43 protein-coding genes, 1 tRNA gene and 1 rRNA gene (1 of these 45 only partly in view) are annotated in these 44,247 nt (G+C 56.6%); 24 read left to right on the top strand and 21 right to left on the bottom strand.

Annotated elements, in window-relative coordinates:
• The first annotated feature begins 7 nt into the window (after positions 1 to 7).
• Positions 8 to 83: transfer RNA gene (locus ACOI7D_RS14920), tRNA-Thr, on the top strand.
• Between the two features lie 38 nt (positions 84 to 121).
• A 5S ribosomal RNA gene (rrf, locus tag ACOI7D_RS14915) occupies positions 122 to 237 on the top strand.
• Between the two features lie 220 nt (positions 238 to 457).
• Here the strand turns inward: rrf and ACOI7D_RS14910 are convergent.
• The 3 genes from ACOI7D_RS14910 to ACOI7D_RS14900 all read right to left on the bottom strand — a co-directional run bounded on the left by ACOI7D_RS14910 (position 458) and on the right by ACOI7D_RS14900 (position 5,234).
• On the bottom strand, positions 458 to 679 hold the full coding sequence (locus ACOI7D_RS14910) for a membrane protein (RefSeq protein WP_004206262.1): 222 nt from the start codon (positions 677 to 679) through the stop codon (positions 458 to 460).
• Positions 680 to 971: 292 nt separating this feature from the next.
• The gene (locus tag ACOI7D_RS14905; protein WP_023291164.1) at positions 972 to 4,082 is read right to left on the bottom strand and encodes an efflux RND transporter permease subunit; all 3,111 of its coding nucleotides are present in this window, start codon (positions 4,080 to 4,082) and stop codon (positions 972 to 974) included.
• Between the two features lie 12 nt (positions 4,083 to 4,094).
• Positions 4,095 to 5,234: an efflux RND transporter periplasmic adaptor subunit gene (locus ACOI7D_RS14900; RefSeq protein ID WP_109546863.1), complete on the bottom strand. Its 1,140-nt coding sequence runs from the start codon at positions 5,232 to 5,234 to the stop codon at positions 4,095 to 4,097.
• Positions 5,235 to 5,610: 376 nt separating this feature from the next.
• Between ACOI7D_RS14900 and envR the strand changes: the two genes are divergently transcribed.
• Positions 5,611 to 6,264, top strand: a complete 654-nt coding sequence (envR, locus tag ACOI7D_RS14895) for an acrEF/envCD operon transcriptional regulator (RefSeq protein WP_109546864.1) — start codon at positions 5,611 to 5,613, stop codon at positions 6,262 to 6,264.
• Positions 6,265 to 6,348: 84 nt separating this feature from the next.
• On the opposite strand, the gene fis is transcribed toward envR, so the two are convergent.
• The 10 genes from fis to msrP form a co-directional block, all read right to left on the bottom strand.
• On the bottom strand, positions 6,349 to 6,645 hold the full coding sequence (gene fis, locus ACOI7D_RS14890; protein ID WP_000462905.1) for a DNA-binding transcriptional regulator Fis: 297 nt from the start codon (positions 6,643 to 6,645) through the stop codon (positions 6,349 to 6,351).
• Between the two features lie 24 nt (positions 6,646 to 6,669).
• The gene (gene dusB, locus ACOI7D_RS14885; protein ID WP_004144972.1) at positions 6,670 to 7,635 is read right to left on the bottom strand and encodes a tRNA dihydrouridine synthase DusB; all 966 of its coding nucleotides are present in this window, start codon (positions 7,633 to 7,635) and stop codon (positions 6,670 to 6,672) included.
• A gap of 357 nt (positions 7,636 to 7,992) precedes the next feature.
• On the bottom strand, positions 7,993 to 8,874 hold the full coding sequence (gene prmA, locus ACOI7D_RS14880) for a 50S ribosomal protein L11 methyltransferase (RefSeq protein WP_004144971.1): 882 nt from the start codon (positions 8,872 to 8,874) through the stop codon (positions 7,993 to 7,995).
• An 11-nt stretch (positions 8,875 to 8,885) separates the two neighbouring features.
• Positions 8,886 to 10,337 carry a sodium/pantothenate symporter gene (gene panF, locus ACOI7D_RS14875; RefSeq protein ID WP_023291160.1) on the bottom strand — a complete coding sequence of 484 codons (1,452 nt, stop codon included), beginning with the start codon at positions 10,335 to 10,337 and terminating at the stop codon, positions 8,886 to 8,888.
• Positions 10,327 to 10,569: a DUF997 family protein gene (locus ACOI7D_RS14870; protein ID WP_004206253.1), complete on the bottom strand. Its 243-nt coding sequence runs from the start codon at positions 10,567 to 10,569 to the stop codon at positions 10,327 to 10,329. The genes panF and ACOI7D_RS14870 overlap by 11 nt, the downstream gene beginning before the upstream one ends.
• 110 nt (positions 10,570 to 10,679) lie before the next feature.
• Positions 10,680 to 12,029, bottom strand: coding sequence for an acetyl-CoA carboxylase biotin carboxylase subunit (accC, locus tag ACOI7D_RS14865; RefSeq protein WP_004174096.1), 1,350 nt, complete (start codon positions 12,027 to 12,029; stop codon positions 10,680 to 10,682).
• Positions 12,030 to 12,039: 10 nt separating this feature from the next.
• Positions 12,040 to 12,507 (bottom strand): acetyl-CoA carboxylase biotin carboxyl carrier protein, encoded by a 468-nt coding sequence (gene accB, locus ACOI7D_RS14860; RefSeq protein WP_004206250.1) that lies wholly within the window; start codon positions 12,505 to 12,507, stop codon positions 12,040 to 12,042.
• Between the two features lie 22 nt (positions 12,508 to 12,529).
• Complete coding sequence (aroQ, locus tag ACOI7D_RS14855; protein ID WP_023291159.1) at positions 12,530 to 12,982, bottom strand: type II 3-dehydroquinate dehydratase; 453 nt, start codon at positions 12,980 to 12,982, stop codon at positions 12,530 to 12,532.
• Between the two features lie 232 nt (positions 12,983 to 13,214).
• Positions 13,215 to 13,814 carry a protein-methionine-sulfoxide reductase heme-binding subunit MsrQ gene (gene msrQ / locus ACOI7D_RS14850; RefSeq protein WP_023291158.1) on the bottom strand — a complete coding sequence of 200 codons (600 nt, stop codon included), beginning with the start codon at positions 13,812 to 13,814 and terminating at the stop codon, positions 13,215 to 13,217.
• Positions 13,814 to 14,815: a protein-methionine-sulfoxide reductase catalytic subunit MsrP gene (gene msrP / locus ACOI7D_RS14845; protein ID WP_032454192.1), complete on the bottom strand. Its 1,002-nt coding sequence runs from the start codon at positions 14,813 to 14,815 to the stop codon at positions 13,814 to 13,816. The genes msrQ and msrP overlap by 1 nt, the downstream gene beginning before the upstream one ends.
• A 230-nt stretch (positions 14,816 to 15,045) precedes the next feature.
• On the opposite strand from msrP, the gene ACOI7D_RS14840 reads away from it, so the two are divergent.
• The 9 genes from ACOI7D_RS14840 (at position 15,046) to tldD (ending at position 27,587) form a co-directional block, all read left to right on the top strand.
• A complete protein-coding gene (locus tag ACOI7D_RS14840) occupies positions 15,046 to 15,237 on the top strand; it encodes a hypothetical protein (RefSeq protein WP_032429221.1) in 192 nt (63 codons plus the stop codon).
• Positions 15,238 to 15,316: 79 nt separating this feature from the next.
• A complete protein-coding gene (gene csrD / locus ACOI7D_RS14835; protein ID WP_281166480.1) occupies positions 15,317 to 17,257 on the top strand; it encodes an RNase E specificity factor CsrD in 1,941 nt (646 codons plus the stop codon).
• Between the two features lie 305 nt (positions 17,258 to 17,562).
• On the top strand, positions 17,563 to 18,606 hold the full coding sequence (gene mreB, locus ACOI7D_RS14830; RefSeq protein ID WP_002918653.1) for a rod shape-determining protein MreB: 1,044 nt from the start codon (positions 17,563 to 17,565) through the stop codon (positions 18,604 to 18,606).
• Between the two features lie 70 nt (positions 18,607 to 18,676).
• Positions 18,677 to 19,669, top strand: a complete 993-nt coding sequence (gene mreC, locus ACOI7D_RS14825; protein ID WP_004206242.1) for a rod shape-determining protein MreC — start codon at positions 18,677 to 18,679, stop codon at positions 19,667 to 19,669.
• A complete protein-coding gene (gene mreD, locus ACOI7D_RS14820) occupies positions 19,669 to 20,157 on the top strand; it encodes a rod shape-determining protein MreD (RefSeq protein ID WP_002918648.1) in 489 nt (162 codons plus the stop codon). The genes mreC and mreD overlap by 1 nt, the downstream gene beginning before the upstream one ends.
• 7 nt (positions 20,158 to 20,164) lie before the next feature.
• A complete protein-coding gene (locus tag ACOI7D_RS14815) occupies positions 20,165 to 20,746 on the top strand; it encodes a Maf family protein (RefSeq protein ID WP_023291155.1) in 582 nt (193 codons plus the stop codon).
• A gap of 2 nt (positions 20,747 to 20,748) precedes the next feature.
• Complete coding sequence (gene rng, locus ACOI7D_RS14810; RefSeq protein WP_004206239.1) at positions 20,749 to 22,218, top strand: ribonuclease G; 1,470 nt, start codon at positions 20,749 to 20,751, stop codon at positions 22,216 to 22,218.
• Between the two features lie 37 nt (positions 22,219 to 22,255).
• Entirely contained in the window at positions 22,256 to 26,053 is a 3,798-nt protein-coding gene (gene yhdP, locus ACOI7D_RS14805; protein WP_109546866.1) for an AsmA2 domain-containing protein YhdP, read from the top strand.
• 88 nt (positions 26,054 to 26,141) lie between these two features.
• Positions 26,142 to 27,587, top strand: coding sequence for a metalloprotease TldD (gene tldD / locus ACOI7D_RS14800; protein WP_004206236.1), 1,446 nt, complete (start codon positions 26,142 to 26,144; stop codon positions 27,585 to 27,587).
• Between the two features lie 35 nt (positions 27,588 to 27,622).
• Here tldD and aaeR read toward each other — a convergent pair whose 3' ends face one another.
• Complete coding sequence (gene aaeR, locus ACOI7D_RS14795; RefSeq protein ID WP_004206235.1) at positions 27,623 to 28,552, bottom strand: HTH-type transcriptional activator AaeR; 930 nt, start codon at positions 28,550 to 28,552, stop codon at positions 27,623 to 27,625.
• A gap of 131 nt (positions 28,553 to 28,683) precedes the next feature.
• Here aaeR and aaeX point away from each other — a divergent pair, with 131 nt between their 5' ends.
• The 4 genes from aaeX (at position 28,684) to ACOI7D_RS14775 (ending at position 32,155) form a co-directional block, all read left to right on the top strand.
• Positions 28,684 to 28,887, top strand: a complete 204-nt coding sequence (gene aaeX, locus ACOI7D_RS14790; protein WP_002918640.1) for a p-hydroxybenzoic acid efflux pump operon protein AaeX — start codon at positions 28,684 to 28,686, stop codon at positions 28,885 to 28,887.
• 7 nt (positions 28,888 to 28,894) lie between these two features.
• Positions 28,895 to 29,827 carry a p-hydroxybenzoic acid efflux pump subunit AaeA gene (gene aaeA, locus ACOI7D_RS14785; RefSeq protein WP_023291152.1) on the top strand — a complete coding sequence of 311 codons (933 nt, stop codon included), beginning with the start codon at positions 28,895 to 28,897 and terminating at the stop codon, positions 29,825 to 29,827.
• A gap of 5 nt (positions 29,828 to 29,832) precedes the next feature.
• The gene (gene aaeB, locus ACOI7D_RS14780) at positions 29,833 to 31,800 is read left to right on the top strand and encodes a p-hydroxybenzoic acid efflux pump subunit AaeB (RefSeq protein ID WP_048298463.1); all 1,968 of its coding nucleotides are present in this window, start codon (positions 29,833 to 29,835) and stop codon (positions 31,798 to 31,800) included.
• 79 nt (positions 31,801 to 31,879) lie between these two features.
• Positions 31,880 to 32,155: a barstar family protein gene (locus ACOI7D_RS14775; RefSeq protein ID WP_002918629.1), complete on the top strand. Its 276-nt coding sequence runs from the start codon at positions 31,880 to 31,882 to the stop codon at positions 32,153 to 32,155.
• 50 nt (positions 32,156 to 32,205) lie between these two features.
• Here ACOI7D_RS14775 and yhcN-B read toward each other — a convergent pair whose 3' ends face one another.
• From yhcN-B to argR, 3 genes are all read right to left on the bottom strand, one after another.
• Positions 32,206 to 32,472 (bottom strand): DUF1471 family stress response protein YhcN-B, encoded by a 267-nt coding sequence (gene yhcN-B / locus ACOI7D_RS14770; RefSeq protein ID WP_002918627.1) that lies wholly within the window; start codon positions 32,470 to 32,472, stop codon positions 32,206 to 32,208.
• Between the two features lie 99 nt (positions 32,473 to 32,571).
• Positions 32,572 to 32,835, bottom strand: a complete 264-nt coding sequence (yhcN, locus tag ACOI7D_RS14765; protein ID WP_017899932.1) for a peroxide/acid stress response protein YhcN — start codon at positions 32,833 to 32,835, stop codon at positions 32,572 to 32,574.
• A 374-nt stretch (positions 32,836 to 33,209) separates the two neighbouring features.
• A complete protein-coding gene (gene argR / locus ACOI7D_RS14760; RefSeq protein ID WP_002918625.1) occupies positions 33,210 to 33,680 on the bottom strand; it encodes a transcriptional regulator ArgR in 471 nt (156 codons plus the stop codon).
• A gap of 414 nt (positions 33,681 to 34,094) precedes the next feature.
• On the opposite strand from argR, the gene mdh reads away from it, so the two are divergent.
• Entirely contained in the window at positions 34,095 to 35,033 is a 939-nt protein-coding gene (gene mdh / locus ACOI7D_RS14755) for a malate dehydrogenase (RefSeq protein ID WP_023291150.1), read from the top strand.
• Positions 35,034 to 35,169: 136 nt separating this feature from the next.
• Here the strand turns inward: mdh and degS are convergent, their stop codons facing one another.
• The 3 genes from degS to zapG all read right to left on the bottom strand — a co-directional run bounded on the left by degS (position 35,170) and on the right by zapG (position 38,256).
• Complete coding sequence (gene degS / locus ACOI7D_RS14750) at positions 35,170 to 36,228, bottom strand: outer membrane-stress sensor serine endopeptidase DegS (protein WP_109546867.1); 1,059 nt, start codon at positions 36,226 to 36,228, stop codon at positions 35,170 to 35,172.
• 87 nt (positions 36,229 to 36,315) lie between these two features.
• Entirely contained in the window at positions 36,316 to 37,683 is a 1,368-nt protein-coding gene (gene degQ, locus ACOI7D_RS14745; protein WP_017899931.1) for a serine endoprotease DegQ, read from the bottom strand.
• Positions 37,684 to 37,857: 174 nt separating this feature from the next.
• Positions 37,858 to 38,256 (bottom strand): Z-ring associated protein ZapG, encoded by a 399-nt coding sequence (zapG, locus tag ACOI7D_RS14740; RefSeq protein ID WP_012540461.1) that lies wholly within the window; start codon positions 38,254 to 38,256, stop codon positions 37,858 to 37,860.
• A gap of 190 nt (positions 38,257 to 38,446) precedes the next feature.
• Here zapG and zapE point away from each other — a divergent pair, with 190 nt between their 5' ends.
• The 7 genes from zapE (at position 38,447) to ACOI7D_RS14705 (ending at position 42,955) form a co-directional block, all read left to right on the top strand.
• Positions 38,447 to 39,574 carry a cell division protein ZapE gene (gene zapE, locus ACOI7D_RS14735; protein WP_064155364.1) on the top strand — a complete coding sequence of 376 codons (1,128 nt, stop codon included), beginning with the start codon at positions 38,447 to 38,449 and terminating at the stop codon, positions 39,572 to 39,574.
• A gap of 266 nt (positions 39,575 to 39,840) precedes the next feature.
• Positions 39,841 to 40,269 (top strand): 50S ribosomal protein L13, encoded by a 429-nt coding sequence (rplM, locus tag ACOI7D_RS14730; RefSeq protein ID WP_002918559.1) that lies wholly within the window; start codon positions 39,841 to 39,843, stop codon positions 40,267 to 40,269.
• A gap of 15 nt (positions 40,270 to 40,284) precedes the next feature.
• Complete coding sequence (rpsI, locus tag ACOI7D_RS14725) at positions 40,285 to 40,677, top strand: 30S ribosomal protein S9 (protein ID WP_000829818.1); 393 nt, start codon at positions 40,285 to 40,287, stop codon at positions 40,675 to 40,677.
• Positions 40,678 to 40,734: 57 nt separating this feature from the next.
• Entirely contained in the window at positions 40,735 to 41,019 is a 285-nt protein-coding gene (locus tag ACOI7D_RS14720; protein WP_136070768.1) for a hypothetical protein, read from the top strand.
• Positions 40,989 to 41,627 (top strand): stringent starvation protein SspA, encoded by a 639-nt coding sequence (sspA, locus tag ACOI7D_RS14715; RefSeq protein WP_002918467.1) that lies wholly within the window; start codon positions 40,989 to 40,991, stop codon positions 41,625 to 41,627. The genes ACOI7D_RS14720 and sspA overlap by 31 nt, the downstream gene beginning before the upstream one ends.
• A 3-nt stretch (positions 41,628 to 41,630) precedes the next feature.
• On the top strand, positions 41,631 to 42,125 hold the full coding sequence (sspB, locus tag ACOI7D_RS14710) for a ClpXP protease specificity-enhancing factor (protein ID WP_002918465.1): 495 nt from the start codon (positions 41,631 to 41,633) through the stop codon (positions 42,123 to 42,125).
• 125 nt (positions 42,126 to 42,250) lie between these two features.
• Complete coding sequence (locus ACOI7D_RS14705) at positions 42,251 to 42,955, top strand: N-acetylmannosamine-6-phosphate 2-epimerase (RefSeq protein ID WP_109546868.1); 705 nt, start codon at positions 42,251 to 42,253, stop codon at positions 42,953 to 42,955.
• Positions 42,956 to 43,010: 55 nt separating this feature from the next.
• On the opposite strand, the gene gltD is transcribed toward ACOI7D_RS14705, so the two are convergent.
• Positions 43,011 to 44,247, bottom strand: partial view of a glutamate synthase subunit GltD gene (gltD, locus tag ACOI7D_RS14700; protein ID WP_032454181.1) — the 3' portion only. 182 nt of this gene lie beyond the right edge of the window; 1,237 of the gene's 1,419 nt are visible here — the last part of the coding sequence; its start codon lies off the right edge, out of view; it ends in the stop codon at positions 43,011 to 43,013.

Raw genomic sequence — 44,247 nt, 5'->3', positions numbered from 1 at the left:
TTAGCGTGCTGATATGGCTCAGTTGGTAGAGCGCACCCTTGGTAAGGGTGAGGTCCCCAGTTCGACTCTGGGTATCAGCACCACTTTTTAGGTTAAAGTTCGGCACGTTGTAAAGAATTTGCCTGGCGACAATAGCGCGGCGGTCCCACCTGACCCCATGCCGAACTCAGAAGTGAAACGTCGTAGCGCCGATGGTAGTGTGGGGTCTCCCCATGTGAGAGTAGGGAATCGCCAGGCATCAAATAAAGCAGAAGGCCCAGTCGAAAGACTGGGCCTTCTGCTTTTGTGTTATCTGTCGATAAGCAGTCCTGCCGCCAGGGGGGAACCCGTCAAAGCCGATTTGCGCGTAATGCAGCAAGGGACAGTGAGTTTGTTTGTTCGGTTGTCATGTGGATGATGCGCAGAAGAGCAGATACAGGTTCGACGCTAGCCCCTGTATCTGCTGGTCGGGGGAGAATTAGCGGGTCAGCGCGACGATCCCTAACGTGAGGCCGGCTACCGCGGCGGCGCCCCCAGCGATCGCGCCTGCGGTGTCCCAGTTGTCTTCTGTTGTGCCTTTCATACAGGTATTGGTGTGGACTAAGCGGCCTTGCGAGTCATACACCGGCACGCAGGGAGAGTCATGGGCACAGCCTGCCAGCAGAGAGGCCAGCAGCGCCACGATTAAATACTTTTTCATGATATTACCTCTGAATAATCCGCAGGGTTGTACTGAGAGCCAGTGCAGAACGGAATGGCTTATTTTATCACCGCGGATTGTCCGGCCCGGATGCCGAAATCATCTCAATATATGAGCCACGTAAATATCGTGAAGATAAGCAGGGGAATATGCAGAAAAGATGGAGAGAACGATCGTATCCCAGCGCTGCCGCGCGCGATAGCGGTTGTCAGATAGCGGGAAGCTGTAGTGGTTGCTCATATACCAGACGAAAAAAAAGCGCCCGCAGGGGCGCCTTTAATACCAGGTCGGGTTATTCAGCGTGCCGGGTAAAACGTCGTCTGACGACCACAAAGAAGACCGGAACAAAGAAGATCGCCAGCAGTGTCGCGGTTAGCATCCCGCCCATGACACCGGTACCCACCGCATTCTGCGCCCCGCTGCCGGCACCATGGCTAATCACCAGCGGCATGACCCCGAGAATAAAAGCCAGAGAGGTCATCAGAATGGGTCGCAGGCGCATCCGCGATGCCTCCAGGGTTGCTTCAATGATCCCTTTCCCTTCTTTCTCCATCAGATCCTTGGCGAATTCGACGATCAGGATCGCGTTCTTCGCCGACAAACCGATTGTGGTCAGAAGGCCTACCTGGAAGTAAACGTCATTATTCAGCCCACGCAGCGTGGCGGCTAACAGCGCGCCGATCACCCCCAGCGGAACCACTAGCATGACTGAGAACGGAATCGACCAGCTCTCATACAGCGCCGCCAGGCACAGGAAGACGACAATCAGCGAGATGGCATAGAGCGCGGGAGCCTGGTTGCCGGAAAGGCGTTCCTGGTAAGACATCCCGGTCCAGTCGTAACCAATACCGCTCGGCAGTTTACTGGCCAGCGCTTCCATCAGCGCCATGGCTTCCCCGGTACTCTTGCCCGGCGAGGCTTCACCGAGGATCTCCATGGAGGGTAAACCGTTGTAGCGTTCCAGACGCGGCGAGCCATATATCCAGCGCGAAGTGACGAAGGCGGAGAACGGAACCATTTCGCCATTGGCGCTACGAACATACATATTGTTAATGTCGCTCGGCAGCATACGGAAATGGGCATCAGCCTGGACGTACACTTTCTTGACGCGACCACGGTCAATAAAGTCATTGACGTAGTACCCGCCCAGCGCAGCGGATATCGTTTCATTGATATCGGAGAGCGATACGCCCAGCGCCTGCGCTTTTTCCTGGTCGACATCCAGTTTGAACTGCGGCGTATCTTCCAGCCCATTAGGCCGTACCCGTACCAGTTGATCCGGATGCTGTTTCACCATGCCCAGCAGTTGATTGCGCGCCTGCGTCAGGGCAGTATGGCCTAGCCCGCCCTGGTCGATCAGCTCAAAGTCGAAGCCGGTGGCGGTACCCAGCTCAATAATGGCAGGCATGTTGAACGGGAAAACCATGGCGTCTTTGATCTGGCTGAAGGCCACAGTGGCTCGCTTGATGATGGACTCCACGCTGTTTTTATCACCGCTGCGCGCTTCCCATGGTTTCAGGCTGACAAACGCCATGCCGGAGTTTTGTCCCTGGCCGCTGAAGCTGAAGCCGTTAACGGTAAAGACGCTTTCGACGTTAGCCTTCTCGTTATGCAGATAGTAGTCGGTCACGGTATCCAGCACTTTCTGTGTCCGCTCCTGGGTAGCGCCGGAAGGCAGCTGGATCATGGTCAGGAAGACCCCCTGGTCTTCATCGGGTAGAAAGGATGTCGGAAGACGCATAAACAGCACGGCCATTCCCACGACGATCAGCAGATAGATCACCAGGTAACGGCCGGTTCCACGCAAAATACCGCTGACGCTGTTGGTGTAGTGGTTAACGCTCTGGTCAAAACGGGCGTTAAACCAGCCGAAAAATCCTTTTTTCTCATGGTGTTCAGCTGAGGCTGGCTTCAACAACGTGGCGCAGAGCGCTGGCGTCAGCACCAGGGCAACCAGCACGGAGAGCGCCATGGCGGAAACGATGGTGATCGAAAACTGGCGATAAATCGCGCCGGTGGAACCGCCGAAGAAGGCCATCGGCACGAAAACCGCAGAGAGCACCATGGCGATACCCACCAGCGCCCCCTGGATCTGCGACATCGACTTTTCCGTCGCTTCTTTTGGCGAGAGCTTCTCCTCAACCATCACACGTTCGACGTTTTCCACCACCACAATGGCGTCATCGACCAGCAGACCTATCGCCAGCACCATACCAAACATCGTCAGGGTGTTGATGGAGTAGCCAAACATCGACAGTACCGCGAAGGTACCCAACAGCACGACGGGCACGGCAATGGTCGGAATGAGCGTAGCGCGCATGTTCTGCAGGAACAGATACATGACAAGGAAGACGAGAATAATCGCTTCAAAGAGCGTTTTGACCACTTCGTGAATAGAGATTTTGACGAAAGGGGTCGTATCGTACGGATAGACCACCTTCATTCCCTGGGGGAAGTAAGGCTGCAGTTCGGCCAGCTTCGCTTTAATCGCGGTGGCAGTATCCAGCGCGTTGGCGCCGGTCGCGAGCTTAATACCCAGACCAGAGGCGGGCTTGCCGTTAATTCTGGCGACGACATTGTAGTTCTCTCCGCCCAGCTCAACGCGGGCGACATCTTTCAAATGGACGACAGAACCATCGGCATTGACCCGCAGCGTGACCTTGCCAAACTCCTGCGGATCTTTAAGCCGCGTCTGGGCAATGATCGACGCGTTCAACTGCTGGCCTTTCAGCGCTGGCGTACCGCCCAGCTGGCCGGCGGCAATCTGATCGTTCTGAACCTGCAGCGCATTGATGACGTCCACCGGCGTCAGGTTGTATTTGTTCAGCAGGTTGCCATCCAGCCAGATGCGCATGGCGTACTGCGCGCCGAACAGCTGTACATCGCCCACACCGTTGAGTCGGCTGATGGGATCTTTAACATTAGAGGCGACATAGTCGGAAATATCATCCTGGGTGGTGACCGGGTTATCAGAGATAAAGCCGGCCACCAGCAGGAAGCTGCTGCTGGACTTCTCTACGCTAATTCCCTGCTGCTGGACTTCCTGAGGCAGCAGCGGGGTGGCCAGCTGCAGTTTGTTTTGCACCTGCACCTGGGCGATATCCGGATCGGTGCCGGACTTAAAGGTAAGCGTGATGGTTACTGAGCCGGCGGAATCGCTGGTCGACGACATATACATCAGGTTGTCGATACCGTTCATGTTCTGCTCAATAACCTGAGTGACCGTGTCCTGCACGGTCTGAGCATCCGCACCGGGATAGGTGGCGGAGATCGCCACCGCAGGGGGCGCAATCGTCGGATACTGCGCTATCGGCAGCTGGAGAATGGCCAGACCGCCGGCAATCATCATGATGATGGCCAGCACCCAGGCAAAGACCGGTCGATGGATAAAAAACTTAGACATGGCTGGGTATCCTTATTGCGCGACCGGTGCCGCATGCTCCACTTCTGCTTTAACGGTGACGCCGGGACGGACTTTCTGTAAGCCGCTGACAATCACCTTGTCGCCCGGCTTCAGCCCGCTGGTGATAAGCCACTTATCGCCCACGGCCTGGGAAGCCACCACTTGACGGGTTTCAACCTGATTTTTGTCATTCACCAGCATGACGGAGGCATCGCCCCGCGGCGTTCGAGTCACCCCCTGCTGCGGCACCAGGATGGCCTGCGGATCGGTGCCTTCATCGATGCGGGCGCGGACGAACATCCCCGGCAGCAGGACATGCTGCGGGTTAGGGAAGATAGCGCGCAGGGTAATTGAACCTGTACTTTCATCGACAGTGACGTCGGAGAACTGCAGCGAACCCTTAAGCGGATAGGCCTGACCGTTCTCCATCAGCAGTTCAACGCTTTTGGTGTCGCCGCCGCGTTGCAGGCTTTCCTGTTTAAGGCGCATGAAGTCATTGCTGGATTCGGTCACGTCGACGTAGATCGGATCGAGCTGCTGGACGGTGGCCAGGGCATCCGACTGACCGTTGGTAACCAATGCCCCCTCGGTGACGCTCGATTTACCGATGCGTCCGCTAATGGGAGAGGTCACTTTGGTGTAGGCCAGGTTGATGCGGGCGCTTTCCACGGAGGCTTTGGTAGCGATGACGTCGGCATCGGCCTGGCGGGCGGTGGCTACCGCCTGATCGTATTCCTGTTGACTGATATACTTGGTACCCAGCAGCGGAACGTAGCGTTTCACCGTCAAGTGGGCGATGGCGGCTGCGGCTTCGGCTTTTGCCTCATCGCCCTTGGCGCTGTTCCACGCCGCCTGGTAGGTTGCCGGATCGATCTGATAGAGCGACTGGCCTGCTTCGACATCGCTTCCTTCAACAAAGTTACGCTTCAGGATAATACCGCTTACCTGAGGGCGGACTTCCGCCACGCGAAAAGCTGAAGTTCGGCCTGGCAGTTCGGTGGTGACCGACAGCGGCGCGCTGTTCACGACATGGACCGTCACCTGCGGCGCCTGGGCATGGGGTTGCGGATTGTCCGAATTATCGCAGCCGGTAAGCAATAAGGCCGAGATAATTAAACCGGATAAAAGTGTCACTCTGGCGTGAGTAGTCATGGCGGTTCCTTATAGATTACGTGCCAAATTCGGCGGCGAATCTGTGAAAGAAAGAGGGAATTAAAAAGCAGTTTGCCATCCTACAAATAAACGCCGCTGGATGTAAGGGATAGTTATTTTGGGACAATCAGCAAGGCACGCAAAAACAAAAAAAACGCGCTGCCTTTTTATTCTGTTTACCTTAATTGTAAATCTTAATAAATAGACATCAATTCCGTGAATGAGTTATTTATTAATATTGATTTGGGTAATTTATTTGACGATGGCATCAGAATTAACTTGTCTGCATTTTTGCTAAAAAATATTCCATGACAAATGTTAGGTTAAGCGATCTTCAGAAAATCCTAAATATCCTGTCCGCGGGAAGGGGGCTTGTATGGCAAGAAAAACGAAAGAAGAGGCGCTACGCACGCGGCAGCTCCTGATTGAGTCCGCGATCCAGCAGTTCGCTCTGCGGGGGGTGACCAACACGACCCTGACGGATATTGCTGATGCGGCGGGAGTGACCCGCGGCGCCGTCTACTGGCATTTTGCCAGTAAGACCGAGCTGTTTAATGAAATGTGGCAGCAGCAGCCACCGCTCAGGGATTTGATTCAGCATAGCCTCGCAACAGAGAATGAACAGGAGCCTTTAAATGCGTTGCGCGAGCGGTTTATTACCGGGCTCCGCTATATTGCTGCGAATCCTCGCCAGCGCGCGCTGATGCAAATTCTTTATCAGCGCTGCGAGTTTTCCAATGATATGCTTTCGGAAAATGAAATTCGCCAGCGCATTGGCTTTAATTATTCGCTCATCGGCGGCATGCTGCAGTGCTGTGTGCGTAACAATATATTGCCAGTAGAAACAAATATTGAAGTGATATTAATTGTTTTACACAGCGCCTTTTCCGGACTAATTAAAAACTGGCTGCTCGATCCGCAACGCGTCGATCTTTATCAGCAGGCGCCTGCGCTGGTGGATAATATTATGGCGGTAGTCAGTGCTGCTCGTGTATCGGAGACGCCGGTACTGCGGGCGGTGAATCAGTAATGTGTCCCGCTGCCGCAGGTAATAAAAAAGGCGCTTCCCCATGCCGAAGAGCGCCTTTTATATCAAGCAAGCAACTGACTAGTATCAGTTCATGCCGTATTTTTTCAGTTTTTTACGCAGCGTACCGCGGTTGATGCCCATCATCAGGGCAGCGCGGGTCTGGTTACCACGGGTGTATTGCATCACCATGTCCAACAGGGGCTGTTCAACTTCAGCCAGTACCAGCTCATACAGGTCATTCACATCCTGACCGTTCAGTTGAGCAAAATAGTTCTTCAGTGCCTGTTTAACCGAGTCACGCAGGGGCTTTTGAGTTACCTGATCCTGAGAGTTAACGGTAGAAACGGTCAGTACGTCAGAATTTACGCGTTGTTCGAACATAGTTCTGTCAGCTCTTTATTTCTATTACGCAAAATTTTCGAAGTATGCCTCCAACGCCTCCAGCTGTTCGCTGGCATCCTCAATGGCGTTGAATGTGCGCCGAAACTGGTCATCTGGAGCATGTTCCTGAAGATACCAGGAGACGTGTTTACGCGCGATTCGGTACCCTTTTGCCTGACCATAAAAGTCATGCAATTCCCGAACGTGCGCACAAAGCAAGCGCTTGACCTCTGCCAGCGGCAGCGGGGGCAGCAGCTCTCCAGTGTCCAGATAATGCTGGATTTCCCGAAAGATCCAGGGTCTTCCCTGAGCTGCACGGCCTATCATCAGGGCATCAGCCCCTGTATAGTCGAGCACAGCTCTGGCTTTAAGCGGGTCAGTAATGTCGCCATTCGCGATAATCGGAATGGAAACTTTCTGCTTAACTGCCCGAATACTGTCGTACTCAGCGTCTCCGTTAAACAAGCAGGCGCGGGTGCGTCCGTGAATAGTCAGAGCCTGAATGCCACACTCTTCGGCCAGTTGGGCAATCTCTACGCAGTTACGGTGTTCCGGTTCCCAACCGGTGCGAATCTTGAGAGTCACAGGAACGTCCACCGCATTCACGACCGCCGTCAGGATCGACTTCACCTGGTCGGGGTACTGCAAGAGGGCTGAACCTGCAAGCTTGCGATTCACCTTTTTCGCCGGGCATCCCATATTGATATCAATAATCTGGGCGCCGCTTTCCACGTTAATCCGCGCGGCGGCAGCCATCTCTTCCGGCACGCTACCGGCGATTTGCACGGTACGAATACCGGGCTCATCAATATGCACCATCCGTAAACGGGACTTGTCGCTCTCCCACACCTGTGGGTTAGAGGACATCATCTCGGAAACGGTTAAACCCGCTCCCATCTCGTAGCACAGCGTCCGGAATGGTCTGTCAGTAATGCCAGCCATGGGCGCTGCGATCAGGCGATTTCTGAGCTGGTGGTGTCCGATGCGCATGAGTTAAGAAATGACCATACTGTGACTGCAAGGCGGCGTATATTACGCATTTTTTGCACGAGATGAAAGGCCAAACTTTGAGCAATCCTCTGTTGCAGATCAATGAATCCGGGACTAACGTAAAAGGAATGAATAAATACTTATATTAATCATTGATTTAATGGCTGATGGATAATTTGTGTCCATTTATAAAATCATAAAACTTCTCGATTTTTCTTAGACAAACTCGCTACCAGGCGATATAAAACGCTGTTTTTATAGCCAAAAAAGTGCTCTGTAGTGCGATCTGCCTCTCATTTCCTGGCATTATTTGGTGGCTACTGGAAACAAAAATGCGGCCCACAGGCCGCATTGCGCTTAGTTTTTCCGGCCGGTGATCCGGCACCACTCCTCTTTCTCGACCACCGGGTCAAGGGTGAAGAGATCGGCGTAGGCTTCACAGACGCTCTCCGCCTGGCTGGCAAGGATGCCGGAAAGCCCCAGCAAACCGCCTGAAACGGGCAGGACGCTGATTAACGGCGCCAGCTCACGTAACGGGCCAGCCAGGATATTGGCGACCACGACGTCGGCTTTCATCGACTCGGGCTGGTCCTGAGGAAGATAGAGCTCCAGACGCTCAGAGACGCCGTTACGCTGCGCGTTATCGCGGCTGGCCTGAATAGCCTGCGGGTCGATATCAATGCCGATCGCTTTTGCGGCCCCCAGCTTCAGCGCGGCAATCGCCAGGATGCCGGAACCGCAGCCGAAATCAATGACCGTTTTTCCGTTGAGGTCGAGTCCATCGAGCCACTGCAGGCACAGGGATGTCGTCGGGTGCGTGCCGGTACCGAAGGCCAGACCCGGATCGAGCATCACGTTGACGGCATTTTCATCCGGAACGTCGCGCCAGCTCGGGCAGATCCACAGCCGCTCACCGAAACGCATCGGATGGAAGTTATCCATCCATTCCCGCTCCCAGTCTTTATCTTCCAGCTGCTCGATCTTATGCGCGAAGCCGGCGCCCAGCAGCGGGTGCTGCTCCAGTTGGGCAACGACCGCTTTCATATCGGTTTCGGCATCGAACAGGCCGATCACGTCGGTATCGCCCCACAGCCGGGTTTCCCCGGGCAACGGCTCAAATACCGGCGTATCGTGCGTATCCTGGAAGGTGATCGAGACCGATCCGGCCTCCATCAGCGCATCGCTAAGATCTTCAGCGTTCGCGCCGGTGGTATTTAGTTTCAGTTGGATCCATGGCATAGCAAAACTCTTTATTTATCAGTAGTCAAAATAGGTGGCTGTGGTGCGGGACGGCCGAAACGGTTCCCTGCCACAAACGCCAGTAAACTCAGCAGCAGCGCGGGAACGATCGGGTGGAAGCCGAGAAACTGCACTTTCAGCGTGGCAAGTACGGCATACAGCACGCCGCCCACGATCATCGCGCTCAGCGCGCCAGCCGCGTTGGCACGTTCCCAATACAGGCCCAGTACCAGCGGCCACAGGAAGACGGCTTCCAGGCCGCCGAAGGCCAGCAGATTCAGCCAGATAATCATCTCCGGCGGTCGCCAGGCCGCGAGCAGCAGCAGAACACCCAACAGGAGCGTGATGCCGGCGGACATGCGTTTTAGCCGCTTTTCGTTAGTCGCCTGATCCGGACGCCAGTTCAGATACAGATCCTTGATGATCGTAGCGGAACTTTGCAGAAGCTGGGCATTGATCGTCGACATAATCGCCGCCATCGGCGCGGCCAGAAAGATCCCTGCCGCAAAGGGCGGGAGCACTTTGACCATCAGCGTCGGGATCACCAGATCCGGTACGGTTAAGTCGGGGAGCACCGCCCGACCTAACGCGCCGGCCAGGTGCATGCCAAACATCAGGATCGCCACTACGATGGTGCCGATCATGATGCCGCGATGCACGGCTTTGCTGTCTTTGTAGGAGATACAGCGTACGGCGGTATGCGGCAGGCCAATGACGCCGAAGCAGACCAGCACCCAAAACGAGGCCATAAAGGTTGGCGAGAGGATATCTTCCGCCCCCTGCGGGGACACCAGCTTGACGTCGATCGACTGCAGAGTCTCTACCGCATGGCCAATCCCGCCGGCGGCGTGGATCACCCCCACCAGTAGCACGATCGTGCCGATCAGCATCACCATGCCCTGCATGGTATCGTTGAGCACGCTGGCGCGAAAGCCGCCATAGGCGGTATACAGCGCGATGCTGATGCCGAAGATCAGCAGACCGGTATCGTAGGGAATACCCGCAGCTGTCTCCAGCAGGCGGGCGCCGCCGATAAACTGGACGGTCATGGCGCCAACGAAGGCTACCAGCAGGCTCAGGCTGGCCAGCCAGACCAGCAGACGGCTCTGGTAGCGCGCAAACAGCATGTCATTGAGGGTGACGGCATTATAACGACGCGCAAGAATGGCGAATTTTTTTCCCAGTACGCCCAGCGACAGCCAGATGGCGGGGAGCTGGATCATCGCCAGCAGCACCCATCCCAGGCCGTATTTATAGGCGGCGCCGGGTCCGCCGATAAATGAGCTGGCGCTGATATAGGTAGCGGTTAGCGTCATGGCCAGCACGAAGCCGCCCATCGAGCGGCTGCCGAGAAAGTACTCATTAAGAAAGCTTCCTGAGGCGCGTTTTCTCATGGCGTAAAGGGATAAGCCGAACACCACCACCAGATAGGCGATCAGGGGAATAATGACCTCAAACTGCATCATCGTCCTCCAGAGGTATGTCGCGGAAAACCAGTTTGACCATCGCCCAGCACAGCAGAATAAACAGCAGAGGAACCAGCAGGCAGGCCATTTCAAACCAGTGGGGCAGGCCGGTAAAACCGATAGCCACCCCCGGCAGATAGGCGGCGGCCAGCCAGGCGGCAAGATAGAGAAGGGTCAGCCACAGCGCCCAGCGCGCTTCTTTGTGGGCCTGAACAAAGCGTTTGTCCATTTTTTGTCCCTTGAGGATAAAGAAAGCGGGGATTGTACCGCATGGTATAGATGAGGAGAGAGAAAAAGAAAAAAGGCCGGAAAATCCGGCCTTTTGCTGAGAGAGCAGAATTATTTTTCCTGCAAGCCGAGTTTTTTCTCCAGATAGTGGATGTTGGTGCCACCATGCTGGAAGTTCTCGTCGCTCATAATGCGCATCTGCAGATCGACGTTGGTCTTGATGCCATCGATGATCAGCTCCTGCAGCGCATTCTTCATGCGGGCAATCGCCACGTCACGGCTTTCGCCGTAGCAGATCAGTTTGCCGATCATGGAGTCATAGTACGGCGGTACGGTGTAGCCGGCGTAAATATGGGACTCCCAGCGCACGCCAAAGCCGCCCGGCGCGTGGAAACGGGTAATTTTACCCGGGCTCGGCAGGAAGGTGTTCGGGTCTTCGGCGTTGATACGGCATTCCACCGCATGGCCGCGAACCACCACTTCATCCTGCTTGATGGACAGCGGCTGGCCGGCTGCGATACGCAGCTGCTCTTTGATCAGGTCAACGCCGGTGATCATTTCAGTTACCGGATGCTCTACCTGGATACGGGTGTTCATTTCAATGAAGTAGAACTCGCCGTTTTCGAACAGGAACTCAAAGGTACCCGCCCCACGGTAGCCGATATCGACACAGGCTTTCGCGCAACGCTCGCCGATGTAGCGACGCAGTTCCGGAGTGATGCCCGGCGCCGGCGCTTCTTCGACCACTTTCTGGTGACGACGCTGCATGGAGCAGTCACGTTCAGCCAGATAGATAGCGTTGCCCTGACCGTCCGCCAGTACCTGAATTTCAATGTGACGTGGGTTTTCCAGGTATTTCTCCATGTAGACCATATCGTTGTTGAAAGCCGCTTTGGCTTCCGCTTTGGTCATGGAGATGGACTGGGCCAGTTCAGCGTCGCTGCGCACAACGCGCATACCGCGACCGCCGCCGCCGCCGGAGGCCTTGATGATCACCGGATAGCCGATGCGTTTAGCATGGGCGCGGTTAGCGTCCATGTCGTCGGTCAGCGGGCCGTCAGAACCGGGTACGGTCGGGACGCCGGCTTTTTTCATGGCGGTGATCGCGGACACTTTGTCGCCCATCAGGCGGATAGTGTCGGCTTTCGGGCCGATGAAGATAAAGCCGGAGCGCTCAACCTGCTCAGCAAAGTTGGCGTTCTCGGAGAGGAAGCCATACCCCGGGTGAATCGCTACCGCGCCGGTGATCTCAGCGGCGCTGATGATAGCTGGGATGTTCAGATAGCTTTTTACGGACGGAGCCGGACCGATACAGACCGTCTCATCCGCTAACAATACGTGTTTTAGATCGCGATCCGCGGTGGAATGCACAGCAACGGTCTTGATGCCCAGTTCTTTACAGGCACGAAGGATGCGCAGTGCGATCTCGCCACGGTTAGCGATGACAATTTTATCCAGCATGTTCGCCTCGTTACTCGATAACTACCAGCGGCTCGTCGAATTCTACCGGTTGGCCGCTTTCGATCAGAATGGCTTTCACCACGCCGGCTTTGTCGGCTTCGATCTGGTTCATCATTTTCATCGCTTCGACGATGCACAGGGTGTCGCCCACGTTAACTTTCTGGCCAACTTCCACAAACGCTTTCGCGTCCGGGCTTGGCGTACGATAGAAAGTACCAACCATCGGGGAACGTACGATGTGACCACTGATTTCCGCTTTTGCCGGCGCTTCTGCTGCTGCAGCTGGCGCGGCAGCCGCGGCGGCAGGTGCCTGAGGCTGCATCATCGGCGCAGCATAAGCCTGCTGCATAACCGGATAGCTTGCGGCCGGTGCAGAGCGGCTGATGCGAACAGACTCTTCGCCTTCAGAAATTTCCAGTTCGGAGATACCTGATTCTTCAACCAGCTCGATCAGTTTTTTAATCTTACGAATATCCATGAGTGGGTTCCGTACTCTTTGTTTAGTGTGATTGTGACAGGCGTTTTACCGCCGTCTGTAAAGCGTATGAATAGCCGTCCGCCCCCAGTCCGCAGATGACGCCAGCGGCGACATCTGACAGATACGAATGCTGGCGGAAGGGTTCGCGTGCATGCACATTGCTCAGGTGAATCTCGATAAACGGGATGTTCACGGCAAGCAAAGCGTCACGGATTGCTACGCTGGTATGCGTGAACGCGGCCGGATTAATCAGGATATAGTCCACGTTGTCTTTAGCCTGATGAATTCGGTCGATTAACGCATGCTCCGCGTTGGACTGCAGGTGATCCAGGCTCACATTCAGCGCCGCCGCTTCAGATGTTAAATGGTTAACAATCTCCGCCAGCGTGAGCGGACCATACTTCTCAGGCTCGCGGGTACCGAGCATGTTAATGTTTGGACCATTCAAAAGCAAAATGTGAAACTTCTTTGCCATCGTGTGGCGATCTCCTGCCATTTTCGGGTAAAAAACAACATATACCTTCAATGCGCCCTTGTCACCTTTTCAGGGTCAGAAAACCCCGTCAGGAAAGCCAAAGTCGCACATTATAACGATTTCGTAGCAATTGGCAGCTAAATACTGGTCTTATCAGGGAAGATTATCAACCGCTATCTTAAAAAGAGTCGCGGTTGATAAAGGATCTGCGGGAAACTGCACATTACGGGATTCAGCGCCACCACTGGCGGAACTTCTTGTAACGCCATGCCAGCAGCGCCACTGCCAGCAGGGCATAAATGATGGGCTGCGGCGAGAGGATCTTCACTGACCACAGGTAGTGAATCGGCGCGAGGATCGCCACCAGATAGACGAAGTTGTGTAAAAGTTGCCAGCGGCGGCCCAGTTTTCGCTGCATCGCCTGCGTCGACGTCACCGCCAGCGCCAGCAGGATCGCCCAGCTGACCATGCCTAACGTCAGATAGGGGCGGTTGATAATCTCCGAGCCCAGCAGCGCCAGATTGTTAATGCCCAGCTCCAGCAGGGTATAGCTGGTCAGGTGCAGCGTCGCCCAGGCGAAACACCATAAACCTAACAGGCGACGAACGCGAATCAATAATGGTTGTTTCGCATAGCGCGCCAGCGGGGAGACCAGCAGCGTCGCCAGCAGAAACTTCAGCGCCATCCTGCCGGTAAAATGCTGGATATCCTTGGCCGGATCGGCGCTAAAGTAGCCCTGATGTCCGGCCCAGAATAGCCAGACCAGCGGCAAAAAACCCGCCAGATGAAGTAAAACCTTCAGCCAGGCGATCTGTTTGACGGTGAAACGCACTAGAAGTTCTCCCGCAGATTCATGCCGCGATACAACGACGCCACCTCGTCGGCATAGCCGTTAAACAGCAGGGTTGGCTGACGCTTGACATCGAGTACGCCGCCGGCGCCGATAAACCGCTCGCTGGCCTGCGACCAGCGGGGGTGATCGACGTGCGGATTGACGTTGGCGAAGAAGCCGTATTCGTCCGGTGCCGCCAGGTTCCAGGTGGTCGGCGGCCGCTCGCGGGTCAGTTCAATGCTGACGATGGATTTAATGCCTTTGAAACCGTACTTCCACGGCACAGTAAGGCGGACCGGCGCGCCATTTTGCGGCGGCAGCGCTTTGCCATACACCCCGACGGTGAGCAGCGTCAGCGGATGCATCGCTTCATCCAGCCGCAGCCCCTCCACGTAAGGGTAAGCCAGTCCCCCACCGATAAACCGATCTTTCTGCCCGGGCATTTGATCCGGAGCATAGAGGGTTTTGAAGGCCACATAGCGCGCATTGCTGGTGGGCTCCACCAGCGCCAACAGCTTATGCAGCGGGAAGCCGACCCAGGGGACCACCATCGACCAGGCTTCCACGCAGCGCATACGATAAATACGCTCTTCCAGCGGGAAGCGTTTGGTCAGATCGTCATGGTCGAGAGTCAGCGGCTTCGCCACCTCACCGCCGATGGTCAATGTCCAGGGATCGGTGCGCAGGCTACCCGCGTTCGCCGCCGGATCGGCTTTATCGAGGCCGAATTCATAAAAGTTATTGTAGCCGGAGACTTTATCTTCCGGGGTAAGCGTCAGCTTAGCCTGCCATTCAGCGGGTTTAGCAAAGTCCAGGGCTTTGCCCGCCGGGGCTGGCGGACGGTCATGGCCTTTAAACCAGTCCAGCAGGTCGGCCTGCGCGGCGGCGGGAAGCGAAAGGGCGGTCGCGCTGATGCCCAGCATTTTCAGCACCTGGCGCCGCTGGAGCATAAAAACGGATTCGGCCGTGACGTCGGCTTCCGTCAGTTTTTTTCTTTTCATGGTGTCCTCCGTCATGCGTTTCCTTAAGCATGACGGAGGCGGCGATGAATCGCGAATATGTCACGAAAAATTGCACATTAGGAGCATGAGCCGCCGCCGAAGCAGGGGTGCGGTCGTCCAGGAATCATCGGAAAGTGGCGCAAGACGTTTCCTTTACCGCGCTTGACCCGGCATCTTTAGCAGGGAAAAAAGCGGGCGGGAGGCTGGCAGGACGGAAAATCGGCAATAATGTGCGCCGCTGGCGCGGGTTTGCCATCCAGCGTCTAAAATTAAAGCGCTTCTGGCGCAGGCCGCAGGCGGGCGGCGATTGGCAAATTTTTTCTGCCGACTATACTCGCTATCGGCATACTTTCGCCGATAATACGCATTCCATTGCCAGACTCGCCATCTTTGATAGTATGCGTCGCGCTTTAAAAGGTTAATGCTAGCGTCAAGGCGCGCGCCGGCACGGGAGCCTGATGGTTCATCGGGCAGTCATTCACTCGCGGAGTTAACACAGGGATGCGATTAACGACGAAGTTCTCAGCCTTTATCACGCTGCTAACTAGCCTGACCATCTTTGTCACGCTGATTGGCGCTTCGCTGAGTTTTTACAACGGCATTGAGAACAAGGTCGAAAACCGGGTTCAGGCGGTGGCGACCATGCTGGATAACCGGCTCATCACCACCTCTTTTGATAAGCTTGAGCCGCAGCTGGATGAGCTGATGACGCCGATAGAGATCGTGCATATCGATTTCATGCTTAACGGTAAACCGCTCTACAGCCACTCCCGAACCGACAGCTATCGCCCGCTTGGCAGTCATGAGCAATTCCGTGAGATCACGGTCCCGTCGTTGAAACATCCCGGTATCTCTCTGCATCTGGTCTACGTTGACCCGATGGTGAACTATTTCCGTTCGCTGTCGATTACCGCCCCGCTGTCGATCTCCATCGGCTTCATGGTGGTGATTATTTTCTTCGCCGTCCGCTGGATCCGCCGCCAGCTGGCGGGTCAGGAGCTGCTTGAGCTTCGTTCCACGCGTATCCTGAGCGGCGAGCGCGGGCCGCAGGTGCGCGGCTCAGTCTATGAATGGCCTGCCAGCACCAGTAGCGCGCTGGATATGCTGCTGTCGGAGCTGCAGTTTGCCAGCGATCAGCGCAGCCGGATGGATACGCTGATTCGCTCCTATGCGGCACAGGATTCTAAAACCGGGCTGAATAATCGCCTGTTTTTTGACAATCAGCTGGCCACGCTGCTGGAAGATCAGGAGAAGGTGGGGGCGTACGGCATCGTGATGATGATCCGTCTACCGGAGTTTGATCTGCTACGGGACAACTGGGGGCGGGCGGCGGCCGAAGAACATTACTTCACGCTTATCAACCTGCTCTCTACCTTTATTATGCGTTACCCTGGCGCGCTGCTGGCGCGCTATCACCGTAGCGACTTCGCCGTGCTGCTGCCGCACCGCACGTTAAAAGAGGCGGATAGTATCGCCGGGCTGCTGCTGAAGGCCATGGACGCGCTACCTCCGACGCGGATCCTCGATCGTGACGATATGATGCATATCGGCATCTGTTCTTTCCGCAGCGGACAATCGGCGGCGCAAGTGATGGAACATGCAGAAGCGGCGACGCGCAACGCGGTGCTGCAGGGCAGCAACAGCTGGTCGGTCTATGACGATACCCTTCCGGAGAAAGGCCGCGGCAACGTTCGCTGGCGGACGCTGATCGAACAGATGCTGAGCCGCGGCGGGCCGCGGTTGTACCAGAAGCCCGCCGTCACCCGCGACGGTCGGGTGCATCACCGTGAACTGATGTCGCGGATGTACGACGGTAAAGAAGAGGTGATTGCCGCCGAGTACATGCCGATGGTGCTGCAGTTTGGCCTGGCGGAGGAGTATGACCGCCTGCAGGTGACGCGCCTGCTGCCGTTTTTAGGCTTCTGGCCCGAGGAGAATCTGGCGCTGCAGCTGTCGGTGGAGTCGCTGATCCGCCCGCGTTTCCAGCGCTGGCTGCGCGATGCTCTGATGCAGTGTGAAAAATCGCAGCGTCAATGGATTATTTTTGAACTTGCTGAGGCAGATGTTTGTCAATATATCGGCCGTCTGCAGCCGGTTATGCGGTTGGTTAACGCGCTTGGCGTTCGGGTGGCGGTGGTTCAGGCAGGGTTAACCCTGGTGGGAACCAGCTGGATCAAGCAGCTGGATGCGGAGCTGATCAAACTGCATCCGGGCCTGGCGCGCAACATCGAAAAGCGCAGCGAGAACCAGCTGCTGGTGCAAAGCCTGGTGGAAGCCTGTAAAGGCATGCCTATGCAAGTTTTTGCGACGGGCGTACGCAGCCGCAGCGAGTGGCTGGTACTGTCCCAATGCGGTGTCACGGGCGGGCAGGGGGAATTTTTTGCCGCCTCACAGCCACTTGACACAAATGTGAAAAAATATTCGCAAAGATACTCGGTTTGATCTGCCGTTTAGCGTGATTTCACGTAGAATAACGCGCGCCATCGTGAAGGGGGTGTGCTTGTCTACCTGCCGGATCATCGCAATGTAAATGCCAGTGACCCTCCTTTGACAGGTTACAAATTCAGGCGTGGAGCGCTGCTGAAGATTTCAGCAATGAACGGAGTCGGAAAAATTTGTAACAAAGGAAATGAACTGCACTAATTTTCACCGCAGCAGGTGATTTTTGCGCCTTGTCGCTGCTGCGTGTGGTTGGTAAAGTAAGCGGATTTTGTTTTCCGCCCCAGCTTTCAGGATTATCCCTTAGTATGTTAAAAAAATTTCGTGGCATGTTTTCCAATGACCTGTCCATTGACCTGGGTACCGCGAATACCCTTATTTACGTAAAAGGACAAGGCATCGTATTGAATGAGCCTTCCGTGGTGGCCATTCGTCAGGATCGTGCCGGATCGCCGAAAAGCGTCGCCGCCGTGGGTCATGAAGCGAAGCAGATGCTCGGCCGTACCCCGGGTAATATCGCGGCGATTCGCCCGATGAAGGACGGCGTTATCGCTGACTTCTTCGTGACGGAAAAGATGCTGCAGCACTTTATCAAACAAGTGCACAGCAACAGCTTTATGCGCCCGAGCCCGCGCGTACTGGTCTGCGTGCCGGTTGGCGCCACCCAGGTTGAGCGTCGTGCTATCCGTGAATCCGCGCAGGGCGCTGGCGCTCGCGAAGTGTTCCTGATTGAAGAACCGATGGCGGCCGCGATCGGCGCTGGCCTGCCGGTTTCTGAAGCGACCGGTTCTATGGTGGTGGATATCGGCGGCGGTACCACTGAGGTAGCGGTTATCTCCCTGAACGGCGTGGTTTACTCTTCTTCCGTGCGTATCGGCGGCGACCGCTTCGACGAAGCCGTCATCAATTACGTGCGTCGTAACTACGGCTCTCTGATCGGTGAAGCGACCGCTGAGCGTATCAAACATGAAATCGGTTCGGCTTACCCGGGCGATGAAGTGCGTGAAATTGAAGTGCGCGGCCGTAACCTGGCGGAAGGCGTTCCACGCGGCTTCACCCTGAACTCAAACGAAATTCTTGAAGCGCTGCAGGAGCCGCTGACCGGCATCGTGAGCGCGGTCATGGTTGCCCTTGAGCAGTGCCCGCCGGAACTGGCGTCTGATATCTCCGAGCGCGGGATGGTTCTCACCGGCGGTGGTGCGCTGCTGCGCAACCTGGACCGTCTGTTAATGGAAGAAACCGGTATTCCAGTCGTGGTTGCTGAAGATCCGCTGACCTGCGTAGCGCGTGGCGGCGGCAAGGCGCTGGAAATGATCGACATGCACGGCGGCGACCTGTTTAGCGAAGAGTAGTCAGCCTGAAGGTCCGGGGTGGCTTCCGCGCTGCCCCAGGTCTTTACTGACACGAGAATACGCATAGCCTATGAAGCCAATTTTTAGCCGTGGCCCCTCGCTACAGATTCGCCTTATTCTGGCGGTGCTGGTGGCGCTTGGCGTGATTATCGCCGACAGCCGCCTGGGTACGTTCAGTCAAATCAGAACGTACATGGATACAGCCGTCAGCCCTTTCTACTTTGTCTCTAATGGTCCCCGGGAACTGCTCGACAGCGTATCGCAGACGCTGGCTACCCGTGACCAGCTCGAACTGGAAAACCGCGCGCTGCGTCAGGAGCTGTTGCTGAAAAACAGCGATCTGCTGATGCTGGGCCAGTACAAGCAGGAGAATGCGCGCCTGCGTGAACTGCTTGGCTCGCCGCTGCGCCAGGACGAGCAAAAAATGGTGACCCAGGTCATCTCAACGGTCAACGACCCCTACAGCGATCAGGTGGTTATCGATAAGGGCAGCGTCAACGGCGTCTACGAAGGCCAGCCGGTCATCAGTGATAAAGGCGTGGTGGGGCAGGTCGTAGCCGTGGCGAAAATGACCAGCCGGGTACTGCTGATCTGTGATGCCACCCATGCGTTGCCGATTCAGGTCCTGCGGAACGATATTCGCGTCATTGCCGCCGGTAACGGCTGCACCGACGACCTCCAGCTTGAGCATCTGCCGGCAAATACCGATATTCGCGTCGGCGATGTGCTGGTGACCTCCGGTCTGGGCGGTCGTTTCCCGGAAGGGTACCCGGTTGGGGTTGTCTCTTCAGTGAAACTGGACACCCAGCGCGCCTACACGGTGATCCAGGCGCGTCCGACGGCCGGTCTGCAGCGTTTGCGCTATCTGCTGCTGCTGTGGGGCGCCGATCGCAATGGCGCTAACCCGATGACCCCGGAAGAGGTCCATCGGGTGGCTAACGAACGCCTGATGCAGATGATGCCGCAGGTGTTGCCTGCACCGGATGCGATGGGGCCGCAGATGCCGGCGCCCGCCACCGGGCTGACGCCGTCTCAGCCGTCGCAGCCTGCAGGGGGGCAATAGTGGCAAGTTACCGTAGCCAGGGACGCTGGGTTATCTGGCTCTCGTTTCTTATCGCGCTATTGCTGCAAATTATGCCCTGGCCGGCGGACATCAGCGTTTTCCGGCCCAACTGGGTATTATTGATCCTGCTGTACTGGATCCTCGCGCTGCCGCACCGGGTGAATGTGGGAACGGGCTTCGTGATGGGGGCTATTCTTGATCTCATCAGCGGCTCGACGCTGGGCGTTCGCGCGCTGTCCTTAAGCATCGTCGCCTATCTGGTGGCGCTGAAGTATCAGCTGTTCCGTAACCTGGCGCTGTGGCAACAGGCGCTGGTGGTCATGCTGTTATCCCTCGCCGTGGATATCATTGTTTTCTGGGCAGAGTTTTTAGTGATCAACGTCTCTTTCCGTCCGGAAGTATTCTGGAGTAGTGTAGTAAACGGTATCCTCTGGCCATGGCTCTTCCTGCTGATGCGTAAAGTGCGTCAGCAATTTGCAGTGCAATAAGGTTGATATGACAACTCTGTATCTTGCTTCTGGTTCCCCGCGTCGGCAGGAACTGCTGACTCAGCTTGGTCTCGCGTTCGAGCGTCTGGTTCCTGGTATCGAGGAGCAGCGCCAGCCGCAGGAGAGCGCGCAGCACTATGTCGTGCGCCTGGCGCGCGAAAAGGCGCAGGCCGGAGTGGCGCTGGCATCGCGGGATTTGCCGGTTTTGGGAGCGGATACGATTGTTATTTTGAACGGCGAAGTGCTGGAAAAACCGCGCGACGCCGAACACGCTGCAGCGATGCTGCGCCTGCTTTCCGGCCAAACCCATCAGGTCATGACCGCGGTGGCGCTGGCGGATAAGCAGCAGACGCTGGATTGTCTGGTGGTCACGGAAGTGACCTTCCGGCCGCTCAGCGAGCAGGATATCGCCGATTATGTGGCCAGCGGCGAGCCTTTAGATAAAGCAGGTGCATACGGTATTCAAGGGTTGGGTGGCTGTTTCGTCAGGAAGATTAATGGCAGCTATCACGCCGTAGTCGGCTTACCGCTGGTGGAAACGTATGAGTTGCTCAGTAACTTTAACTCACTGCGTAAAGAAAAGGGATAAAGATGACGGCTGAATTATTAGTGAACGTAACGCCATCCGAAACGCGCGTTGCGTATATTGATGGCGGTATTCTGCAGGAAATCCATATTGAGCGTGAAGCGCGACGCGGAATAGTAGGCAATATCTACAAAGGTCGTGTTAGCCGAGTGCTGCCGGGAATGCAGGCGGCTTTTGTAGATATTGGTCTGGATAAGGCGGCGTTCCTCCACGCCTCCGATATCATGCCGCATACCGAGTGCGTTGCCGGTGAGGAGCAAAAGCAGTTTACCGTGCGCGATATTTCGGAGTTGGTGCGCCAGGGCCAGGACCTGATGGTCCAGGTGGTTAAAGATCCGCTCGGTACCAAAGGCGCGCGTCTGACCACCGATATTACCCTGCCTTCCCGCTATCTGGTCTTTATGCCGGGCGCCTCCCACGTGGGGGTCTCTCAGCGCATTGAAAGCGAAGCCGAGCGCGAGCGGCTGAAAAAGGTCGTGGCAGAGTACTGCGACGAGCAGGGCGGATTTATCATTCGCACCGCCGCGGAAGGCGTTCACGAGCAAGAGATGGCCGCCGATGCCGCCTATCTTAAGCGCGTATGGACCAAGGTGATGGAGCGCAAAAAGCGCAACCAGACCCGCTATCAGCTGTACGGCGAGCTGGCCCTGGCTCAGCGCGTGCTGCGTGATTTTGCCGACGCGCATCTCGACCGGATTCGCGTCGATTCGCGGCTGACCTACGAGGCGCTGCTCGAATTTACCGCCGAATATATCCCGGAAATGACCAGCAAGCTGGAACACTACAGCGGCCGTCAGCCGATATTCGATCTCTTTGACGTTGAGAACGAAATTCAGCGCGCGCTGGAGCGTAAAGTCGAGCTCAAGTCCGGGGGGTATCTGATCATCGACCAGACCGAGGCGATGACCACCATCGATATCAACACCGGGGCGTTTGTTGGGCACCGCAATCTTGACGATACTATCTTCAATACCAATATCGAAGCCACCCAGGCGATAGCCCGCCAGCTGCGTTTGCGTAATCTCGGCGGCATTATCATCATTGATTTCATCGACATGAACAATGAAGACCATCGCCGGCGGGTGTTGCACTCCCTGGAGCAGGCCCTCAGTAAAGACCGGGTGAAGACCAGCATCAACGGTTTCTCCCAGTTGGGTCTGGTGGAGATGACCCGTAAACGCACCCGCGAAAGCGTGGAGCATGTGCTGTGCAACGAATGCCCGACCTGCCACGGACGCGGAACGGTAAAGTCCGTGGAAACGGTATGCTATGAGATTATGCGTGAGATCGTTCGTGTGCATCATGCTTATGATTCCGATCGCTTCCTGGTCTATGCTTCCCCTGCGGTGGCGGAAACCCTGAAAGGGGAAGAGTCGCATGCGCTGGCGGAAGTGGAGATCTTTGTCGGCAAGCAGGTGAAAGTACAAATTGAGCCGCTCTATAATCAAGAGCAGTTCGATGTGGTTATGATGTAAAACACTGCGTCATTGTGCGGCTGACAAGGAGAGAGGCGTGAGGCGACTGCCCGGGATTTTATTGCTCACCGTGGCAACACTGATTGTTATCGTCGCGCTGCTGGTGAGTGGCTTGCGTCTCGTGTTGCCGCAGCTCGATGCCTGGCGTCCGCAGCTGCTGGAGAAGATCTCCTCTCTCACCGGCACGCCGGTGGATGCCTCGCAGATCGCAGCCAGCTGGCAAACTTTTGGCCCAACATTAGATGTCCGCGATATTCATGTCGGGCTGAAAGATGGTGGGACAATGGCGGTCAAGCGCGTGACCCTGGCGCTGGACGTCTGGCAGAGTCTGTTGCATATGCGCTGGCAGTTTCGCGATCTCACCTTCTGGCAGCTGCAGATCCATACCAATACCCCTATTCAGACCAATGACGGCGGCGAAAGCCTGAAAACCGACCGCGTCAGCGATCTCTTTTTACGTCAGTTCGACCACTTTACTCTGCGCGACAGTCATCTGAGCTTCCTGACTATTTCCGGTCAGCGGGCGGAGCTGGCGGTCCCGCAGCTGACCTGGCTGAACGGCAGGAACCGTCACCGCGCCGAGGGGCAGCTCAGCCTTTCCAGTCTCACCGGCCAGCATGGCGTCATGCAGGTGCGGATGGATCTCCGCGACGAGGATGGCCTGCTGAACAAAGGCCGGGTCTGGCTGCAGGCTGACGATATTGATGTCAAGCCCTGGCTGGGCCGCTGGATGCAGGACAATATCGCCCTGAAAAGCGCCCGCTTCAGCCTCGAAGGCTGGATGACCATTGAAAAAGGCGATGTGGCCAGCGGCGACGTATGGCTGAAAAAAGGGGGTGCCAGCTGGCAGGGGGATAGCGAGGTTCATCACCTGTCAGTGGATAACCTGACGGCGCATCTCTCCCATGACAAGCAGAGCTGGGGCTTCTACATTCCCGATACGCGGATCGCGATCGACGACAAACCCTGGCCAAGCGGCGCGCTGGCGATGGCGTGGATCCCGGCGCAGGATGTCGGTGGCGACGGTCATCAGCGTAGCGATGAATTACGTATTCGCGCCAGCAACTTAGCCCTCAGCGGTCTGAGCGGACTGCAGCCGTTTGCCGATAAGCTGGCGCCTTCATTGGGCGAACTCTGGCGCACCACGCAGCCCAGCGGCAAAATCAACCTGCTGGCTCTCGATATTCCCCTGCAGGCGACGGAGAAAACGCGCTTTCAGGCGCAGTGGAGCGATCTGGCGTGGAAGCAGTGGAAACTCCTGCCGGGAGCGGAACACTTTTCCGGCAGCCTGAATGGCAGCGTTGAGCATGGGGAACTGCGCGCGCGCATGACGAAGGCGCTGATGCCGTATACCGGTGTTTTCCGGGCCCCGCTGGAGATCGCCGCTGGCGAAGCCACCCTCAGCTGGGTGAAAAATGACAAAGGGTTTATGCTTGATGGCCGCGATATTGACGTGCAGGCGACGGGGGTACGCGCCCGCGGCGGCTTCCGCTATCTGCAACCGCAGGGGGACGATCCCTGGCTGGGCATTCTGGCGGGGATCAGCACCAACGATGGCGGCCAGGCGTGGCGTTACTTCCCGGAAAACCTGATGGGCAAAGCGCTGGTGGACTATCTCAGCGGCGCGATTAAAGCCGGACAGGCCCGCGATGCGACGCTGGTGTATGGCGGCAACCCACATCTGTTCCCGTATCCGCACAACGAAGGCCAGTTCCAGGTTTACGTCCCGCTGAAGAATGCCACTTTCGCTTTTCAACCGGACTGGCCGGCGCTGACCGGGTTGAATATCGACCTTAATTTTATCAACAGCGGTCTGTGGATGCGGGCGGAAAAAGCGATGCTCGGCAACGTGACCGCCAGCAATCTCGATGCCGCGATCCCGGATTATGCGCAGGAAAAACTGCTGATTGATGCCGATATCAAAGGTCCGGGGAAAGAGGTGGGACCTTATTTCAACACCACGCCGCTGAAAGAGACCCTGGGAGCGGCGCTGGATTCCCTGCAGCTGGATGGTGATGTAAGCGCTCGCTTACATCTGAACATTCCCCTCGATGGCGAAATGACCACCGCGAAAGGCGATGTGCATCTGCAGAATAACAATCTGTTTATCAAGCCGTTAGATACCACGCTGCAGAACCTGAGCGGTAATTTCAGCTTTGTGAATGGCGATCTTAATAGTCAAACGTTGAGCGCGACCTGGTTTAATCAGCCGCTGAACCTCAATTTTTCCACCCGCGAAGGCGAAAAAGCGTTTCTGGTGGATGTCGGGATGAACGCCAGCTGGCAACCGTCGCGCACCGGGCTACTGCCGAAAGCGGTTAATGAGGCGCTGAGCGGTAGCGTTCCGTGGGAGGGTAAAGTCGCTATCGAACTGCCGTATCATGGCAATGCCAGCTATAAGGTTGATATCAATGGCGATCTGAAGAATGTGAGCAGTCACTTACCTTCACCGGTCAACAAGCCCGCTGGCGAACCCCTGCCGGTCAAAATTAATGTTGCCGGCGGTCTGAGCAGCCTCGACCTGACCGGATCCGTTGGCGCGAAGAATCATATCAACAGCCGCTGGTTGCTGAACCGTAAGCTGACGCTGGACAGAGCGATCCTCACGACGGACAGCAAAGGCCCCTCTCCGCTGCCCGACCAGCCCGGCGTTGAGCTCAATCTGCCGCCGATGGATGGCGCGCAGTGGCTGGCGCTGTTCCAGAAGGGCGCGGCGAATGAAGTCAGCAGCAGCGTCCTCTTTCCACCGCGCATTGTGCTGCGTACGCCGTCGCTGGCGCTGGCCGGCCAGCAATGGAACAACGTGAGTCTGATGTCGCAGCCGGTCACCGGCGGTTCACAGGTTGAGGCGCAGGGGCGCGAGATCAACGCCACCCTGACGATGCGCGACAATGCCCCGTGGCTGGCAAATGTGCGTTATCTCTATTTCAACCCGGCCAGCGCCAGCGGCAAGGGCGGAACGGAGAACGTGGCCCCGCAGGCGGAGACGCGGCTGGATTTCCACGGTTGGCCCGATCTGCAGCTGCGCTGCGCGGAATGCTGGCTGTGGGGGCAAAAATATGGCCGTATCGACGGCGATGTGGCGATCAAGGGCGATACCTTAACGCTCTCCAACGGCCTGGTGGATACCGGGTTTGGCCGGCTGACGACCGACGGCGTGTGGGTTAACGCCCCTTCCGGGGTGCGCACCTCGCTGAAAGGCAGACTGCATGGCAATAAAACGAATGAATTTGCGGATTTCTTTGGCGTTTCCACACCGGTGAAGGATTCGCCGTTTGATATCGACTACGATCTGCACTGGCGCGCGCCGCCCTGGTCACCCGATGTCGCGTCGCTCAATGGGATCATTAAAAGCCACCTCGGCAAGGGTCAGTTTACCGACCTGAGTACCGGACACGCAGGCCAGCTGCTGCGTTTGCTGAGCGTCGATGCCCTGCTGCGCAAACTGCGCTTCGACTTCAGCGATACCTTTAGCGAAGGATTTTACTTCGACTCGATTAACAGTACGGCCTGGATTAAGGATGGTGTACTGCATACCGATGATACGCTGGTGGATGGCCTGGAGGCGGACATTGCCATGAAAGGGTCGGTCGATCTGGTGCGTCGTCATCTGGACCTGCAGGCGGTGGTGGCGCCGGAGATCTCCGCGACCGTCGGCGTGGCGGCGGCCTTCGCCGTCAACCCGATTGTCGGCGCGGCGGTGTTTGCCGCCAGCAAGGTACTGGGGCCGCTGTGGAACAAAGTCTCGATACTGCGCTATCGCATCACCGGCCCGATTGACCAGCCGCAGATCAATGAAGTGCTGCGCCAGGCGCGCAGCAACAAAAAGCAATGATTTGACGATTGCCGGGAATTGCCGCAATCTCAATAGATAGCCTTCTGTATTTCCGCCTGTCAGGCGGCAACAAACGAGTAGCATAACGATGAGTCTGAACCTGGTAAGTGAACAATTACTGTCGGCAAATGGCCTGAATCATCAGGACCTGTTTGCCATTCTTGGTCAACTGACCGAGCGCCGCCTCGATTACGGCGATCTCTATTTTCAGTCGAGCTATCACGAATCCTGGGTTCTGGAAGACAGCATCATTAAAGATGGGTCGTACAATATCGACCAGGGCGTAGGCGTGCGCGCCGTCAGCGGCGAAAAAACGGGCTTTGCCTACGCTGACCAGATCAGCAAGCTGGCGCTGGAGCAGAGCGCCCAGGCGGCGCGGACCATTGTGCGCGAGACTGGCAATGGCAAAGTACAGACCCTCGGCGCCGTAGAGCACAGCGCCCTCTATACCAGCATCGACCCGCTGCAGAGTATGAGCCGGGAAGAGAAGCTGGATATTCTCCGCCGGGTAGACAAAGTCGCCCGCGCGGCGGACCAGCGCGTGCAGGAGGTTTCGGCCAGCCTGAGCGGGGTCTATGAGCTGATTCTGGTGGCCGCCACCGACGGCACTCTGGCCGCCGACGTTCGTCCGCTGGTGCGCCTCTCGGTCAGCGTGCTGGTGGAAGAGGACGGCAAACGCGAGCGCGGCAGCAGCGGCGGCGGCGGGCGTTTTGGCTATGACTATTTCCTCGCCTCTCAGGAGGGCGAAGTACGGGCCGACGCCTGGGCGAAAGAAGCGGTGCGCATGGCGCTGGTTAACCTCTCGGCGGTCGCCGCCCCGGCGGGGATGCTGCCGGTGGTGCTCGGCGCCGGCTGGCCTGGCGTCCTGCTGCACGAAGCGGTCGGTCACGGCCTGGAAGGCGATTTCAACCGTCGCGGCACCTCGGTCTTTAGCGGCCATATGGGGGAATTAGTCGCCTCTGAGCTGTGCACCGTCGTGGACGACGGCACCATCGTCGACCGTCGTGGCTCGGTGGCCATCGATGACGAAGGAACGCCGGGTCAATACAATGTGCTGATCGAAAACGGCATCCTGAAAGGCTACATGCAGGATAAACTCAATGCGCGTCTGATGGGCGTCGCGCCGACCGGCAACGGCCGCCGTGAATCCTATGCCCATCTGCCGATGCCGCGTATGACCAACACCTATATGCTGGCGGGCCAGTCCACGCCGCAGGAGATTATCGAGTCGGTGGACTACGGTATCTTCGCGCCTAACTTCGGCGGCGGGCAGGTGGATATCACCTCCGGTAAGTTTGTCTTCTCCACCTCCGAGGCCTATCTGATCGAAAAAGGCAAGGTCACGAAGGCGGTGAAAGGCGCTACACTGATCGGCTCCGGGATTGAGACTATGCAGCAGATTTCGATGGTGGGTAACGATCTGCGTCTGGATAACGGCGTCGGCGTCTGTGGCAAAGAGGGCCAGAGCGTGCCGGTGGGCGTTGGCCAGCCGACCCTGAAGGTCGATAACCTCACCGTCGGCGGCACTGCCTGATCCTGAGCGGGTTCCCGGCGTCGCCGGGAACCGCTTCAGCGGGCGATCCCTCTGCCGTGCATCCCCTGATAGATCTTCGCCACGTCGACAAAATACTCCGTCAGATAATTGATACAGACCTGCACTTTCAGCGGCAGTTTATCCTTTTCGGTGTACAGGGCGTAGACCGGACGCGGATCGGACTGGTAGCTCGGCAGCAGGATCTCAAGCTCACCGCGATTGATCTCTTCGATCGCCCACATCAACGGCACATAGGCGATACCCACCCCGGCGGTCAGCCAGCGCACCAGCGTCATGGGGTCATTGGTCACAAAGCGCCCCTGCGGGGTCAGGCGGGTTGAGATCCCTTCCGGCGCGATAATGACAAACTCATTGTCCGGCCGCACGCTATATTCCAGCCAGGCATGCCCGGTAAGATCGGCCGGTTTCTCCGGATTGCCAGCCTGCGCCAGATAGCTTTTCGCGGCGCATAATACCATCGGCATTGATCCCAGGCGGCGGGAAAAAAGGCTGGAATCCTGCAGGGCACCCACGCGGATCACCACGTCAAGACCGTCGGCGATCAGGTCCGGCGCAGGTATGCCGGTGACCAGATTGACGGAGAGCCCGGGGTATTCTTTCAGCATTTTCGCCGTTATGCGCGCCAGAACATTCTGTGCCATAGTTGAAGAGCAGCCGATACGCAGCGTCCCGATGGGGGTGTTGTTAAATGCGTATAATTGCTCATGGACATCCTGTGCTTCAAACAGCATCCTACGGCAGCCCTGATAGTAAATTTTACCCGCTTCCGTTAAGCCAAGGCTGCGGGTGCTGCGGTTGAGCAGCTTCACCTGCAGTTCATCTTCCAGTTTGGCGACGGTCTGACTGATCGAGGAAACGCTCATCTGAAGCTGGCGGGCCGCTGCGGTGAAGGAACCTAATTCGACCACTTTGGCGAAAACGGACATGCGCTTTAATCGTTCCATTATTCACTCTGGCTTAAAAGTGATTTAGATCACACATTGTAGATAATGCGGCAATCGTTACGTTAATATATTGTTAGCTACATAATAAACGCATCTGCTCACTACCTGTACGCTTCTTATTCAAGGTCATCATGAGTCTGTTTCCTGTCATCGTGATTTTCGGCTTATCGTTTCCGCCGATCTTCTTCGAGTTGCTTTTGTCGCTGGCCATCTTCTGGCTGGTGCACCGATTGCTGGTTCCGACCGGCATTTACGATTTTGTCTGGCACCCTGCACTGTTTAATACGGCGCTATATTGCTGCCTTTTTTATTTGATATCGCGCTTGTTCGTTTGAGGTTGATGTGAAAACACTAACAAGAAATATCCTCCGTACCGCTATTACCGTGATACTGGTCATTTTGGCCTTCGTGGCGATTTTCCGCGCCTGGGTTTACTACACCGCCTCGCCGTGGACGCGGGATGCGCGCTTTAGCGCCGACATTGTGGCCATTGCTCCCGACGTCTCCGGGCTGATTTCCCAGGTAAACGTCAAGGATAACCAACTGGTTAAGAAAGACCAGGTATTGTTCGTTATTGACCAACCTCGTTACCAAAAAGCGCTGGCGCAGGCGGAAGCCGATGTCGCCTACTACCAGACCTTAGCCCAGGAAAAACGTGTCGAAGCCGGTCGGCGTAATAAGCTTGGCGTCCAGGCGATGTCGCGGGAAGAGATTGACCAGGCGAACAACGTGCTGCAGACCGTTGAGCATCAGCTGGCGAAAGCGGTGGCCAGCCGCGACCTGGCCAGACTGGACCTGCAGCGCACAGAGATTCGCGCCCCCGCTGATGGCTGGGTGACCAACCTTAACGTCTATACCGGGGAATTTATCACCCGCGGCTCCACGGCGGTGGCGCTGGTGAAAGAGAATACATTTTACGTCATGGCCTATCTGGAAGAGACCAAACTGGAAGGCGTCCGCCCTGGATACCGGGCGGAAATTACCCCGCTTGGCAGCAGCAAAACCATTAAAGGCACGGTGGACAGTATCGCTGCGGGGGTAACGAACGCCAGCAGCAGCAGCGACTCGAAAGGGATGGCCTCGGTGGATTCCAACCTTGAATGGGTGCGTCTGGCGCAGCGTGTGCCGGTACGTATTCGTCTTGACCACCAGCAGGGGAATCTGTGGCCATCGGGCACCACGGCGACGGTGGTGATCACCGGTAAAGAAGACCGTGATACCAGCCAGGCCAACTTCTTCCAGAAGCTGGCTATGCGCCTGCGCGAATTCGGTTAATCGCTATGGGGACATATACTATTGCTCCCCAGCATCTCCGCTTTGCTATTAAGCTTGCATGCGCGGTGGTGTTGGCGCTGTTCGTCGGCTTCCATTTTCAGCTCGAAACGCCGCGCTGGGCGGTGCTGACCGCGGCGATTGTCGCCGCTGGCCCGGCCTTTGCCGCCGGGGGAGAGCCGTACTCCGGCGCGATCCGCTATCGCGGCATGTTGCGTATTGCCGGGACCTTTATTGGCTGTATTGCGGCGCTGGTCATCATCATCCTGATGATCCGCGCCCCTCTGCTGATGATGCTGGTCTGCTGCCTGTGGGCCGGGTTTTGTACCTGGGTTTCGTCGCTGGTCAAGGTCGAAAACTCCTATGCCTGGGGGCTGGCCGGATACACCGCGCTGATTATCATTATTACCATCCACACCGATCCGATGCTGGCGCCGCAGTTTGCCGTTGAGCGCTGCAGCGAAATCGTCATCGGGATTGTCAGCGCCATTGTCGCCGATCTGCTGTTCTCCCCGCGTTCGATTAAAAAAGAGATCGACCTTGAACTGGATAACCTGCTGATTGCGCAGTATAAGCTGATGCAGTTATGCGTTGCGCACGGCGAAAAAGAGGACGTGGATCAGGCCTGGGGAGCGTTGGTGCGTCGCACCACGGCGCTGGAAGGAATGCGCAGTAACCTGATTATGGAGTCCTCTCGCTGGGCTAAGGCGAATCAACGCCTGAAGGCGATCAATACCCTCTCGCTAACGCTTATCACCCAGGCTTGCGAAACCTACCTGATTCAGAACTCGCGCCCGGAAATGGTGACGGACGACTACCGCGAGCTGTTCGCTGAGCCGGTTGAGACGGTGCAGGATGTTCACCAGCAGCTGAAGCGTATGCGTCGCTTCCTGACCTGGAAAGGCGAGCATAATACGCCGGTCACCATCTACAGCTGGGTAGGCGCAGCTACCCGTTACCTGCTGCTTAAGCGTGGCGTGGTGGGCAACACCAAAATCAGCCGCATCGAAGACGGTGTATTGCGCGGCGAAACGGTGGTTAAAGTGGAGTCCGCCGAGCGTCACCACGCGATGGTGAACTTCTGGCGTACCTCTGTCTCCTGTATCCTTGGGACGTTGTTCTGGCTGTGGACGGGCTGGACCTCAGGCAGCGGCGCGATGGTGATGATTGCCGTGGTTACCGCGCTGGCGATGCGCTTGCCTAACCCGCGAATGGTGGCGATAGACTTCCTCTACGGTACTCTGGCGGCGTTACCGCTGGGTACCCTGTACTTTCTGGTGATCATGCCGGCGACGCAGCAGAGTATGCTGTTGCTTTGTATCAGCCTGGCGGCGATGGCGTTTTTTATCGGTATCGAAGTGCAGAAAAGGCGCCTCGGATCGCTGGGGGCGCTGGCGAGCACCATCAACATTCTGGTGCTGGATAACCCGATGCAGTTCCAGTTCAGTCAGTTCCTCGATAGCGCGCTGGGGCAGATCGTCGGTTGTTTCCTCGCCCTGATGGTTATTCTCATTGTCAGGGATAACTCCCGGGCAAGAACCGGTCGGGTGCTGCTGAACCAGTTTGTCTCCGCGGCGGTCTCTTCGCTGACCACCAACTCGGCGCGTCGCAAAGAGAATCATCTGCCCGCGCTCTATCAGCAGCTGTTTTTATTGCTCAACAAATTCCCTGGCGATGTCGCCCGTTTCCGTCTGGCGTTGACGTTAATCATTGCCCACCAGCGCCTGCGCGATGCGCCCGTGCCGGTGAATGAGGATCTGTCGGCGTTCCATCGCCAGCTGCGACGTACCGCGGATCATGTGATCTCCGCCGGGAGCGATGATAAGCGTCGGCGCTACTTTACCCGGCTGCTGGCGGAGCTTGATGTTTATCAGGAGAAGCTGCGGGTCTGGGAGGCTTCGCCGCAGGTGACCGAGCCGGTACGGCGACTGGTTGAGATGTTGCACAAGTACCAGCATGTGCTGACCAGCAGTTAACCCATAAACCGACGCCCAGGCGTCGGTTTTTTTATCGCTATACTTAACGGCGACAGGAAGAGAAGCGGGAGGGGCTGCCATGACCACCTATACGTTTGATTTTGACGAAATCGCCGAGCAACAGGATTTCTACCGGGAGTTTTCCCGCACCTTCGAGCTGGCACAGGATAAGGTCAACAACCTTGATTCGCTATGGGACGCGGTGACCGGTGGGCTGCTGCCGCTGCCGCTGGACATTGAGTTCATCCATTTAAATGACAAGCAGCGTCGGCGCTTTGGGGCGTTAATTTTATTATTTGATGAAGCAGAGGAAGAGCTGGAGGGGGAGTTACGTTTTAACGCCCGGCAGGCATAAAAAAGCCCCCGGCAGGCGGGGGCAAGTCGTCGAAATAAGACGACGAGGGTTTATTTGTACAGCTCAGCGGTGGCGTGCCAGCTATCGCCGGTACGTGCTTCAATAATACGGTAGCTGCTGGCGCCTTCTTTCTCGGCTTTAGCGGCCAGTTCCTGACGCATGTCCATTGGCGCACTACCTACCTGGGAAACCGAGATGGTGCCCATGGACTGCAGGTTCTGGGCTTGCTCAGCGTTCACTTGCTGAACGGCCGCGCTAGCGCCGAAAGAGAGAAGGGAAGCCAGGCCAAGGGATGCGATGATCATTGCGCGTTTCATAATCTTTACTCCAGTCTTTGTTTTGCCGCGGCGGGGCGATGAATGAGGCCGGGCCGCGGTAGAGAATTTTTGTCGGGTTAATCGTTGACGATCTAAAACTTATTTATACAGCTCAGCAGTGGCATGCCAGTGGTCGCCAGTGCGGGCTTCGATAATGCGGTAAGAAGAAGCCCCTTCTTCCTGCGCTTTTTTGTTCAGCATTTCATGCATATCCATCGGGGAAGAGGCTACCGCGCCGACGGAAACTGTACCGATGGCCTCGCGGCCCTGGGCTTGCTCGCTGTTGATAACATCAGCGGCGAAAGCGCCAAACGACATGACGGACAGGATGCTGAGAGCTGCTACAGTGGTTTTGATTTTCATGATGTTCACCTCGTCGAATCTTTTTGTTGAGGGTCTTTGTTTCGTGACCCTCATCACAAAAACAAGTATACACTAATCACCAAAAATATTAATACCATGCTAATTGTTTTGTGCGTTAATAGTTACAATAAATTGCGCTTTTTATAACCGATAAGAATTAAAAATGACGAGTCACAGACAGAGATAAGTTTTATTTCTAATAAAATCATAAAGGTATACGATTTTGATCTTTCGTGCGTTTTAGGCGTTTCCCTTACGTAAAAGAACGTATAGACAGGCTAAATCACACGAAATGTTAAATTTTTGTTGCGTTAAAAGGGGGGGAGGGAGAGAAGAGGGGGAATCACCCTCTGACGGTTGCCAGAGGGGAATGCTCAGAGTTCCTGTTCGAACAGCACCAGGATAGCGTCGTGCAGATCTTTCACTGTGAAACCGCGCGCTGGCGTGGTGAAGATGGTGTCATCCCCGGCGATGCTGCCAAGAATACCTTCCGCCTTGCCCAGCGAGTCGAGAAGACGGGCGATCAGCTGCGCTGCCCCGGGGCTGGTGTGAATCACCACGACGGCATCGTTATAATCGATATCCAGCACCAGATTTTTCAGCGGGCTGGAGGTGGTCGGCACGCCAAGCTCGGCAGGCAGGCAATAGACCATTTCCATTTTGGCGTTACGGGTACGAACCGCGCCAAATTTGGTGAGCATGCGGGAAACCTTCGATTGGTTGATATTCTCGAAGCCTTCTTCCTGCAGCGCCTGGACGATCTCTCCCTGCGAGCTGAATTTCTCTTCTTTAAGCAGCGCTTTAAACGCTTTAACCAGTTCTTCTTGTTTTGCCGAACTTCGCATAAGTCACCCAGATTATGGTGGTAAAATCAACATCATTATGCATAACCGTGAATTTTTATGCAAATAATCCGCGAGGGGATAGGTCAATAATGTTATGAAGGGGGCATATTTTAGCAAAAAAACCGTATAAGGAACATGTTCTCATCACAACGCTTAAAGGCATGTAAAAGTAAATGAAATGTTATTGAGTTGGTGTTGTTTTGCGCAACTGGCTGGGTGTATTGTAACCAATAGTCGATCCGGTACTTCGCTTTGCTGGATGGTCAGTCAGGAAGCATAAAGTGCGCCGCTGTTCTATTGCTACGCACAATAATGCATTCTTCAGCCATAATCATTGTAATTGTTCATCTTGTGAATTAAGGTCCAGGCGACGGAATAACGAAAGACTAAATTAACCATAATAAGGAGTTTAGGATGAAAGTTGCAGTCCTTGGCGCTGCCGGTGGTATCGGCCAGGCGCTTGCCCTACTACTTAAGACCCAACTGCCTTCAGGTTCAGAGCTCTCGTTGTACGACATCGCTCCGGTTACGCCGGGCGTGGCGGTAGATCTAAGTCATATCCCCACAGATGTAAAAATTAAAGGATTTTCCGGTGAAGATGCTACCCCGGCGCTGGAAGGCGCTGATGTGGTGCTGATCTCCGCGGGCGTAGCGCGTAAGCCCGGCATGGATCGTTCCGACCTGTTTAATGTGAATGCGGGTATCGTTAAGAACCTCGTGCAGCAGATTGCCAAAACCTGCCCGCAGGCCTGCATCGGCATTATTACCAACCCGGTGAACACCACCGTGGCCATCGCCGCCGAAGTGCTGAAAAAAGCCGGCGTGTACGATAAAAACAAACTGTTCGGCGTGACTACGCTGGACATCATCCGCTCCAATACCTTTGTGGCGGAGCTGAAAGGTCAATCGGCAACCGAGGTGGAAGTCCCGGTTATTGGCGGTCACTCCGGGGTCACCATTCTGCCTTTACTGTCGCAGATCCCGGGCGTCAGCTTTAGCGATCAGGAAGTGGCCGATCTGACTAAACGCATTCAAAACGCCGGTACCGAGGTCGTGGAAGCGAAAGCGGGCGGCGGGTCGGCGACCTTGTCGATGGGTCAGGCGGCTGCGCGCTTTGGCCTTTCTCTGGTTCGCGCCATGCAGGGAGAAAAAGGCGTAGTGGAGTGCGCCTACGTGGAAGGCGACGGCCAGTATGCGCGTTTCTTCTCTCAGCCGCTGCTGCTGGGGAAAAACGGCGTAGAAGAGCGTCAGTCTATCGGCAAACTCAGCGCCTTTGAGCAGCAGGCGCTGGAAGGCATGCTGGACACCCTGAAGAAAGATATCGCGCTCGGCGAAGACTTCGTCAACAAGTAACCTCGCACGCTCAAAAAAGCCGGAACTGTTGTTCCGGCTTTTTATTGTCTTGCATCCATGATGACCGGGTTTCTGGTCAGATTCCCGGCCGGTCCGGTATTTAGCGATTAACGTGGCTCCCCAAACGGGGAGCCGCTTAGTTGGTGGCCGGGTATTCCTGGACGGCGATATGGAGCGTGATTTTCTTATCATCACGCATGATGACCACCGGAATTTCCGAACCCGGGCGGATCTCGGCCACCTGATCCATTGTCTCCAGCGCGGAGACAGCGGGTTTGTCATTCACGGAGATGATCACGTCGTTGGCGCGGATCCCCGCCTGCGCGGCCGGTCCGTCCGGCGCGACATCGTTAACGACGATCCCCTGGATCTGATCGATCCCGCCGCCCTGCGCGTGCAGCGGGGCGATCTCCCGGCCGCTAATGCCGATATAGCCGCGGATCACACGGCCATCCCGGATCAGCTTGTCCATAATTTTGGTCGCTAACTGGAACGGGATCGCAAAGCCAATGCCTTCAGGCGTTTCGCCGTCGTTGCTCTTGTCAAAGGAGAGGGTGTTAATCCCCATCAGCTCGCCGAGGGAGTTCACCAGCGCCCCGCCGGAGTTACCGTGGTTGATCGAGGCGTCAGTCTGCAGGAAATTCTGGCGGCCGGTGGGGTTGAGGCCAATGCGCCCTGTGGCGCTGATGATCCCCTGGGTGATGGTCTGTCCCAGGTTATAGGGGTTGCCAATCGCCAGCACCACATCGCCGATGTGCGGCGTGCGTTTCGGGTTGATCGGGATCACCGGCAGCCCGCCGGTAGCGTTGATCTTCAGCACCGCGAGGTCGGTCAGGGAATCGGAGCCTACCAGCAGCGCTTCGAAGACCCGGCCGTCCTGCAGAGCGACGATAATCTGGTCGGCATCGTTAATCACATGCTTGTTGGTCAGGATATAGCCGCGCTGGTCCATGATCACCCCGGAGCCAAGCGTCAGCTGATTATGGCTGGTGCTGTTCAGGGCGCGGTTATAGACGTTCACTACGGCGGGCGCGGCGCGGCGTACGGCGGCGTTATAGCTCGCCGGGGAGTCGTCTGCCGTATCGTTCTGGGTGGTCGGCGTTAGCTGCCACTGGCGCAGCGAGGGCATCAGGGCCAACAGCAGGCCCCCGACAAGCAAACCGATGAGTACTGAACGTAATAACTTTCCAGGCATGATGCAGATATCGTTAATGAATGGTCAGGCGCAGCATAGCATGAGTTGTCCGGACATCGCACATGGCGGCGATGTCCGGGGAGACAATCAGCGCAGCAGCAGATAGATGCTTTCGTTGCCGCGGATCACGTTCAGGGCGATGACCGGCGGTTTGCCTTCGAGCACTTTGCGTAATTCGGCAATCGAATGAATACGCTCGCGGTTAAGGCCAATGATAATGTCATCCTTATGCAGGCCGACCTGGGCGGCGGCGCTGCCTTTATCGACATTATCGATCACCACCCCTTTGGTGCCATCTTTCATCTGACCGTCGCTGAACGAGGCACCCTGCAGAGCCGGGATAATCAGCTCAGCGCTGGCGGTGGAGGAGGTGCTCTTATCCAGCGTCACTTCGACATCGACCGGTTTTCCGTCGCGCAGCAGGCCCAGTTTGACTTTGGTCCCCGGCTCGGTGGTGGCGATCCGCGAGCGCAGTTCGGCAAAACTATTCAGCGGCTTGCCGTTCAGGCTAACGATGACGTCGCCGGATTTGATCCCCGCTTTGGCGGACCCGGAGTTTGGCAGCACTTCACTGACGAAGGCGCCGCGCTGAACGTTGAGGTTCATCGCCTTGGCGATATCGGCGCTCATTTCCATGCCTTTAATGCCCAGCAGGCCGCGCTTGATTTCGCCAAACTGAATGAGCTGGTCGGCGAGGGTTTTCGCCATGTTGCTCGGGATGGCGAAGCCGATGCCGATGCTGCCGCCGCCCGGCGCCAGGATCGCGGTGTTGATCCCGATAAGCTCGCCGTTGAGGTTCAACAGCGCGCCGCCGGAGTTGCCGCGGTTGATGGAGGCATCGGTCTGGATGAAATTCTCCAGCCCTTCAAGGTTCAGGCCGCTGCGGCCAAGGGCAGAGATAATGCCGGAGGTGGCGGTCTGACCAAGGCCGAACGGGTTGCCGACGGCGACGGCGAAGTCGCCGACGCGGAGTTTATCGGAGTCAGCAATGGCGATTTGCGTCAGGTTCGACGGCTTAATCAGCTGCAGCAGAGCAATGTCGCTCTGTTCATCGCTACCGACCAGTTTGGCATCAAATTCACGACCATCGTTCAGCTGGACGCTGATCTTCTGCGCCTGATTGATGACGTGGTTATTGGTCAGCACGTAGCCTTTCGCTGCGTCGATAATGACGCCGGAGCCAAGCCCTTCGAACGGCTGCGCCTGCTCTTGCGGGGCGTTATCGCCAAAATATTTCTTCAGCTCTTCCGGCATATTGAGCGTCGGCGAGGCAGTGCCTTCCACCTGGACGCTGACTACCGCCGGCAGGACCTTTTCCAGCATCGGCGCCAGGCTTGGTAACGCGCCCTGGCCGGGCACCTGAGTCGGTAAGGATGCTGCTGCCGGAGGCAGAACCGACAACGATAACCCAATGCTTAACGCTAACGCACTCAACAGCAAAGTCTGTTTCTTCATTAGATGCTGGCTCTCGTAACCTGAGGTGTATGGAAAAATGTCCTGAATAACCTGATGTTATTGAATTTTTGCGCAGGTAACAATGTGGGGACTGGTTTAAATTGTAGCCGGGAAGTGGGGGAAGGAGCGGGCGCGATGGGCGCGCCCGGAGAATATTTTATCAGAGGCGATTGTTTAATCGCGTTTTGCGCCACCGCGCAGTAATCCGGATGCGCCTTCGGAGTAGTCGCGCGGCATCTGGACCGGCGCCTGATCGTTGCTGGCTTCAGACTCTTCCAGGCGGTTGCGGAACGGGTTGGCGTCTGCCATGGAATCCGGCAGCAGGTTGTTAGAGCTTTTCGCCATATGCTGATACAGCTGACGGTAGTCGTGCGCCATGTTATCCAGCAGCTCGGCGCTGCGCGCAAAATGGCTGACCAGCTCTTCACGGTACTCTTCAAGCTCGGCTTTATTCTTTTCCAGTTCGAACTGCAGCGCCTGCTGCTGGCGCAGTTTGCGGTTGCCGAAACGCATGGCGACGGCACCAATGATGATACCGACGACTAACCCAATTAGCGCGTATTCCCAGGTCATGAACATCTCCCGTTGTATTGTGGTTCCGTAGGGTGGCTCTTAGGCTCTCCGCCTGCGCCCGATAGTGCCACTATAACCGCTAATTCCACAGAAGTGGAATCCTGGCGTATCATCGCGTAGTGTAGAACGGCCTTTTTTTCGTCAATCGTGAGCTTCGACATCACGGTTTTCAAGGAATAACAATTAGATCATGCAAAGCCTGTCTCCAACATCGCGTTACCTTTCAGCCCTGAAAGAGGGCAGCCATCAACCCGACGACGTCCAGCAAGAAGCGGTGAGCCGCCTCGATACCATTTACCAGGAACTGCAGACTCAGCCCGCGCCCGTCGCGACAGGCGGCGGTTTGCGCGCGAAATTCGGCAAACTGCTGGGTAAGCGCGAACCAGCAGCCGAGGCGGCGCCCGTCCGCGGCCTGTATATGTGGGGCGGCGTGGGGCGGGGGAAAACCTGGCTGATGGACCTGTTTTACCAGAGCCTGCCGGGCGAGCGTAAGCAGCGCCTGCATTTCCATCGCTTTATGCTGCGGGTGCACGAAGAGCTGACCACCCTGCAGGGCCATAGCGACCCGCTGGACATTGTCGCCGACCGCTTTAAAGCGGAAACCGACGTGCTCTGTTTCGACGAGTTTTTTGTCTCCGATATAACCGACGCCATGCTGTTGGGCGGGCTGATGAAGGCCCTGTTCGCCCGCGGCATCACGCTGGTGGCGACCTCCAATATTCCGCCGGATGAGCTCTATCGCAATGGCCTGCAGCGCGCCCGTTTTCTGCCCGCTATCGACGCCATCAAGCAGCATTGCGATATTATGAACGTCGATGCCGGCATTGATTATCGCTTGCGTACCCTGACCCAGGCGCACCTGTGGCTGTCGCCGCTGAATAACGACACCCGCGAACAGATGGATAAACTGTGGCTGGCGCTGGCCGGCGCGCCGCGCGCTGCCGGGCCGACGCTGGAGATCAACCATCGCGAGCTGCCGACCCTCGGCGTGGAAAACCAGACGCTGGCGGCGTCGTTCGCCACGCTGTGCGTGGATGCCCGTAGCCAGCATGACTATATCGCGCTCTCCCGCCTGTTCCACACCGTGATGCTGTTCGATGTGCCGGTGATGACCGCGCAGCTGGAGAGCGAAGCCCGGCGCTTTATCGCCCTGGTGGATGAGTTCTATGAGCGCCACGTGAAGCTGGTGGTCAGCGCGGCGGTGCCGCTGTACGACATTTATCAGGGAGAGCGGCTGAAGTTTGAGTTTCAGCGTTGTCTGTCGCGTCTGCAGGAGATGCAGAGCGAAGAGTACCTCAAGCGCCCGCATATGCCCTGACAGGATACTTTTTCCCGGCGAATTCAGGGCTGCAGGGCCGCCCCGGGAGCTGCCTGAAAAATCTCATAAAGGGGTCGATCTTTGACCCCGACTTCTCTATAATCTTGCGACCCCACGTTACGAGAAGGTTTTTTTCCCGAAACTTTCTATGTGCCGGCATAGGCTATTCGAAGGGGTAGGTTTGCTGGACAATGTCGTGTGAACCTCAACTGACTAAACGTTTGGGTGTTCACCAACGTGTAACTTATTATTTGGGTAAGCTTTTAATGAAAACTTTTACAGCTAAACCAGAAACCGTAAAACGCGACTGGTATGTTGTTGACGCGACCGGTAAAACTCTGGGCCGTCTGGCTACTGAACTGGCTCGTCGCCTGCGCGGTAAGCACAAAGCGGAATACACTCCGCACGTTGATACCGGTGATTACATCATCGTTCTGAACGCAGAAAAAGTTGCTGTTACCGGCAACAAGCGCGAAGACAAAATGTATTACCACCACACCGGCCACATCGGTGGTATCAAAGAAGCGACCTTTGAAGAGATGATTGCCCGCCGTCCTGAGCGTGTGATTGAAATCGCGGTTAAAGGCATGCTGCCAAAAGGCCCGCTGGGTCGTGCTATGTACCGTAAACTGAAAGTTTACGCGGGTAACGAGCACAACCACGCGGCACAGCAACCGCAAGTTCTTGACATCTAATCGGGATTATAGGCAATGGCTGAAAATCAATACTACGGCACTGGTCGCCGCAAAAGTTCCGCAGCTCGCGTTTTCATCAAACCGGGCAACGGCAAAATCGTTATCAACCAGCGTTCTCTGGAACAGTACTTCGGTCGTGAAACTGCCCGCATGGTAGTTCGTCAGCCGCTGGAACTGGTCGACATGGTTGAGAAACTGGATCTGTACATCACTGTTAAAGGTGGTGGTATCTCTGGTCAGGCTGGTGCGATCCGTCACGGTATCACCCGCGCTCTGATGGAGTACGACGAGTCCCTGCGTTCTGAACTGCGTAAAGCTGGCTTCGTCACTCGTGACGCTCGTCAGGTTGAACGTAAGAAAGTCGGTCTGCGTAAAGCACGTCGTCGTCCGCAGTTCTCCAAACGTTAATTGTTTTCTGCTCACGCAGAACAATTTGCGAAAAAACCCGCTCCGGCGGGTTTTTTTATGGATAAAACGGCTGTTATCCACAAGCTTACCGCCGGTTCTTGCCACTTTTTCAGCATTTCCAGAATCCCCTCACCACAACGTCTTCAAAATCTGGTAAACTATCATCCAATTTTCTGCCCAAATGCTGGTGATTGTTCATTTTTTGTTTTATTCGTGAACGAAGGTGACATCGCGCTACTGGGGTTTTTACATCTGGCCGGCCATGAGTGGCTGGCAGCAGTACAAAATTCTGAATATACCTGGAGGTTTTCATGGCTGTCGCTGCCAACAAACGTTCGGTAATGACGCTGTTTTCTGGTCCTACTGACATCTATAGCCATCAGGTCCGCATTGTGCTGGCCGAGAAGGGTGTCAGTTTTGAGATAGAGCACGTGGAGAAGGACAACCCGCCTCAGGATCTGATTGACCTCAACCCGAATCAAAGCGTACCGACGCTGGTGGATCGTGAGCTCACTCTGTGGGAATCCCGCATCATTATGGAATACCTGGATGAGCGTTTCCCGCACCCGCCGTTAATGCCGGTTTATCCGGTGGCGCGTGGCGAAAGCCGTCTGTATATGCAACGTATCGAGAAGGACTGGTATTCGCTGATGAACACCATCCAGAGCGGTACCGCAGCGCAAGCTGATGCTGCGCGTAAGCAACTGCGTGAAGAACTGCTGGCCATCGCGCCGGTGTTCACCCAGAAACCTTACTTCCTGAGCGATGAGTTCAGCCTGGTGGATTGCTACCTGGCGCCGCTGCTGTGGCGTCTGCCGGTTCTCGGTGTGGAGCTGGTTGGCGCAGGCGCGAAAGAGCTCAAAGGCTATATGACTCGCGTATTTGAGCGTGATTCCTTCCTCGCCTCTTTAACTGAAGCCGAGCGTGAAATGCGCCTCGGTCGGGGCTAAATAATGGATGTATCACAGCTGACGCCGCGTCGCCCGTATCTGCTGCGGGCGTTTTATGACTGGCTGCTGGATAACCAGCTGACGCCGCATCTGGTGGTGGATGTCACGCTGCCGGGCGTGCTCGTGCCGATGGAGTATGCGCGCGACGGGCAAATCGTTCTCAATATTGCCCCGCGTGCGGTAGGTAATCTTGAGCTGGCGAACGACGAAGTGCGCTTCAACGCGCGCTTTGGCGGCGTGCCGCGCAACGTATCTGTCCCGCTGGCTGCGGTACTCGCCATCTATGCCCGTGAGAACGGCGCCGGCACGATGTTTGAACCGGAAGCGGCCTATGACGAAGACGTCAGCAGCCTCAACGATGATGACGTCGCGCCTGAGAGTGAAAGCGAAACGGTGATGTCGGTGATTGATGGCGATAAGCCCGATAATCACGACGACGATCCTGACGACACGCCGCCGCCGCGCGGCGGTCGCCCGGCGCTGCGCGTGGTGAAGTAACTCCCTTCTCTGACAGGCCCTGCGGGGCCTGTTTTTTTTGTCTGTCCGCTTTGTTAACTCTGCCACAAACGAGGCGCCCCATGGCTGGTACTGTCATCGCCACAGGTAGCTTTCAGGGAGCAGACATGACTTTACTCGCGCAACTGGACCAGCAAATCCGTCATCATGGCGGATTAATTGTCTCCTGCCAGCCGGTGCCGGGCAGCCCGCTGGATAACCCCGCCATCGTCGCGGCGATGGGGCTGGCGGCGGAGCAGGCGGGGGCGGTGGCGCTGCGCATCGAAGGTCTGGCCAACCTGCAGGCCGTTCGTCCGTTAGTGACGGTGCCTGTTATCGCGCTGATTAAGCGCGATCTGCATGATAGCCCGGTGCGTATTACGCCGTGGCTTGAGGATGTGAATGCCCTGGCGCAGGCAGGGGCCGATATCATTGCGGTTGACGGCACGCGGCGTCAGCGTCCGGCCTCTGTCGCATCGTTGTTGGCGGCAATTCACTGCCAGGGGAAAAATGCGATGGCAGATTGTTCCTCTCTCGACGATGCCCTTGAATGCTGGCAATTGGGCTTCGATATGGTTGGCACCACCCTCTCAGGCTATACCGCAGAGGAGACACCGGTCGAGCCGGATCTGGCGCTGGTGAAAAGCCTGAGCGCCGCGGGCTGCAGAGTAGTCGCTGAGGGACGCTACAATACGCCTGCGCAGGCGGCTGAGGCAATGCGCTGCGGCGCGTGGGCGGTGACCGTCGGCTCGGCGATCACCCGCTTAGAACATATCTGCGGCTGGTATAATACGGCGCTGAAAGCGGCGGTTTGCCCGGCGAATGGGCAATAAAAAAGCCCGATGTCGTTAACCATCGGGCTTTTATGCGCTGAGACTCCGGGCCTAATCAGACTTCAAGGTAGTTGAGGATCCCGTCAGCCGCTTTACGTCCTTCCGCAATCGCGGTGACCACCAGGTCGGAACCGCGAACGATATCGCCGCCGGCGAAGATTTTCGGGTTGCTGGTCTGGAAGGCGTTCTCGCTGCCTTCCGGCGCAATGATGCGGCCCTGGGAGTCCAGCTCGACGCTGTGCTTCGCCAGCCACTCCATGCTGTGGGGACGGAAGCCAAACGCCATGACGACGGCGTCTGCCGGCACCACGTGCTCAGAGCCGGCGACGATCTCCGCGCGACGGCGGCCTTTCGCATCCGGCTGGCCCATCTCGGTGCGCGCCATCTTCACGCCGCACACTTTGCCGTTGGCATTCACTTCCACGCCCAGCGGCTGGACATTGAACTGGAACTCAACGCCTTCCTCACGCGCGTTTTTCACTTCGCGTTTTGAACCCGGCATGTTCTCTTCGTCACGACGATAGGCGCAGATCACGTGCGCCGCATTCTGGCGGACGGAGGTACGTACGCAGTCCATCGCGGTATCGCCACCGCCGAGCACGACCACGCGTTTGCCTTCCATGCTGACGTAGGGCTCATCGGCGGTTTCGCCAAAGCCCATGATCTGCTTGGTGTTGGCGATCAGGAACGGCAGCGCGTCGTAGACGCCAGGGGCGTCTTCATTGTCCAGCCCGCCGCGCATCGACTGATAGGTGCCAACGCCGAGGAACACGGCATCGTACTCTTTCAGCAGGTCGTCGAGCTGCACGTCGCGGCCCACTTCGGTATTGAGTTTGAACTCAATGCCCATGCCGGTGAAGATCTCCCGGCGGCGGGTCATCACCTCTTTTTCCAGCTTGAACGCCGGGATACCGAAGGTCAGCAGGCCGCCGATTTCCGGATGGCGGTCAAACACCACCGCCTTGACGCCGTTGCGGGTCAACACGTCGGCACAGGCGAGGCCCGCCGGGCCAGCGCCGATGATAGCGACGGTTTTACCGGTCGGTTTCACACCGGAGAGATCCGGACGCCAGCCCATCTCGAATGCCTTATCATTGATATAGCGTTCGATGTTGCCGATGGTCACCGCGCCGAACTCATCGTTCAGCGTACAGGAGCCTTCACACAGGCGGTCCTGCGGGCAGACGCGCCCGCAGACTTCCGGCAGGGTGTTGGTCTGGTGCGACAGCTCAGCCGCCTCAAAAATACGCCCCTCGTTGGCCAGCTTCAGCCAGTTCGGGATGTAGTTATGC

The organism is Klebsiella sp. C360, assembly GCF_048822415.1.
Classification (GTDB): domain Bacteria; phylum Pseudomonadota; class Gammaproteobacteria; order Enterobacterales; family Enterobacteriaceae; genus Klebsiella; species Klebsiella quasipneumoniae.
Note: the sequence above shows the minus strand (reverse complement) of the source record. Positions and strands in the feature narration are given on the sequence as shown.

Bases quoted from the DNA above. Each gene is read 5' to 3' on its own strand.
- ACOI7D_RS14775 (WP_002918629.1), top strand. From the start codon at position 31,880: ATGACCACCTATACGTTTGATTTTGACGAAATCGCCGAGCAACAGGAT.
- rplM (WP_002918559.1), top strand. From the start codon at position 39,841: ATGAAAACTTTTACAGCTAAACCAGAAACCGTAAAACGCGACTGGTAT.
- rng (WP_004206239.1), top strand. From the start codon at position 20,749: ATGACGGCTGAATTATTAGTGAACGTAACGCCATCCGAAACGCGCGTT.
- zapE (WP_064155364.1), top strand. From the start codon at position 38,447: ATGCAAAGCCTGTCTCCAACATCGCGTTACCTTTCAGCCCTGAAAGAG.
- yhcN (WP_017899932.1), bottom strand. From the start codon at position 32,835: ATGAAAATCAAAACCACTGTAGCAGCTCTCAGCATCCTGTCCGTCATG.
- tldD (WP_004206236.1), top strand. From the start codon at position 26,142: ATGAGTCTGAACCTGGTAAGTGAACAATTACTGTCGGCAAATGGCCTG.
- ACOI7D_RS14705 (WP_109546868.1), top strand. From the start codon at position 42,251: ATGACTTTACTCGCGCAACTGGACCAGCAAATCCGTCATCATGGCGGA.
- ACOI7D_RS14720 (WP_136070768.1), top strand. From the start codon at position 40,735: ATGGATAAAACGGCTGTTATCCACAAGCTTACCGCCGGTTCTTGCCAC.
- ACOI7D_RS14910 (WP_004206262.1), bottom strand. From the start codon at position 679: ATGAAAAAGTATTTAATCGTGGCGCTGCTGGCCTCTCTGCTGGCAGGC.
- dusB (WP_004144972.1), bottom strand. From the start codon at position 7,635: ATGCGCATCGGACACCACCAGCTCAGAAATCGCCTGATCGCAGCGCCC.
- aaeB (WP_048298463.1), top strand. From the start codon at position 29,833: ATGGGGACATATACTATTGCTCCCCAGCATCTCCGCTTTGCTATTAAG.
- mreC (WP_004206242.1), top strand. From the start codon at position 18,677: ATGAAGCCAATTTTTAGCCGTGGCCCCTCGCTACAGATTCGCCTTATT.
- ACOI7D_RS14905 (WP_023291164.1), bottom strand. From the start codon at position 4,082: ATGTCTAAGTTTTTTATCCATCGACCGGTCTTTGCCTGGGTGCTGGCC.
- fis (WP_000462905.1), bottom strand. From the start codon at position 6,645: ATGTTCGAACAACGCGTAAATTCTGACGTACTGACCGTTTCTACCGTT.
- msrP (WP_032454192.1), bottom strand. From the start codon at position 14,815: ATGAAAAGAAAAAAACTGACGGAAGCCGACGTCACGGCCGAATCCGTT.
- accC (WP_004174096.1), bottom strand. From the start codon at position 12,029: ATGCTGGATAAAATTGTCATCGCTAACCGTGGCGAGATCGCACTGCGC.
- ACOI7D_RS14870 (WP_004206253.1), bottom strand. From the start codon at position 10,569: ATGGACAAACGCTTTGTTCAGGCCCACAAAGAAGCGCGCTGGGCGCTG.
- csrD (WP_281166480.1), top strand. From the start codon at position 15,317: ATGCGATTAACGACGAAGTTCTCAGCCTTTATCACGCTGCTAACTAGC.
- degQ (WP_017899931.1), bottom strand. From the start codon at position 37,683: ATGAAGAAACAGACTTTGCTGTTGAGTGCGTTAGCGTTAAGCATTGGG.
- aaeR (WP_004206235.1), bottom strand. From the start codon at position 28,552: ATGGAACGATTAAAGCGCATGTCCGTTTTCGCCAAAGTGGTCGAATTA.
- mdh (WP_023291150.1), top strand. From the start codon at position 34,095: ATGAAAGTTGCAGTCCTTGGCGCTGCCGGTGGTATCGGCCAGGCGCTT.
- ACOI7D_RS14815 (WP_023291155.1), top strand. From the start codon at position 20,165: ATGACAACTCTGTATCTTGCTTCTGGTTCCCCGCGTCGGCAGGAACTG.
- sspB (WP_002918465.1), top strand. From the start codon at position 41,631: ATGGATGTATCACAGCTGACGCCGCGTCGCCCGTATCTGCTGCGGGCG.
- argR (WP_002918625.1), bottom strand. From the start codon at position 33,680: ATGCGAAGTTCGGCAAAACAAGAAGAACTGGTTAAAGCGTTTAAAGCG.
- aroQ (WP_023291159.1), bottom strand. From the start codon at position 12,982: ATGGCAAAGAAGTTTCACATTTTGCTTTTGAATGGTCCAAACATTAAC.
- degS (WP_109546867.1), bottom strand. From the start codon at position 36,228: ATGCCTGGAAAGTTATTACGTTCAGTACTCATCGGTTTGCTTGTCGGG.
- aaeX (WP_002918640.1), top strand. From the start codon at position 28,684: ATGAGTCTGTTTCCTGTCATCGTGATTTTCGGCTTATCGTTTCCGCCG.
- envR (WP_109546864.1), top strand. From the start codon at position 5,611: ATGGCAAGAAAAACGAAAGAAGAGGCGCTACGCACGCGGCAGCTCCTG.
- zapG (WP_012540461.1), bottom strand. From the start codon at position 38,256: ATGACCTGGGAATACGCGCTAATTGGGTTAGTCGTCGGTATCATCATT.
- accB (WP_004206250.1), bottom strand. From the start codon at position 12,507: ATGGATATTCGTAAGATTAAAAAACTGATCGAGCTGGTTGAAGAATCA.
- panF (WP_023291160.1), bottom strand. From the start codon at position 10,337: ATGCAGTTTGAGGTCATTATTCCCCTGATCGCCTATCTGGTGGTGGTG.
- sspA (WP_002918467.1), top strand. From the start codon at position 40,989: ATGGCTGTCGCTGCCAACAAACGTTCGGTAATGACGCTGTTTTCTGGT.
- ACOI7D_RS14900 (WP_109546863.1), bottom strand. From the start codon at position 5,234: ATGACTACTCACGCCAGAGTGACACTTTTATCCGGTTTAATTATCTCG.
- prmA (WP_004144971.1), bottom strand. From the start codon at position 8,874: ATGCCATGGATCCAACTGAAACTAAATACCACCGGCGCGAACGCTGAA.
- rpsI (WP_000829818.1), top strand. From the start codon at position 40,285: ATGGCTGAAAATCAATACTACGGCACTGGTCGCCGCAAAAGTTCCGCA.
- yhcN-B (WP_002918627.1), bottom strand. From the start codon at position 32,472: ATGAAACGCGCAATGATCATCGCATCCCTTGGCCTGGCTTCCCTTCTC.
- mreB (WP_002918653.1), top strand. From the start codon at position 17,563: ATGTTAAAAAAATTTCGTGGCATGTTTTCCAATGACCTGTCCATTGAC.